Source organism: Wenjunlia vitaminophila DSM 41686 (assembly GCF_000380165.1).
Lineage (GTDB): Bacteria > Actinomycetota > Actinomycetes > Streptomycetales > Streptomycetaceae > Wenjunlia > Wenjunlia vitaminophila.
The window spans coordinates 1-57172 of sequence record NZ_KB904635.1 but is presented as its reverse complement, the minus strand read 5'-3'; the positions used below and the strand labels follow the sequence as shown (position 1 = coordinate 57172).

The window sequence follows — 57172 nt, the reverse complement described above, 5'->3', positions numbered from 1 at the left end:
TGGGGTTCGAACAGCATGCCGGACGGGGCCCTCGCTCCGCTGCCCCCACCGGGCGTGACAGTCGCCGGGGGTTCACCGTGAGCTCCCCGAATTGAGTGGGTTTGTGCTGGCGAGTTGCCGAACTGAAGCAGACCGATGTTGGTCATCGAGTCCGCCGATGCGGGATAATGGTGGTGAACCAATGTGTTCGAGTCCGGTTGTGATCATGCTTCCGGGGCGATGAGCTGGTTTCAGGAAGGGGAACGAGCATGGCGGCCATGAAGCCGCGGACGGGTGATGGCCCGCTCGAGGTCACCAAGGAGGGGCGGGGCATTGTCATGCGCGTTCCGCTCGAAGGCGGCGGGCGACTCGTCGTCGAGCTGTCGGCGGACGAGGCCGACGCGCTCGGGGAGGCCCTGAAGAAGGCCTGCGGCTGAGCAGCACCTCGAGTTGTCATGCGGCTCCGTCCGGATCGACGCAACTCGCACAGACCCGACCCCGGCACCCCGCACGGCGGGGGGTCGGGGTCCGTGTCGTTCGTGCCCCTGCGCGGAGTGTGGCCGGCCCCGCTCGGGAGGCGCTCGACGCGCGCCCGTTGACCGCTCGCCCCCGCCCTCCGGGCGGACGGCGCTACTCATCAGACGGGCCTCAGTGGCGCTTCACCGCGCAGAGCAGCCCGTCCCCCGTCGGCAGGAGCGCGGGGACCAGCAACTCGCTGTCCCGTACCAGGCGGACCACCTCGCGCAGGGCCTTGAGGTCGGGGTGCTGGTGTGCGGCGTCCAGCGCGCGGCCCTCGGCGAACACCCCGGAGAAGCAGACCAGGCCGCCCGGGCGTAGCAGCCGCAACGATTCAGCCAGGTAGTCCGGGTACTCGGCGCGGTCACCGTCGCAGAACACCAGGTCGTAGCCGCCGTCGGTGAGCCTGGGCAGGACCTCCAGGGCGGGCCCCGGGATCAGGCGGGCCCGGTTGGCCGCGAAGCCGGCGGCGACGAACGCCTGCTTGGCCAGTTGCAGGCGGTCCGGCTCGGTGTCCACGGTGGTCAGCACCCCGTCCCGGCGCATCCCCTGGAGCAGGTGGATGCCGGAGACGCCGAAGCCGGTGCCGATCTCCGCCACCGCCTTGGCGTCCGCGGTGGCCGCGAGCAGCCGCAGGGCGCTTCCGGCCCCGGACGAGACCGCGCGTATGCCGGCGGCCCTGGCGCGGCTGCGGGCGACGGTCAGCGCGTCGACCTCGTCGACGTACCTCTCAGCGAACGCCCAGCTCGCCTGCCGGTTGCCGGTAATGGTCCTCTCCCGTCGCTTCCTCGTCCGTGGCCCGTGGATGGGGCGCCGGTGCCTGTTGTCGCCGTCGGCGTCGCCTGCCCGGCGACTGTATCGACTCCGGCGGGAACCCGCCGGGTCGGCTGTGCGTTGGTGGTGGTGGGACCCACGGACCTCTCCGCGGTCCCCGGAAGGACGACCACGGGGCGGGCACGGTGGTCGTCAGGGCGTTTATCCGGAGTTAACGGGTGAGGCGGATATGGTAGGGGCTCTACTACAGAGCAGAGCCACACGGCTCAGAGCCGACAGGGGAGGTGCGGCTGCGGGCGGTGACCACGGGACCCGCAAGGGCTTCCGCAGGTCGGCCGCCGAGCCGAGATCCGTGAACGACGCCGCTGACGGTCCGCGCGACCACCACACCGCAGTCACCGCGTCCTTCGACACCGACGCGGCGGCTCCGGGCTGGACGCCTCCCACCTGGGAGGAGATCGTCAGTACGCACAGCGCCCGAGTGTACCGCCTCGCCTACCGACTGACCGGGAACCAGCACGACGCCGAGGACCTCACCCAGGAGGTCTTCGTGCGGGTCTTCCGGTCGCTGTCCACCTACACTCCGGGGACGTTCGAGGGCTGGCTGCACCGGATCACCACCAACCTCTTCCTCGACATGGTCCGCCGTCGCCAGCGGATCCGTTTCGACGCTCTCGCCGACGACGCCGCGGAACGGCTGCCCAGCCGCGAGCCGTCCCCGGCCCAGCACTTCCACGACAGTCACTTCGACGCCGACGTGCAGCAGGCGCTGGACACCCTGGCGCCGGAGTTCCGCGCCGCCGTGGTGCTCTGCGACATCGAGGGGCTCTCGTACGAGGAGATAGCCGCGACGCTCGGGGTGAAGCTGGGCACGGTGCGCAGCAGGATTCACCGGGGGCGGTCCCACCTGCGCGCGGCGCTCCAGCACCGTGCCCCCGCCCCGCGGGCAGCCGCCGAGGCGGGCGCCCCCGCAGGAACGGTTCCGGCCCCCGGGGGGCCGAAGGACGCCGGTCTCGCCGCGGTGAGCGGGCAGGCCGGTGACGCCACCCGGCAGGGGAGATCGTGAGCGGCTCGGGTGCCGGCGCTGGGAAGGACCTCGCCCCCGGGGCGCCGGAGCGCCGTCCCGGGGGCGGCAACCGCCTGCCGGCACCGCTCACCGAGCCGGCCAGCACCCCCGCGGAGCGGCACCTCGGCGACCGCTTGGCCGCGCTGCTGGACGGCGAGCTCAAGCACGACCCCCGGGAGCGCGTCCTGGCCCACCTGGCGACCTGCGACGACTGTCGGCGGGAGGCGGACGAGCAGCGCCGGATGAAGGAGCTGCTGGCCTCCGCCGCCGCGGTGACCCCGGGCCCCTCGGCGGGGCTGCTGGCCAGGTTGCAGCAGCTCCCGGGCACGGATCCCGGGGACGACGAGCGGGGTCCGCTCGAGACCGCCCCGTTCCGGCGCTTCGACCTCCTCAGCGGGGGCGCAGAGGGCGGTCCGCTGGACCCGCCCGCGTTGCCCGGGCTCGAACGGCAGGGCAGCGGCTTCCGGATCCACGAGATCGCCAGGACCGCCCGTGCCACGGCCTCCCGGCCGGTGGTCGGGCACCGCAGGCGCCTGGCGTTCGCCGCCGCGGGTGCCTTCTCCATGGCCGCGGTGGCACTGGGCGGTGCGCTGTCCGTGGAGGAGGTACCGACGTCCGCGCGCGGCGAGGAGCCGGGCCGGGCCGTGACGCCGATGGCGGGCCGGTCGGTCGGCCTGACGCCGGTGGGCCTGGGGAACGCGACTCCCGGTGCCAGCACCGTTGGCCCGGCGCTGTCGGACGTTGGCGAGGCGGTGTCCCCGCTGACGGGGCGCCCCACCTCGGTGCTACTGCCGGACTACCGGCCGTTGTCCTTCGGCCCGCGCGTCCCGGTGGTGGCCCAGCCCTCGACCTCAGCGCCGTCCTCGCCGGCCCCGTCCACCCCGGTCGCCTCCTCGGCGTCCCCCGCCCTGTCCTCGCTGGCACTGAGGCCGACCTCGTCGCCGGCGCCGAGGGGCCCCAACCAGCCGCGCTGAGGCGGCGCTTGGTTCCGCCGGCGGGCGGAGGCGGGCTACGCGCCGGCGCGGCAGCCTGGTTGAATCCCTCCGGGACCGGCCAGTTCGCCGTGGGGGCGCTGCGGTGCGGGTGACGCGACAGGGGAGCGGACATGTTCGAGAGGAAGGCCTCCCGGGCCAAGTGGTGGAGCCGGCCGGACGGGGCGGGAGCGCCCGGCGCCGGGTCGTCCTGGACGGGCGCGGGAGACGCCCCGCCGGGCAGCCCGGCACCCAACGGCGCCGCTCCGGAGGGTGCGCCCGCCGCCGGGCCGGCGCAGGGCCCCGCGTCCGGAGTCCCCGGTCCGTGCGGACCGCCTGAGCACGCGGACCAGGGCGCGGGCCACGCCGTCGCCGGCACTGCCGACGCCGTCCCCGACGATCGGGGCGCCGCGGGACCGCCGCCCACCGGTGCCACCCTGGTCGCGTCCCCCGCCCCCGAGCAGAACAACCCCTACGCGACGCCGGCCGGTGGCACCCCCGTCCCGGCCTTCCGCCCCGATCCCTACGGCACCCCGCCCTACGGGCGTCCGGGCCCCTACGCGCCGGCCCCGCCGGTGCAGCACCCCAACGCCCAGCACACCCCGCCCCAGATCGTGCTCCCGCCGCAGCGCCCGCTCCCGGCGGGCCCCCCGCCCCAGCCGTACGCGCCGTGGCAGCGTCCCTGGGGGCAGGGGCCGGCCGTGCGGCAGCGTTCCCGTACCGGCCGTCTGGTCCTGGGCGCGGTCGCGCTGGCCCTGACCGCCGGGGTGCTCGGCGGTGGGATCGGGGCGGCGATCCACGAGGACACCGACAACCCGCGGGTGGAGTTCGCCCAGGCACCGCCGGACGAGGGAGCGCGTGCCCCCGGCAGCGTGGCCGGGATCGCGGCGTCCACGTTGCCCGGCGTGGTCTACATCCACGTACGCGGTGACGGCAGCGAGGCCACCGGCACCGGGTTCATCCTGGACGCCAAGGGACACATCCTCACCAACCATCACGTGGTGGAATCGGCGATGGACGGCGGTGACGTCTCGGTCACCTTCAACAACGGCGACGTGCGCTCTGCCGAGATCATCGGTGGGGACTCGGGGTACGACCTCGCGGTGATCAAGGTGACCGGGGCCCGGGACCTGCGTCCCCTGACCCTGGGCGACTCCGACTCGGTGCAGGTCGGCGACCCGGTGGTGGCGATCGGTGCCCCCTACGACCTGGAGGGCACCGTCACCTCCGGCATCATCAGCGCCAAGGACCGCCCGATAGCGGCCGGGGGCGAGGAGGGCAGCGACATCTCCTACGTGAACGCGCTGCAGACCGACGCGCCGATCAACCCGGGGAACTCCGGCGGCCCCCTGGTCAACGCCAGGGGCCAGGTCATAGGGATCAACAGCGCCATCCGCTCAGCGGACAACGGCAGCGACTCCTACGGCGAGCAGAGCCAGGGCGGCAGCATCGGCCTCGGATTCGCCATCCCCATGAACCAGGGCAAGAGGGTCGCCGAGGAGCTGATCAACAGCGGTAGGGCGACCCACCCGGTGATCGGGGTCAACGTCGACCTGCGCTACTTCGGCGACGGAGCCAAGGTCATGGACAGCGCCGACGACCCGCAACCGGTCACCCCGGGCGGCCCCGGCGACCGCGCGGGACTCCGGCCCGGGGACATCATCACCGAGGTGGACGGCAAGGCGATCCACTCCGGCGAGGAGCTGATCGTCAAGATCCGCAGCCGTCGGCCCGGCGACACCATGCGGCTCACGGTGGAGCGGGACGGAGAGCAGCGGCAGGTCGATGTCACGCTCGGCAGTGAGACGGGGGACTGACCTGGCGGGGGTGCGGCGGTTACTGTTTACCCGAAGCAGTGGCGACAACATCGCCGACCTGCCCGACTGCCCGACCCGCCGCCACACGGACGGCGCCCGACCGGCCCACACGCCGTAATCCCGTCGCACGCCCGTCCCGACCCTCCCGTTCCCGTCGCGCACGCCAAGGAGCCGCACGGTGTTCTTCGACATAGGGCCCCTGGAGCTGCTCGCCCTCGTGATCATCGGCGTGCTCGTCTTCGGCCCGGACAAGCTGCCGAAAGTGATCCAGGACGTCTCCCGGTTCATCCGGAAGGTCCGGGCGTTCTCCGACAGTGCCAAGGAAGACATCCGCAAGGAGCTCGGCCCGGAGTTCAAGGACTTCGAGTTCGAGGACCTCAACCCGCGCACGTTCATCCGGAAGAACATCCTGGACAACGACGACCTCGGGCTGAAGGAGATCCGGAACGGCTTCGACTTCCAGGAGCTCACCGACGACCTGACCCTCGCCGACCACGACAGTGGGACCGGCGGCGCGGGTCGGCCCAGCCTGTCCAAGGGGGCCACCGGCACGTCCTCGGGGAGCGGGCCCGACATGCGCAAGGCGGAGCGCCTCGAGCCGGGGGAGCGCCCCCCGTTCGACGCCGACGCGACCTGATCCCCGCGCCACCGGCCCCCGCGCCACCGTTCTCCGCGCCGGGGCGCGCCCCCCTGTCCCGCCCCCACGCCCGGTGCGAACGCGCACCCCGAGGGACGCCGGCGCCTCCCGCCGGCTCAGGGTGACCCGGGTCCCCTGAGTGGCCGCGCCGCCCGCCGGCGCCACCGGGCGGAGCCGTCCCCGGATGGACCTTCCTCCCGCCGAGGGGCATGGCCCCGACCGGACTGCCCTGTGCCGTACGTGGTCGACCACTCACGCTAGCCTCATGGCGGGCGGACCCGAATGTCCAGCGTCGAGGCGGCCGGGCGGTCCAGGATGGGAAGGTCGGCCCGCGGCCGACATGACGGCAGGAACCGAGGAGGCGCCAGTCACATGGAGACCGCGAGCCGTGCCGGGGCGGAGACGACGTCCCTGAAGACAGCGGGACCCCCGGGCGAGCACCGGGTCGACGGGTACCTGATGGCGGGGTTCCCCTGGTACGGGCTGGACGAGACGTATCCGGGGCCCCGGTGGCTGATGCGGGTGGGCGCCACGTCCGACGGCACCGTGGAGCACGGTTCCGTCGGGCACGGCGACAAACCCTCCAAGGACCTCAAGGCGTCGGACTCCAGACGCTTCGTCGTGGTGGTCACCGTCTGCCAGCGCGCCGGCCGGAACGCCGCCGATGGCACCGGGACCCTGGAGGCGACCTCGGTGTCCACGGCTGCCTGGCTGGCCGGCGTCGGGCTGCTGGCCAGCACCTGGCCCATCCGGATGGACCGGTCACTGCGCCAGGCGTGGGTGGACCAGCAGACCGCCGCGGCCTGGGAACTCGCCGACGACCTCGAGGGTCCCGGCTGGAGCCGGTTGACCCTGCCGGTGAACGGCACCCCCACCCCGTTCCACTACCGGGAGTCCGCCTACGGCTGGGTACTCGCCGGGCAGGCCGCCGACGCCCACCTGGGAGCGTACGGCCGGGGCATCAGCGCCTACAGCCTCGGCTTCTCGGTGATCGCCGACATCGCCTCGTACCACCACTGACGGATAGGCCGGGCACCACGGGACCCGGCCCACGCCGCCGGCGTACGCTCAGAACTTGTTGCGCGGGGTGATCCCCAGCGACATGCCGGCGAGCCCACGGGACCGGCCGCCGAGCTTCCCCGCGACGGCCCGCAGCGCGGCCCCCGCCGGTGACTCCGGGTCGCTGAGCACCACGGGCAGGCCGTTGTCGCCGCCCTCACGCAGCCGCACGTCGATCGGGATGGCGCCGAGCACCGGCACGTTCGCCCCGGTCGCCCGGGTCAGCCCCTCGGCGACCTGCTGGCCGCCGCCGCTGCCGAACACGTCCACCATCTCCCCGCAGTGCGGGCAGGGCAGCCCGGACATGTTCTCCAGGACACCGACGATCTTCTGGTGGGTCTGCACCGCGATGCTGCCGGCCCGCTCCGCGACCTCCGCCGCGGCCTGCTGCGGGGTGGTCACCACCAGGATCTCCGCGTTGGGCACGAGCTGCGCCACCGAGATGGCGATGTCACCGGTCCCCGGGGGCAGGTCGAGCAGGAGCACGTCCAGGTCGCCCCAGAACACGTCGGCGAGGAACTGCTGGAGGGCCCGGTGCAGCATCGGGCCGCGCCACACCACCGGCGCGTTGCCCGGGGTGAACATCCCGATGGAGATCACCTTCACGCCGTGCGCCGACGGCGGCATGATCATGTTCTCCACCTGGGTGGGGCGGCCGTCCGCGCCCAGCATCCGGGGAACCGAGTGGCCGTAGATGTCCGCGTCCACCACGCCGACCTTGAGCCCGTCGGCGGCCATCGCCGCCGCCAGGTTGACGGTCACCGAGGACTTGCCGACCCCGCCCTTGCCGGAGGCGACCGCGTAGACCCTGGTCAGCGAACCCGGCCGGGCGAACGGGACCTCGCGCTCCGCCTGTCCACCGCGGAGCCTGGTGGCCAGCTCACGGCGCTGCTCGTCGCTCATCACGTCCAACTCGACCTGGACCGCGGTCACGCCCGGCACTGCGGAGACGGCGTCGGTCACGTCACGGGTGATCGTGTCGCGCAGCGGGCAGCCGGACACGGTGAGGTAGACGACGACCTTGACCGCCCCGCCCGCCGCGATGTCCACCGACTTCACCATGCCGAGGTCCGTGATCGGTCGGTGGATCTCCGGGTCGTTGACCGTCGCGAGTGCCGTGCGCACCGCCTCGGCGGTCGGGGCGGAGTCGTACGTCTGGGTAGCCATGCCCCGATGGTACGACCTACCGGTCGGGCTCAGCCGCGCCCCGCGTCCGGCCGTCCGTGCCGCCCTGTTGCTCCTGTAGCTCCCTGAGCAGGGCCTGGAGTTCCGAGCGCAGGTAGTCCCTGGTGGCCACCTCGCCGAGCCCCATCCGCAGCGCCGCGATCTCCCGGGTCAGGTACTCGGTGTCGGCGATGCTGCGGTTGTTGCGGGCCCGGTCCTGTTCGAGGTTGACCCGGTCCCGGTCGGCCTGCCGGTTCTGGGCGAGCAGGATCAGCGGTGCGGCGTACGACGCCTGGAGGGACAGGACCAGGGTCAGGAAGATGAACGGGTAGCCGTCGAACCGCAGCGACTCCGGGGCGGTGGTGTTCCACACCAGCCAGGCCACGATGACCACGGTCATCCAGGCGATGAACCGCCCGGTGCCCAGGAAACGGGCGATCCGTTCCGACATCCGGCCGAAGACGTCCCGGTCGTAGGTGGGCAGGGCGAACCAGCTCCGCCTGCGGGACATCGGCTGGTCGAGGCGCACCCGCGGGGAGCCGTCGCGCAGGGCGGAGCTGCCGCTGCGGGGCTGGCCACCCGGTGCGGCGGTACCGCTGGTGCGCTCACCCGCCACCGCGAGGTCCTTCCGTCGCGCCGCCGTCCCGGGCCTCCCCGACCCCGGCGCGGCCCGGAGCCCGGCCGGGGTCGGCCGCCTCCTGGGAGGAGCCGTTGAGCAGGGCGGAGCCGTTGCTCGGCGGGGACTCGCGCCAGTCGGCCGGGAGCAGGTGGTCCAGCACGTCATCGACGGTGACCGAGCCCAGGAGGTGACCGTCCTCGTCCACCACGGGCGCGGCCACCATGTTGTACGTGGCCAGGAAGCTGGTGACCAGTGGCAGCGCGGCGTCCGGGGGGAGCGGCTGGAGGTCGGCGTCCACCATGGAGCCCAGCAGGGTGAACGGCGGGTCGCGCAGCAGCCGCTGGAAGTGGACCACGCCGAGGTAGCGGCCGGTCGGCGTCTCCGTGGGCGGACGGCAGACGTACACCTGGGCGGCCAGGGCCGGGGAGAGGTCGGCGTTGCGGACCCGGGCCAGGGCGTCGGCCACCGTCTCGTCGGGCTCCAGCACGATCGGTTCGGTGGTCATCATGCCGCCGGCGGTCCGTTCCGGGTAGGTGAGCAGGCGCCGCACCGGCTCGGCCTCGGCCGGCTCCATCAGTGCCAGCAGCCGTTCGGCGTCGGCGTCGGGCAACTCGGAGAGCAGGTCCGCGGCGTCGTCCGGGTCCATCGCCTCCAGCACGTCGGCGGCCCGCTCGTCCTTGAGCTTCCCCAGGATCTCCACCTGGTCGTCGTCGGGCAGTTCCTCGAGGACGTCGGCGAGCCGGTCGTCGTCGAGCGCCGCGGCGACCTCGGCGCGGCGCTTGGCCGACAGGTGGTGCAGGACGTTGGCGAGGTCGGCGGGGCGCAGTTGCTCGAAGGTGGCCAGCAGGTTGGCCGCGCCCTGCGCCTCCTCGGCCACCGAGAACCCGGTCAGCGTCGACCACTCCACGGTCAGGGTGTCGCCCCGGCGGCGGAGCGCACCCCCCTTGCCCTTGCCCCGCCGGACGAAAACCTTGTCGATGGTCCACTCCCGGCCCTGCCGCACCAGTCCGACGTCCAGGACGGTGGCCTCCTCGCCGGTGTCCCGGAACCGCACCCGGCGGTCGAGGAGCTCGCCCAGGACCAGGGTCTCGGTCGGCCGCTGTTCGAAACGGCGCATGTTCACCACCCCGGTGGTGATCACCTGCCCGGACTCCACCCCGGTGACCCTGGTCATCGGCAGGAAGATCCGGCGGCGACCGACCACCTCCACCACCAGGCCGAGAACCCTCGGCGGCACACCGCTGGTCCGCAGCATCGTCACCACGTCGCGCAGCCGGCCGACCTGGTCGCCGTTGGGGTCGAAGACCTGCACCCCGGACAGGTGGGAGACGAAGACCCGGGAGGCTCCTGTGGCCATGGAACACGTCCTCCTCGGAGCCCTGCCCGCGGCCGCTTCCGCGGCCCGCGCGTTTCCAGGCTAACCGGGGCCGGCTCCGGCGGCGCGGTGGGTGCGCCGATCGGACGGCCGCATCCGGGCTCCGAACGTTGCCCATGACCCGGTACTCTGCGGTAGCTTCTTGGCGGACTTCGCCCTTCCCCGTGTGCTGGAGGCAGAACGACGTGGTCGCGCGTACCCGGTTGGGGCTCGCCCTCGGCACCGGCCTCGTGGTCGTCGGTGCGTTGGCCGGCTGCGGATCGGACGACCCCGACGCGGGCACCAACGGCGTGGGCAAGCTCACCCCCGAGGAAATAGAGTCCAGGACCCGGGCGGCGGCCGAGTCCGCGACCGCGGTGCGGATGACCGGCACCGTGGTGAGCGAGGGGAGCCGTTTCCGGTTGGACATGCGCCTCAACGAGGCGGGTGGGGTCGGCGAGGTCACCAAGGACGGCGCCACCTTCGAACTGCTCCGGGTGGGCGAGGACCTCTACCTCAGGGCCGACGAGGAGTTCTACCGGGACCACGACGAGAACGGCGGGTCATCCCAGGACGCCGGCTCCGACGAGGGGCACGCCGCCGTGGCGGAGGGAGCGGCGGACAAGCTCAAGGACAAGTACCTCAAGGTGCCCAGCGACGACCCCTCGTACCAGCAGCTCAGCGGTTTCACCGACCTCCAGGTGCTCCTCGACGGCTTCCTGGTGCTCCACGGCGAGTTGGAGAAGGGCGAGCGGGGCGAGGTCAACGGCACCCGAACGGTGACCCTCACGGCCGACGACGGCCGGGGCGGATCGGTGCAGGTGTCGTTGGAGGACACCCCCTACCCGCTGCGTTACACCCGGGCCCGGGGCGGGGGGGAGCTGGAGCTGAGCGACTACAACAAGGACTTCACCCTGCGGGCGCCCGACGCCAAGCACATCGTGGACTACGGCGACCAGGTGGTCGACTCCCGGTGACGGCAAAGGACTGGACGCAGTGACGGTCGGACTTGTAGCTTGCGGCGGACCGCGACACCGCCCGAGGAGGTGAGACCCATGAACGCTGTATCGACGTGGGCGCTCCCCCTACCCGTCACGGTCGGGCGATTGACGTAGGTGTCGCCGGGAGCGCCTCTCAACAAGGCACTCCCGAAAGGCAACACCCATGGCCTCTCCGCAGTTCACCGCCGAACCGTCGTCGAGCGACACGGTCGGGCGCGACCTCACCGTGGGCGACGCCCCCGGACTCCGTTCGTCGGCCTCCGGCGCCGATCGCACACCCCCGGGGTTCGACGTGATCATTGCCGGGTGCGGGCCGACCGGCGCGACGCTGGCCGCCGAACTGCGGCTGCACGACGTGCGGGTACTCGTCCTGGAGAAGGACACCGAGCCCGTGTCGTTCGTCCGCATCGTGGGCCTGCACGTTCGCAGCATCGAGTTGATGGCCATGCGCGGACTGCTGGATCGCGTTCTCGAACACGGAAGACAGCGTCCTGCCGGCGGATTCTTCGCCGCCATCCCCAAACCCGCACCCAGGGGGCTGGACTCCGCGCACGCCTATCTGCTGGGCATCCCGCAGCCGGTCATCGTTCACCTGCTCGAAGACCATGCGGTCCACCTGGGTGTGCAGGTCCGGCGCGGGTGCGCGGTGGCCGGTTTCGTTCAGGACGACGAGGGCGTGACCGTCGAGCTGGCCGACGGTGAACAGCTACGTTCGCGCTATCTTGTCGGCTGTGACGGCGGGCGCAGTACGGTGCGCAAGCTGCTCGGCGTCGGCTTCCCCGGCGAGCCCTCGCGGACCGAGACCCTGATGGGCGAGATGGAAGTGGGTGTGCCGCAGGAGGAGATCGCCGCCAGGGTGAGCGAGATCCACGAGACCAACAGGGCTTTCAGTCTCCAACCCTTCGGCGGAGGGGCCTACCGCGTCGTGGTCCCCGGCGCGGGAGTCAGCGACCGCGCGGAACCGCCCACCCTCGAGGACTTCAGACGACAACTGCGCGCCATCGCCGGAACCGATTTCGGCGTGCACTCCCCGCGCTGGTTGTCCCGCTTCGGGGATGCCACCCGGCTGGCCGAACGCTATCGGGTCGGGCGGGTGCTGCTGGCCGGCGACGCGGCACACATCCATCCGCCCACCGGCGGGCAGGGCCTCAACCTGGGCGTCCAGGACGCGTTCAACCTCGGCTGGAAGCTGGCCGCACAGATCCGCGGCTGGGCGCCGGAAACACTGCTCGACACCTACCAGGCAGAGCGCCGTCCGGTCGCCGAGGACGTGCTGGACAACACCCGCGCCCAGATGGAACTGCTGTCCACAGGACCGGGCCCGCGGGCCGTGCGCAGGCTGCTCACCGAACTGATGGACTTCGACGAGGTGAACCGCCACCTGATCGAGAAGATCACCGCGATCGGCATCCGCTACGACTTCGGCGAAGGCCCCGACCTGCTCGGCCGCCGCCTGCGTGACATCGAGGTGGAACAGGGCCACCTCTACGACCTGCTGCACCGCGGCCGCGGCCTGCTGCTCGACCGCACCGAACGCCTGACCGTCGGCGGCTGGTCAGACCGGGTCGATCACCTCGCGGACCCCACTGCGGCACTGGATGTCCCGTGCGTCCTGCTCCGCCCCGACGGCCACGTCGCCTGGATCGGCGACGATCAGCGGGACCTGGACGACCACCTCTCCCGCTGGTTCGGCAGGCCCGCCACCTGATTCCCCGCCCGAGCGGCCGGGAGACCGGCGGGTAGCGCGCCGGGAGGCCGGCGGGCGGTTCCGGACGGGCCGCCCGCCGGTGGTCGCCGTCAGCCCCGCCGCCCGCGGCGGGTCAGCAGCCGGGGGAGCGCGGCGGGGATCGGCCGGCGGGTGACCGCCGGGCTCGGCAGGGGCGCAGCCGCCCCGGAGGTGTCGGGCAACGTTCCCGGCGCCTGGTCCGGGGCTCCGGCCAACTCCAGCCGGAGCACCCGTGCCCCGGTCGCCGCCCAGCGTTCCGGCAGCCCCTCGGCGTCCGGCGCGTTGAGCCGCTTGCCCTTCAGCTCCTCGGCCGCGGCCCGCCAGGGGGCGCTGCCCGCAGCCAGTTCACGCACCCGCGCGGGCCACCGGACCAGCCGACCGCCCTTGTCCTTGCTCCGCGCGGTGACCAGGGCGGTCGCGCCGTCCGCGAGACCGTGCAACGGCTGCTCCGCGCCGTCGCCCACCACGTGCACCGCTCCGTCGTGCCAGACGTGCCACAGCGGACGGGCGGTGCCGTCCGGAACCGTGATCCAGATGAGCGCCGACTTCTTCGCCGACTCCTCCACGAGCGCCTGATCGAGCAGAGTCATGGGGGCAGGCTACCCGCCGGTCGTTCCCGGGTGACCGGCCGGAAGAGGACAGTCAACCGGCATATCGAGCATAGGTGGTACGGCGGTCATGGCGGTCGTTACGCTGGCCATCACACCCACCCGTCGCCTCCCCAGCCGAGGAGCACCGTGCGCGCTGACCCCGCAGGACGGACGCCGGTCGCCACCCCGGGCGCCGGCAGCGTTCCCCCCGTTGACCTGCTGCTGCTCGGCGTCGCCATCGCCGGGGTCTCGCTGTCCGCGCCGCTGATCGCGGCGACGGCGGCGCCCGCCCTGGCCATCGCCTTCTGGCGCAACGCCATGGCGGTCGGGGTGATAGGCCCGGTGGTCCTGCTGCGGCACCGGCGGGAGCTGCTGGCGATCCAGCGGCGGACGTTGCTGCTCGCCGTGGCCGCCGGGGCGCTGCTCGCCCTGCACTTCGGGCTGTGGGTGCCCAGCCTCGGCATGACCTCGGTGGCCTCGTCCACCGCGCTGGTCACCACCACCCCGGTGTGGACCACGGTGCTGCTGTACCTGGGCGGGCACCGCCCACCGACCATGGTCTGGGTGGGCATCGCGGTGGCGTTCCTCGGGGTGCTGGTGCTGACCGGGGTCGACCTCTCGATGTCCACCCGGGCGCTGGCCGGCGACGCCCTGGCACTCGCCGGCGGGATGGCGGTGGCCGGTTACGTGGTGCTCGGCGCCCGGGTGCGACGGACCGTCGGCACCTGGGCCTACACGTTGGTCTGCTACTCCACCACAGCGGTGCTCCTGCTCGCGGTCTGCCTCGGGTACCGACAGGACCTGGCCGGCTACTCCGGAACCACCTGGTTCAAGCTCGTCCTGCTCACCGTCGCGGCCCAGTTGCTCGGCCACTCGCTGCTGAACCGCGTGGTGCGCAGCCTGGGACCGTCGATCACCACCACCGCGATCCTGTTGGAGACGCCGTGCGCCGCGCTGATCGCCGCGGTCTGGCTGGGACAGACGCCCCCGGTGGCGGCCTGTCCCGCGCTGGCGCTGATCCTGGTCGGCCTGGCCCTGGTCATCCGGGCGGACCGGGTCAGAGCCAGCCGTTCCGACGGAACCCGCGGTGGATCGCCAGACAGATCGACGCCGTCACCGCCAGCACCATCGGATAGCCGTAGCGCCACCGCAACTCCGGCATGTGGTCGAAGTTCATCCCGTAGATCCCGCAGACCATGGTCGGCACCGCGATGATCGCCACCCAGGCGCTGATCTTCCGCATGTCGGCGTTCTGGGCCACCGTCACCTGCGCCAGATTGGCCTGGAGGATGGAGTTCAGCAGCTCGTCGAACGCCAGGACGTGCTCGTTCACCCGGGCCAGGTGGTCGGCGACGTCCCGGAAGTACGCCTGGATCTTCGGGTCGACCAGCCGCATCGGCCGCTCCGAGAGCTGCTGCATCGGCCGCAGCAGCGGGGAGACCGCGCGCTTGAACTCCAGGACCTCCCGCTTGAGCTGGTAGATCCGTCCGGCGTCGGTGCCGCGCCGACCACTGGACGAGGACTCGGAGAAGACCTTGATCTCGACGTCGTCGATGTCGTCCTGCACCGCGTCGGTCACCGCCAGGTAGGAGTCCACGACCTGGTCGGCGATGGCGTGCAGCACCGCGGAGGGGCCCTTGACCAGCAGTTCGGGCTGGCTCTCCAGCCGGTGGCGCAGCGAGCGCAGCGAACCCCGGCCGTGCCGCACCGTGATCACGAAGTCGGCTCCGGTGAAGACCATGATCTCGCCGGTGCCCACCACCTCGCTGTTCGAGGCCGGGCCGCCGTGCTCCACGTAGCGGAGGGTCTTGAAGACGGTGAACAGCACGTCGTCGTACCGCTCGAGCTTGGGGCGCTGGTGCGCGTGCACCGCGTCCTCGACGGCCAGCGGGTGCAGGCCGAAGCGTTCGGCCAGGCCGGCGAACTCCGCCTGCGTCGGCTCGTGCAGCCCGATCCAGACGAAGCCCTCACCGCCGTCGCGCACCTTCCGCAGTGCCTCGAACGGGGTGCGGTGCTCGCTGAGTCGGCGACCGTCGCGGTAGACCGCGCAGTCCACCACCGCGCTGGATGGGGTGTGCTTGACCGGAGAGGGGTGGTTGCGCCGCCGGGCGGGGCGGACCACGGCTCGCAGATCGCGGATCATCGACATCGCAAGCTCCTTCGCGGGCAGGCCGCCGTTCCCGGCCGGGCCATGCCACCGGGCGGCGACTCATCACCATCGAACGTCTGGTGTGAGGCGGAGGTGCTCTTCCGTTGGGAACGCCCTGGTGCGGGCCGGGCCACGGTCACGGCGCCGGCACACCGGCACGGCGTTCGGGATCGACCGGATGCGAACCATGCCCTGCGGATACCGCTTGCGGTCAGCGGCGGCGCGAATGAGAGAGCGTCAGCGGGCGGGGTCGTGGACCTGGGACCGGACGGGAGAGCCGCTGGTACTGCACGGTCGGCTTGGATCCATGCGCAGCCCCACCTCCCTCGGTCGTTCCCCGCTGGGGGAGTCCAACGTGCTCGGGACCGGCGATCCCGGCTGCGCCAGGTCGCCCGGATCGAATCACTGTCGGAGCGTCAGCGATCCGCTGTCACTCCGACCGACGCTCTACAATAGCAGCACGGGGTTTCAATGCCCTGTTCAACGGGAATGCTGGCTCGCCCAGTCGGCTGTTGCCCACCGCCGTCGCCCCGTGCGGACGGCCCGACGATTGCCCACGGTGTGAACGCCAGACCCATGGACGCCGCTCGCTTCGAGGACGAGGTCCTCGCCCTGGTGGAGACCCACCTGGTGGCCGCCCTCGGGGAACCCCGGGGCCGGGCCGCCGTCACCTTCCTCGGTGCCGACAGGATCGAGGTGCTGCGCTTCGTCACCGACGACCCCTCGGTGGTGCGGTACGTCACCCTCGGCATGTCCCGCCGCCCGATGCACGACCCGCTCGCGGCCGTGGCCGACCCGCTGCGCGGCCCGCGCGCCGAACTGGTCCTCTCGCTGCACGACGTCGAGGACGAGGTGCTCCGCCCGCTCGCGGTGTTCGCCGCCTCGCCCCAGGTCGAGGGCGTGGTGGTGGCGCCGGGCGGCGCACTGGAACTGGGCGGGCCGCCGCTGTGGCCCGGCGCGCCGTTCGGCTCCGTGCTGGTGGGGGAGCCCGGCGGAGTGGTGCCGGACCTCGAGCTGCCGGCGCCCGCGGAGCCGGTGCGCTGGCACCCGCTGCTGCCCATGACGCCGAACGAGGCCGCCTACAAGCGGGTCCACGGCGCCGCCGCCCTGGAGGAGCTCTGGCTGCGCCACCGCACGGACCTCCGGGACCCGGCCCGGGGCACCGTGCCGCTCGCCGACTGACCCGAGCCGTCACGTCCACCGGGCTCCGGTTCCCGGCGCGGGGCCCGGTCGCGGGCCGAAGCCCGTCCGGGTGATCGTCCTTGACGCACAGGACCGTTCGGGGGGACCGTGGGGCGTTATGAGGGGCGAACCCAGTTGCCCGAAGTGCGGTGGCCGGGTCAGGGCGCCCGGTCTCTTCTCCGACTCGTGGCAGTGCGGCGTGCACGGGACGGTTCATCCGCTGCAACCCGTGGTCCCGCCCAGTGTCGAGGCGCTGGGTGCCATGGTGCACCGGTCCCGGGTACCGGTGTGGATGCCGTGGCCGCTCCCGGTGGGGTGGTTGTTCACCGGTGTGGCCTACGCGGGCGATGACGTGGCCGGCGGCCGGGCGAGCGCGGTGGTCTGCTCCGGCCCCGGCCCGCTGGGTGGCACGGCCGAGTTGCTGCTGGTCGCCGAGGAGTTGGGGATCGGTCTCGGTGCCCGTTACGCCGGAATCGACGGCCCCGACCCCGGCCCGGGGATGTGCGTGGACCAGCCCCCGCAGGCCAAGGTGCTCGCCGCCGGACGGCTCACCCCGCTGTGGTACGTCAAGGACTGCCCGCCCGACCGCGTGGTCTTCGCCGGCGAGGCCCGCGGTCTGTGGCTGTGGGCGGTGGTCTGGCCGGAGCGGTCGGGCCTGATGATGTACGACGAGCTGGTGCTCACCGATCTGCGGGAGGCCGGGGCCGAGGTGGACCTGCTGCCCTGCGGGACGCTCTCCGCCCGCCTGCTGTCCTGAGCGGTGGCCGGGCCCGCCGGTCCGCGGCGGCGCTATCCTGTGGCCCCGTTGGGCTTCCTGGCCCGACGGTCCCCGCCTCCCGAGCTCTGGAGTCCGTGCCGTGCGCATCGACCTGCACACCCACTCCACCGCCTCGGACGGCACCGACGCCCCCGCGGAGCTGGTCCACAACGCCGCGCGGGCCGGCCTCGACGTCGTCGCGCTCACCGACCACGACACCGTGGCCGGGCACGCCGCGGCGATCACCGCCCTGCGCGCGGTGGCCCCCGAGCTGACCCTCGTTCCGGGAGCCGAACTCTCCTGCCGGCTCGGTGCGGTGAGCCTGCACATGCTCGCCTACCTGTTCGACCCCACCGATGCCGCGCTGGCCCGTGAGATGGAACTGGTCCGCACCGACCGGTTCCGGCGGGCCCGTGCCATGGTGGAGCGCTGCCGGGAGCTCGGCGCCCCGATCACCTGGGACCAGGTGATGCGCGTGGCCGGCGACGGGGCGGTGGGCCGCCCGCACGTGGCCACCGCCCTGGTGGACGTCGGTGTGGTCGCCTCGATCGACGAGGCGTTCACCGCGGACTGGATCGGTTCTGAGGGGCGCGCCTACGTGGAGAAGCGCGAGCTCGACCCGTTCCGGGCAGTGGAGCTGGTCCGGGAGGCGGGCGGGGTCACCGTCTTCGCGCACCCCGCCGCCGTCAAGCGCGGCCGGGTGGTCCCGGAGGGCGTCCTGGGCGCCCTCGCCGACGCGGGGCTCGACGGCATCGAGGTGGACCACGAGGACCACGACGCCCCGACCCGGGCCCGGCTGCGTGCGCTGGCCGCCGAGTGCGGGCTGCTCACCACCGGGTCGAGCGACTACCACGGAAGCCGCAAGGCGGTTCCGCTCGGTGCCCACACCACCGCGCCCGAGGTGCTCGAGGAGCTGCTGGACAGGGCGACCGGGGCCCGTCCTGTCACCGGCCGCTGACGACCGTGCCACACGTGCGCGAACGCCCCGCGGGTGAGCGCGGGGCGTTGCTGACGGCACTCCCACCGGACATCGCCGGGCCCGACCGGCACCCGTGTCCGTCTCCGCCGGTTCGGCGGCAGGGACGAGCAGCGGTGCCGGGTGTGCGGCTCGCTGGCGGACAGCACCGCCGAGTGCGGCGGCGGAGTCGTCCGCCGGGCTGCCGAGGAGCCCAGCGACGGGCTGGGGGGCGGGTCACGCGGAGCCTCACCGGAGGTCGCGTCCGTCGGGTGGACGGGGTCGTGTCGAGCCGTTCGTCGTGGCCGCGTCCGAGAGGACGGTCACGCCGGAACGGCGCGGTGGTGACCGTACTCGTGTGCGATCGGTAGCGGTCCGAGGCTTACGCGGACGGGGCAGGTATGGGTCGGATGTAGAGGCGTTCGCCGGCGGCTGCGGCCTGCTGGACGAGCTGGTCCACGGTTGCGGCGTCCGCAACCGTGCGGTCGGTTTCGATTCCCTCGGTCTCGTTGAGACGTCTGATCTCGAAGTGCATCTTCAGCTCCCTTCGTCGGCCTGCACGGTCTCCACGGTGCGAGATCGTTGCTTCCATCGAGTTGCTTACCCGTTAAGAGTAGATTGCCGGTTTTTCCGGCAGTGTCCTGCTGGGTGACGCCATTCGGGTTACCTGGATCGTGCTCGTCCAGTCCGGTGATCGGCCATCGGGTGTGGTCCCGACCGATCCTGCCGCTGGGTAACCCCCTCGGGGTGACCGATGGGTGACCTCGACGGCACCAGGCGTCACAGTGGCAACTCTGTTAGTCCTAACCTCTATAGCGATGCAAACATTCCCTGTCCTAACGAAATTTCTTGATGACTGAAGAGCGCCGTCACCCGGTGCGCCCCGGGCGAACGCCGCCGCCGCGGGTTGTGACCTGTCGAGCACGCGCCGAGAATGGCCGAACATGAACGACGCACCTCGCGATGACGCCGCGCCCGTCGCCGCCCCCGACCCCCTGGAGGCCATCCGCGCAGAGCTGGTCGAGACCAACGACCTGCTGCGACGCGTGCTCGCCGAGGTGGCCACGACGCCGTCCACCCACGCCGTGTTCGTGGACGCGGGGTACGTGTACGCCGCCGCGGGGCGCCTGGTCGTGGGGACGGAGGACCGCAAGGCGTTCGACCTCGACGCGGAACTGCTGATCGAGGCCCTGATCGACAAGGCGCGGTCGATCTTCCCGGACAGCCGGCTGCTGCGGGTGTACTGGTACGACGGCGCCCGGCAGCGGGTGCCGACGGTGGAACAGCGACAGATCGCCGAGCTGCCCGACGTCAAGGTGAGACTGGGCAACCTCAACGCCCACAACCAGCAGAAGGGCGTGGACTCGCTGATCCGCGGCGACCTGGAGTCGCTCGCCAGGCACCGGGCGATCAGCGACGCGGTGCTGATCAGCGGCGACGAGGACCTGGTGTCGGTGGTGGAGGCGGCACAGGCGTACGGGGCCCGGGTCCACCTCTGGGGGATCGAAGCGGTGTTCGGCAAGAACCAGGCCGATCCGCTGCTGTGGGAGGTGGACAGCCAACGGACCTTCGACCTCGAGTTCTGCCGGCCCTACCTGGCCCCCCGTCCCCAGAGGGGCCCGGGGCCCGGCAACGGGGCGGCCCATCCGGGGGGCTGGCCGTCCGTGGGAGCAGGGCCCGGCCCAGGACCGGTGCCGACCAGGGATGATGTGCGGTTCGTCGGGGCGCGGGTGGCGGCGCAGTGGCTGGCCTCCAGGGGGCGGGACAACCTCGCCGACCTGCTGCCCAACCACCCGTACCTCCCCGGCACCATCGACCAGGAACTGCTGGTCGAGGCCGAGGGCATCCTGGAGTACTCACTGCGCGGGCACGGCGACCTGCGCCGCGCCCTGCGCGACGGCTTCTGGGACCACCTCCAGCAGCAGTTCTGAGCCGACGCCGGCGCGCACCCCGGCCCGCTCCTGCCACCGGGGCGGCCCCGTCCTTCAGGCCGGGCGGCTGACCGAGCCGCCCCGCTGCCCGGGGGCCAGGTGCGGCGCGTCCGGCCCGGTGGCGTCCCAGAACGCGGCGAGTGCGGCGGCGGTCCGCTCGGGGAACTCTGCGTTGGGGGAGTGGCCCGCCTCGGGGATCACCACGCGACGAGCCCTCAGACGTCGGGCCATCTCGTCCATCCAGGGAACCGGCCAGGCGTGGTCGACGCCGCCGGAGAGCACCAACGTGGGCATCCCCACCGCCGCGAGCTCGGCCACCCGGTCCGGCTCGGTCAGCAACTGCTCGCCCACCGCCGCCAGGTGCTCGGGGACGGTGGCGAGCCAACGCCGGTGCAGGAACTCCTCCACGGCCGGGGACGTCGGCGCGGCGAACGGGACCGTCTCCCCTGGCCGCCCCCCGGGGTCCGTCCTGGCCGGCCCCTCGAGCTCCCGTTTGGCCTGCCAGATGGTCTCCAGGTCGAACGAGGCCAGCGCCCCCACCAGGAGCCGTACCCTGGCGGCCTCGGTCTCGTCGATGGCCGCGGGGCCCGAGCTGAGCAGCGTCAGCGAGGCCCAGCGGGCCGGTCCGTGGTGGAGCACGGCGGTCCGCACCACCAGCCCGCCGAAGGAGTGGCCCAGCAGGTGCACCGGCCCCGGCGAGTCCAGGGCGTCCGTCACCGCCACCACGTCCCGGGCCAGCTCGGCCCGGCCGTACGCGGCCGGGTCGCGCGGTCCGGGGGTCTCGTACTGGCCGCGCTGGTCCATCGCCACCACCCGGTACCCGGCGTCGGCCAACGGCTCGAGGACGGCGATGAAGTCCTCCTTGCTCCCGGTGAAACCCGGCACCAGCAACGCGGTGCCCCGCGGCCGTCCCGACGGCGTCGCCTGGTGCACCGCGAAGGTGCCGCGTGTGGTCCGTACCTGCTCGGCCCGGGCGACGTCGGGCAACTGGAGAAACGGGGGTGAACTCATGCGCCCGGCTTACCCGGTGCCCGACCCGTGCAACCCGCGACCGCCGGGCGCCCACGGACGGCCCGCCCGGGAACGACGCGGCCCGCCACCCCGGGGGTGGCGGGCCGGCGGTCCAACGTGGCCACGGTTCACTCCGCGGAACCGCTCGAGGCGTCCCGCGCGGAGACCGCCACGCCGTTGCGGGTGCGGCGGCGGGTACGGGAGCGCGTCGCCTTGGACCGCTCGGGGGCACCGTCCCCGGCCGGCGGGGACACGCCCTCGACCGGCTCCGTCGCCCCGCCTCCGGTGTTCGCCGCCTTCGGCTCCCCGGCAGTACCGGACTCGCCGCGGCCGTGCTCGGCTGCCGGCACGCCGCCCCTGGTGCGGCGGCGCTGGCGCTCCCGACGCGGGCGGGGGGTCTCCGCGGGCTGCTTGGTGCCCGCGCGTCCCCGCCGGCCACCGGTCTCGCCGAGGTCCTCGAGCTCCTCGGCGTCCAGGCCGGCCCTGGTCCGGTCGGCCCGCGGGAGCACCCCGGTGGTGTCCTGCGGGATGCCCAGCAGCTCGTAGAGGTGGGGCGAGGTGGAGTAGGTCTCCTCCGGCTCGTGGAACGGCAGCTCGAGGGCCTTGTTGATCAACTGCCAGCGGGGGATGTCGTCCCAGTCCACCAGCGTGATGGCGATCCCCGAGGCGCCGGCGCGGGCGGTGCGGCCCACCCGGTGCAGATACGTCTTCTCGTCGTCGGGGGTCTGGTAGTTGATCACGTGGGTGACGCCCTCGACGTCGATGCCCCGGGCCGCGACGTCGGTGCAGACCAGCACGTCCACCTTGCCGTTGCGGAACGCCCGCAGCGCCTGCTCCCTGGCCCCCTGGCCCAGGTCACCGTGGACCGCGCCGGAGGCGAAGCCGCGTCGGGCGAGCTGCTCGGCCACGTCCGCCGCCGTGCGCTTGGTGCGGCAGAAGATCATGGTGAGCCCACGGCCCTCCGCCTGGAGCACCCGGGTCACCAGCTCCGGCTTGTCCAGCGAGTGCGCGCGGAACACGTGCTGGGTGACGTTCGCCACGGTGGCGCCCTCGTCGTCCGGCGCCGTGGCCCTGATGTGGGTGGGACGGGTCATGTAGCGGCGGGCCAGGGAGATGACCTGACCCGGCATGGTCGCCGAGAACAGCATGGTCTGCCGTCGTGCCGGAACCATCTGGATGATCTTCTCGACGTCCGGGAGGAAGCCCAGGTCGAGCATCTCGTCGGCCTCGTCGAGGACCAGCGCGCGCACCGCGGACAGGCGCAGCTTCTTCTGGCCGGCCAGGTCGAGCAGCCGGCCGGGGGTGCCGACGACCACGTCGACGCCCTTGCGCAACGCCTCCACCTGGGGCTCGTAGGCACGCCCGCCGTAGATGGCGAGCACCCGGACGTTGCGGGCCTTGCCCGCGGTGAGCAGGTCGTTGGTCACCTGCTGGCACAGCTCGCGCGTGGGGACGACCACCAGGGCCTGGGGGGCGTCGGGCAACTGTTCGGGCGTGGCGCGTCCGGCCTCGACGTCCGCCGGAACGGTGACCCGCTCGAGCAGCGGCAGTCCGAAGCCGAGGGTCTTGCCGGTGCCGGTCTTGGCCTGGCCGATGACGTCGCTGCCGGCCAGCGCGACCGGCAGGGTCATTTCCTGGATCGGGAAGGGACGGGTGATGCCGACGGCTTCCAGGGCCTCGGCGGTCTCGGGGAGGATTCCCAAGTCTCGAAACGTCGTAGTCAGGATGCTTGCCTCTTCTGTGAGACGCGGCATGTGTGACAGCGAGGGGGCCAGGCACCCGGTGTCGGGCGCCGGCCGCCGGCGGGGTGCGCCTGCGCCACTAGCTCCTTGGCCGGGGCAGGCGAACCGGCGTATCGCCGGGAAGGTCACAGCGCAAGCCCTCGCACAGCCGCGAGCGGGCCCCTCCTGCCCGGTGGCGGGAGGGCGGTCGGTTCGGAGCCGATCGGGCCACCGACCGGGCATCCGCACATCTGCGATCACCCGCCGGAAATCCGACGGGCTTCCTTACCACTGTACCCCGACCGGACGCATCTGTACCCGATCAAGTTTCGCCACGCACCGCTCACAACCTCCCAGCGCACATCCGTGTCACCCGCAGGGCGGACTACAGTGCGTCGCATGGACACCCCCGTACAGAACGCCGACGCGATCACCACCCAGGACTGGGAGCAGGCAGCCAGCGACCCGAGGTACCGCGCAGCGGTGGTGGACCTGCTGGGCGCGCTGGCCTACGGCGAGCTGGCTGCTTTCGAGCGTCTGGCCGAAGACGCCAAGCTGGCGCCGACCCTGGAGGACAAGGCTGCGCTCGCCGCCATGGCCGCCGCCGAGTTCCACCACTTCGAGCAGCTCAGGGACCGGCTGGCGGCCGTCGGGGTGGACCCCACCGAGGCCATGAAGCCGTTCGCTGCCGCGCTCGAGGCGTTCCACCGGCACACCGCGCCGTCCGACTGGCTCGAGGGGCTGGTCAAGGCGTACGTCGGGGACGCCATCGCCAGCGACTTCTACCGGGAGGTGGCGACCCGCCTGGACAGCGACACCCGGAACCTGGTGCTCGCGGTGCTCGACGACACCGGGCACGCCTCGTTCGCGGTGGAGAAGGTCCGCGCGGCGATCGAGGACGAGCCGTCGGTTGGTGGGCGGCTCGCGCTGTGGGCGCGGCGGCTGATGGGAGAGGCGCTGAGCCAGGCCCAACGGGTGGTGGCCGAGCGTGACGCGCTGTCCACCATGCTGGTGGGCGGGGTGGCCGACGGGTTCGACCTCGCCGAGGTGGGTCGGATGTTCAGCCGGATCACCGAGGCGCACACCCGGCGGATGGGTGCGCTCGGACTGGCCGCGTAGGGACTCACGGGGGGTCGGCGTCCCGGCGCCGTTCCGGGCGCCCCCGTTCAGGCGTGGCGGGAGGCCGCGTGTCTGGGCCGGGGCTTGGGGGAGATCAGCACGGTGATCAGGGCCACCGACACGGCTGCGGCGACCGGTACGGTCACCACCTGGTTGCCGGGACCGACCACGCTGCGGGTGACCCAGCCGCCCACCAGGGCGGCGATCAGGCCGGTGGTCGCGACCAGCAGCAGGGACGGCAGACGCCGGGGGAGCAGGCGGATCGCCCCGTAGGCGGCGGCCACCCCCACCAGGGCGAAGCCGAGTGTCTCCAAGAGCATGGCGGCCCTCCCACGCGGGCTCGGGCGCGGCACGGTGTGTGCGCGGGCACCTTCTGATCGCTTGGTGCCGTACTACCCGGGCCCCGCGGCGCCTACGCCCCGATCGGTCTCCAGCCATGAGTCATTTTCGGCCAAATGATCGAATGGCACCCGATCCAGGTTCCGCTGGATCGGGTGCCATTCGTGGGGCGCACGCGTACAGGGTGCCTGTGCGAAGGTCGTGCGACGGATGCGGTGGACCGTGCCCGTCCCACCGGACGCGCACGGCGGTACTACAGCGTGCCGAAACCCACCTTGCGCGCGGCCTGCTCGCCGATCTCGACGTAGGCGAGCTTGTCGGCCGGAACCAGCACCCGGCGGCCGTGCTCGTCCATCAGGGACAGCACCTGGGCCTTGCCGCCGATGGCCTCGGTGACCGCCCGCTCGACCTCCTCGACTGACTGCGCGCACTCCAGGGTGATCTCGCGGGGTGCGTGCTGCACGCCGATCTTGACCTCCACTGCTATGTCCTTCCGACGGTCAGTGGTCGCGCACCAGGCGCGTTGTACGGGCCAAGATTACTTCCTCGGCGCAGGGCCCAGGCTCGGGTTCCGGGACCGGGAGGAACCCCCCGGGCGCCGGTCAGTGGTGCCCTTCCGTGCCGTGCAACGGGAAGCCGGCGATGCCGCGCCAGGACAGGCCGGAGACGAGCCGGGCCGCGGCGTCCCTGGGCAGCTTGCCCTCGCGGGAGAGCCAGTAGCGGGCGGTGATCTGCGCCATTCCGCACAGGCCCACGGCCAGCAGCATGGACTCCTCGGCGGACAGGTCGGTGTCCTCGGCGATGACCTGGCTGACCGCCTCGGCGCACTCCTGGCTGACCCGGTCAACCCGCTCGCGGACCGCCGGCTCGTTGGTCAGGTCAGATTCGAACACCAGTCGGAAGGCGCCGCCCTCGTCCTCGACGTAGGTGAAGTAGGCGCTGATGGTGGCCGCGACCCGCTGCTTGTTGTCCGTGGTGGACGCGAGCGCGCGCCGGACGGCCTGGATCAGCGCGTCGCAGTGCTGGTCGAGCAGCGCCAGGTACAGGTCGAGCTTGCCGGGGAAGTGCTGGTAGAGCACGGGCTTGCTGACGCCGGCCCGCTCGGCGATGTCGTCCATGGCCGCCGCGTGGTACCCCTGCGCGACGAAGACCTCCTGGGCCGCGCCGAGGAGTTGGTTGCGGCGGGCGCGGCGCGGCAGGCGGGTGCCTCGTGGGCGCGCCTCGGTGTCCTCGATGGCCGTCACGCCGCCTCCTCGTCTCTGCGGTGTTACCAGGTGGTGCGCTCGCCATCGTACTTTTGAGTAACCCGCCCATGGGACGCGCGAGCGCGTAATCTCACCCGTTGGAACTTGTGGGAACTCAACAATCACCCACGGTCATTCCCGGTAGTCGTCCTCGTCCAGCTCGACCACCGCCCGCTGGTCAAGGGCGTCCGCCTCGGCGGCCTCCGGGGTCCGCTCGTCGCTCGGAGGCAGGTGGTCCGTGTGTTGGCGCACCTCGGCGCGCTGCTCCGCGGCGTCTGCCTCCGGCGCCTCGATGTCGCTCTCGCCGGGCTCGGTCTCCTGGTCCGCCTCGAAGGGCTCGTCGGGCTCGGTGGGGTCGGACATGACGCTCCTTTCCGTGGCGGCGCGGTTGACCGCGGCGGCCGGGGGCGGTTTCACGGCCCGCGGGTCCTGGGGCCGCGAGGACGCCCGCGACCACCGGAACGCGGGACGCCGACGGGGGTGCCCGTCGGCTGTGCCAGACGCGCGAGCTGGTAGGTATATCGTCTCGTAACACTATCCTCGCGGTGTGCACGGCGCGAGCAAGCGGACGTCACCGTTCGTGGCGATGCCCTCAAGACGGCGGCAGGAGGTAAGTGGCGACCATGGCTTCCGTCGGACCCGTGGACGACGCCCGCGCCGACGAGCACGAGACGCCTGGCGGGGGACCCGGGGTCCGGTTGGGGCCCGTCACGGACCCGGTGCCCGCGGTGGAGCCGGGAACCGGCCTCGGTCGGGATGCCGTTGTGGACCGGGCCGACGCCGCGGGGCCGGACGCGCCCGGTGGTGCACCGGACGAGTTGCCCGTGGTGCTCGAGTCGTTCCCGGGGTTCACCCTCGCGGTGCGCCGGCAGCCTCCGCTCCGCGAGGGGCTGCCACCCGCGGTGCTGGTGCACGGACTCGGCGGCTCCTCACTGAACTGGGTGCCGCTGATGCGACTGCTCGCCGACGCCGTGCACGCGGAGGCGCTGGACCTGCCGGGTTTCGGCCACTCCCCGCCGCCGGACGACGGTGACTACTCGAACGACGCCCTCGCCCGCACGGTGATCCGCCGGCTCGAGTCGTCCGGACGAGGCCCAGTTCACCTGTTCGGGAACTCGCTCGGTGGAGCAGTCTCCGTTCGTGTCGCCGCCCTCCGTCCCGACCTGGTCCGTACCCTCACCCTGGTCTCGCCCGCATTGCCCGAGTTGCCCCCGCAGCACACCGCACTGCCCACGGCACTGGTTTCCGTACCCGGGGTACCCGCCCTCTTCGCCAGGGCGACCCGGGGTTGGACGCCGGAACGAAGGGTCAGGCTCACCGTCCGGACCTGCTACGGCGATCCGTCCCGGGTGAGTGAGCAGGCGCTGGCCGCCGCGGCCGAGGAGTACAGGTCCTGGAGCGCGCTCCCGTACTCCTGGGACGCCATGACACGGGCTCTGCGAGGAATCGTGGTCACCTACACCACTGGCGGGGCGCGGTCGTTGTGGCGACAAGCGGAACGAGTGAACGTGCCAGTTCTCCTGGTTTATGGAGTTCGTGACAAACTGGTGGCATATCGGATGGCGCGGCGCGCCTGTGCCGCGTTCAGTGATGCGCGGTTGCTGGTCCTGCCGGATTCCGGGCACGTGGCGATGTTGGAACACCCCGAGGCAGTCTCCCGGGGCTTCCGGGAGCTGCTTCGGACGCGGCAGAACAAACCGAGTTCGGGCAGGAGTTGAGGACAGCGCTGTGGGACGTCACAAGGCTCCCGGCCGTGGGCGAGGCGAGCGGGCACACCGCGCCGAGCAGACGGCCCCACGCACCCCGCAGGTACCTGGGTCCGGACCGGTCGACCACGCCGCGTCCCAGGGGAGAACAGGCGAGCACCTCCACGCCCGGGACCCCAACTACGGGCAGGACCACCCCCAGCACCCCGAGCCGCCCTTCGGCGCCGCGGTGTGGGCCCCGGCGCCGGGGCCAGGGGCCGCGCAGGGTGCGGCACCCCGGGGAGCGGGGCAGTGGGACTCCTGGCACACCTCGCTGGACGCCCGGCACCGGGGCGCCCCTCCGGGGCCGCGCCCGGAGGACGTGGAGGCGTTCGACGCCGGCCCCGCCCGGGTCGGTGGTTCCGTCCCCGACGGTCGGGGCGCACCTGGTCGTCCCCCGGCGCCCGGTGGGCCGGAGTCCGGGGCGCCGGCGCCCGGCGGACCCACGGTGCGCGGTGCCGGGATCGCCGGCCCGGTGGCGGAGCGCGGTGCCGGGGCGTCAGCTCCCCGTGGTCCCAGGCAGGTTCGCTCCAAAGGGGGCGCCCGCCGTTCCTCGCCGGCCAGGACGGTCACCGGCCTGGTCGCGGTCGCGGTCCTCGCGGTGCTCGCGGTGAGCGTGGCCGGCCAGGTGTCGGAGGCGCCGGACCAGGAGTCCAGGACCACCGGTGACACCCGGCGGGACGACCCGGCCGCCTCCCGCTCCGGCCGGCAGACGGAGCGCGTCTCCGGGGACGACAAGGGCAAGAACGGGTCCGCCCAGCCGCTCACCCTGCACCAGCGCCTCTCCCGCAGGTTCCACCTCCCCACCGACCTCTCGCTCCGCGGGGAGTTCACCACCGTGTCCGGGACGGCCAAGGCACCAGGCCAGGGCACGAAGCACCGGTACCGGGTGGACGTGGAGAAGGGACTGCCGCTCGACGGTGAGCTCTTCGCCGAGCTGGTCCAGGAGACGCTCAACGACCGGCGCAGTTGGAGCCACGGCGGTGAGATGACGTTCGAGAGGGTCTCCTCCGGGCCGACGGAGTTCGTGATCACCCTGGCGAGCCCGGCCACCACCGACCGGTGGTGCGCCATGTCCGGGCTCGACACCAGCATCGACAAGGTGAGTTGCGACTCGGCGAGCACCGAGCGGGTGATGATCAACGCGTACCGGTGGGCCAAGGGCGCCAGCACCTTCGGGGACGACATGCTCGGCTACCGGCAGATGCTGATCAACCATGAGGTGGGGCACCGGCTCGGCTTCGGTCATCTCGGCTGCCCGAGCGACGGGGCGCTGGCCCCGGTGATGATGCAGCAGACCAAGTTCCTCAGCACCGGCGACGTCACGTGCAAGCCCAACCCGTGGCCGTATCCGAAGGAGTGACACCCGGGTGAGTGAAGTTTTGGCGGAATGCACTAACGATAGGTAGCCAGGAAAGGTTACGGCGTTTCACCCCTTGTGATGGCGTGATGGACAACCGTCCATCACGCCATCGGCGTTCGGCCCTAACGTCGTGGAGGAGCCGCCCGTCGGGTCGTCGCCAGGAGGCCGCCGTGCGCCCCGCGGCGACTACACATCGTTGCCCTGCGAGTGCGCTCCGTGGCACCAGGGCTTGCCCGGTACTACAGAGCTTGCCCGGTACCACAGAGCCTGCCCGGTACGACACGACGTCACGAGGTTAGGAAAACGCCACCCATGAACCACCCCGGAGGTGCCTGATGAGGGTGCTGCTGCTCGGAGCGGATGGATTCCTCGGCCGGCATGTCACCGACCGCCTACTCGCCGATCCGGCCGTCCAGCTCACCGCGCTCGGCCGCAGGGACAGCGCGGACGTGCGATTCGACCTGTCCACCGGCAGCCCGGGGGCGCTGGCCCGCTTCCTGGACGCGATCCAGCCCGGGGTCGTGATCAATTGCGCCGGTGCCACCGTCGGGAGCGCACGCGACCTGGTCCGGGCCAACACGGTCGCCGTCGCCACCGTCTGCGAGGCGGTGCGCCGCAGCACCTGCACCGCGCGGCTGGTGCAGATCGGTTCGGCCGCCGAGTACGGCCCCTCCCCGGTGGGCTCGTCCACCGGGGAGGAGGCGCTGCCCCGCCCCAACGGCGCCTACGGGGTGAGCAAGCTGGCCGCCAGCGAACTGGTCCTCGGCTCCGGCCTCGACGCCGTGGTGCTGCGGGTGTTCACCCCCGTGGGCCCCGGCACGCCGCTGGGGTCACCGCTGGGCCGGATCGCGGACGCGCTGCGCCGGGCCATGCAGGCGGGGGACTCCGAGGTGCGGATCGGCGGCCTCTCCGCGCTGCGCGACTTCGTGGACGTGCGGGACGTGGCCCGGGCCGTGCACGCGGCCTCACTGTCCGCCGCCCAGGGCGTGGTCAACATCGGCACCGGGCACGCGGTGCGGCTGCGGGACGCCGCGGCGGCCCTGGCCCGCGCCGCCGGGTTCAGCGGTCAGCTCCTGGAGCTGGACGACCCGGGCGAGCTGTCCGTGCTCCCCAGGCCCGCCGCGGGCAGGGAGCTGCGTGCCGCCGAGCCGGGCCGCCACCACCTGCCCGGCGGTCCGCGCGGGCCCGGGGACCCCGGCCGCCACCCGCTCGCCAAGGACCCGCGCGGCCACGACCTGGGCATCCGCTCAGCCACCCGACGGGACCTGCCGGCGCAGGTCGGCGAGGGGAGGCTTCCCGAGGGGCGGGCCGGCGTGGTGCGCGTCCCCGGCGCACCGGGGACGCCGGCCCGGGAAGGAGGGGACTCCGGCGCCCAGGCCGGGCGCCCCTGTCCGGGCGCGACGAGCGGGCCCTACCCCTCCGACGGCTGCGGGGCCTGGCAGCAGGCCGACGTGCGTACCGCACGGGACCGGCTCGGCTGGAGGGCCAGGATCGCCCTGGAGGAGTCCCTCGCCGATGTGTGGATGGAGGCGGCCTGCCGGGTCTGAGCCGCGGCGTCGGGCGGGCCCCGGTCATGGCGGGGCGCCGCCGGCTGCGCCGTGGCGGCCCGCGTCTCGGAGCGTGGACCCGCAGTCTCGGAATGGCGGCGGCCGTGGCAGTGTTACCGGGAGAACCACCGTTTTTCCATCGACCAACGGAGTCCCCGTGTCGTTGCCACCTCTGGTCGAGCCGGCAGCCGAGCTCACCGTCGACGAGGTCCGTCGGTACTCACGTCATCTGATCATCCCGGACGTCGGGATGGCCGGCCAGAAGCGCCTGAAGAACGCCAAGGTCCTCTGCGTCGGTGCCGGCGGCCTCGGCTCGCCCGCCCTGCTGTACCTGGCCGCAGCCGGCGTGGGCACGCTGGGCATCGTGGAGTTCGACGAGGTCGACGAGTCGAACCTGCAACGTCAGGTCATCCACGGCCAGTCCGACGTGGGCCGCTCCAAGGCCGAGTCCGCCCGGGACTCGGTGCAGGAGATCAACCCTTACACCCGGGTCATCCTGCACCAGGAGCGGCTGGACAGCTCCAACGTCATGGAGATCTTCGCCGGCTACGACCTGATCGTGGACGGCACCGACAACTTCGCCACCCGCTACCTGGTCAACGACGCCTGCGTCCTGCTGAACAAGCCGTACGTCTGGGGTTCGATCTACCGTTTCGACGGGCAGGCCAGCGTGTTCTGGTCCGAGCACGGCCCGTGCTACCGCTGCCTGTACCCCGAGCCCCCGCCGCCCGGCATGGTCCCGTCCTGCGCCGAGGGCGGAGTGCTCGGCGTGCTGTGCGCATCCGTCGGGTCCATCCAGGTGACCGAGGCGATCAAGGTCCTCACCGGCACCGGAGAGCCCCTGGTCGGCCGGTTGATGATCTACGACGCCCTGGAGATGACCTACCGCCAGGTCAAGGTCCGCAAGGACCCCGAGTGCGCGGTCTGCGGCAAGAACCCCAGCGTCACCGAGCTGATCGACTACGAGGCGTTCTGCGGGGTGGTCTCCGAGGAGGCCCAGGAGGCCGCCCGGGACGCCACCATCACCCCGCGACAGCTCAAGGAGTGGCTGGACACCGGGGAGAACGTGGACATCATCGACGTCCGCGAGCCCAACGAGTACGAGATCGTCAGCATCCCGGGCGCCCGGCTGGTCCCGAAGGACGAGTTCCTGATGGGTAACGCCCTCCAGGGGCTGCCCCAGGACAAGAAGATCGTCCTGCACTGCAAGACCGGGGTGCGTTCGGCGGAGGTGCTCGCGGTGCTGAAGTCCGCGGGCTTCTCCGACGCCGTGCACCTCGGCGGCGGTGTGATCGGTTGGGTCAACCAGATCGAGCCGGAGAAGCCCGTCTACTGACCGCCGCGGGCGGGGTCCGCCCCGCCCGTCAGGCCCCGCGCGCCGCGCCCCACCCCGCCGTGGGCGCGGCGCGCCGGCACCCCCGGGCAAGATGAGGGCATGGACGAGATCCCACAGCTCCTGCGCGACGGACACCGGGGCGTACTGGTCACCCTCAAACGGGACGGCAGGCCCCAACTCTCCAACGTCATGTACGCCTACGACGAAGCCACCCGCACCATCCGGGTCTCCATCACCGACGACCGGGCCAAGACCCGGAACCTGCGACGGGACCCGCGGGCCAGCTTCTACGTCAACGCCCCCGACTTCGGTTCCTACGTGGTGGCGGAGGCGACCGCCGAACTCACCCCGGTCACGACCCGAACGGACGATCCGACCGCGGAGGAACTCGTGGCGCTGTACCGCGCCATCTCCGGAGAACACCCGGACTGGGACGAGTACCGCGCGGCGATGGTGGAGCAGCGCCGGCTGGTGGGCCGACTCCATGTGGAACGCGCCTACGGCGTGTACTGACGGTGCCCCGGCCGGACGCGGCCCCTGAGTCCCGTCCGTGCCCCACGCGGGCGGCCCGGTGAACCGGGAACGCCCCCGTTCACCAGGGAGGTGACGTCACAGGGCTTCCTTGCGCTGGAGGTAGGTGAACGAAAGCCACCCCGGCAGCACCGGGAGCCAGAACGTCAACAGCCGGAACAACAACACCGCGGGAGTGGCGATCTCCTTCGGCAACCCGGCGGTCACCAGTCCCAGCGTCAGTGTCGTCTCGACCGCGCCCACCCCGCCCGGGGTCGGTGCGGCCGAGCCGAGCGCGTTGCCGGCCAGGAAGATGAAAGCCACCTTGGCCAGGCTCAGCTCCCCGCCGAACGCCCGGATGCACCCGTCGAGACAGATCACGAAGGCGACCGTCAACAGCAGCGTCCCACTGATCCCGGTGAGCAACTTCACCGGGCGCTGCAACACGTCGAGCATCCGCGGGATCACTCCGGCGAACAGCGACCGCACCCGGGTGGCGACGAACTTCCGCAACTGGGGCACGGCCGAGACCACGAGCAGCAGAACCGCGGCGGCCAGCACCCCGGCGATGACGGTGCGCGGGGACGACAACGACGGGGTCTTCGCCGTGCCGGTCACGTACCCGAAGGACAACAACAGCGTGACGTGGACACACAGGCCGGTGAGCTGGGAGGCGCCCACGCTCGCCACGGCGAGCCCCGGACGGATGCCGGCCCGCTGGAGGTAGCGGGTGTTGATCGCCACGCCGCCGATCGCCGCCGGCGCCACCAGCTTCACGAACGAGCTGGCGACCTGCGCCAACACGGTGCGGCGGAACGACAACCGTTCGGGCACGAACCCGGAGAGGGCCAGTGCCGCCGCCACGTAACTCAGCATGGAACCGGCCACCGCGACCGCCGCCCAGCCCCACTCCGCCTCGGCGAAGAGTTTGGCCGGTTCTACCTCGCTGACCTGCGACAACAAGAAGTACGCGGCGAACGCCCCGGCGATGACGCTGACCAGCGTGCGGGCCCTGATCCGTTCCAGCCGCGCCGGCTCCACCGGTGCCTCCGGGCGGATCAGCAGCACCTGGTGCCGGATCCGGGACAGCAGGTCCTCCTCCCGGGCCCCCTCGAGCGCCTCCTCTATCGCCTTCTTCTCCGCGCGCCTGGCCCGTCGGTCGGCCCGGTCCCGCCGCTCCTGTTCCCCCGTCTCCCCCTCGGCGACCTGCTCCCTGCGGCTCCTGAGCCCGCGGGAGGCCGCCAGCACGGCCTCCCGTTCGCGCTCCGCCCGCTCCTTGTTGAGCTGCCGCAGGGTGGCCCTGGTCTCCTGGTTCATGGCGATCGGCTGGAGCAACGGCAGCGAGGCGGCCACCGCGTCAGGGCCGAGCACCGCGGCCGCGGAGGAGACGGCCCGCTCGGGGCCGACCCGCAGTGCCAGGGTGGTGAGCAGTTGGGCCACGTCGATCCGCAGCACCAGGTCACCAGCGGCGATCTCACCGCCGCGCAGGTTGGTGAGGAACACCTCGCCGCCGCGGTCCACCATGAGCGAGGCCCCGCCCAGACGCCGGTGCGCCACCCTCCGCGTCTGGAGCGCCTTGACCTGACGCCACGCCCCCCGCAGCAGCTCGTCGGTGATCTCCGCGTCCGGGACGGCCCCCAGGGTGCGCCCGTCAACGTGCTCGTAGACCAGCATCACCGCGTCGGGCCCCAGCTCGGAGGTGGCGACGAGCCGGGGAGCGTTGGCGCCGGCCGCCACCGCGGCGTAGGCGAGCAGCGCCTCCTGTTCCAGTGCCTGGCGCAGCGACTGGAGGCTGCGGTGCTGGGTGACCCCTCGCAGCCGCAGCCGCCGCCACGCCCGGTAGAAGAAGCCGGACGCCTGCTGTTCCCGGTCCACCACCGTGACGTCGAGCGGCGGCCCTTCCTCCAGGTGGACCAGGTAGCGGCGGCCCCCGTGGGTCTCCAGCGACTCGGGCGTGTCATCCACCCGGAGCGCCCGCACCGGGGAGAAACCCACCCGGCGCAGTCCGAACAGCAGCGTCTGCCCCGTGGGCCGCACGTTCGGGGTGCCCACCGCGTAGACCGTGGCGTAGGCCACCGTCCAGCCGATCAGCAGGGTGAGCAGGATGGAGAACGGGGTCGAGTACCCACCGAGCAGCACGGCGAGCGCGTCGAGCAGCAGCACCGTCCACACCGCGAACTGCCAGCGCGGACGTTTGGACAGACCGACCGCGAACATGAAGGCGATCACCGGCGCCAGGTAGCCGTGCACCGGGTCGGTGAGGTCGAAGCTCCCCGGCGCCCGCTGGGTGAGCGCGTCCTCCACCGACTGCGGCGCCGCCTCGGCCACCCACAGGTCAGTGACCAACGACACGCCGTGCGCCAGCACCGCCGCCAGCACACCGTCCGCCACGCGGAGCCCGTCCCGTTTGACCAGACGCTCGATGGCGAAGAGCACGGGGACGATGAGCACGGCGATGCTGGAGGCGAAACCAGCGAGGCTGATCAGCAGGGGCGGGGCCTTGCGGGTGCCCTCGAGGATGTCCTGCTCGAGCCCGGACGTGGTGCCCCTGGCGATGCCGGCGATCACCAGGATCAGGGCGATCCCCAGCACCCCCAGGAGGAACCTCAGCAGGTCGGACAGACGGTGCACCCGGGGCGGGAGCAGCGGTTCGTCGAACGAGACGTCCTCGGCGTTCCCGCCGCGCCCCGCCTCCGGTACCTGGCGGTCCGGGGTTCCGTCCCGCCCGGCTCCGGCGCCGTCACCGGCGCGCCCGCCCGTGTCCGGCGCGCCGGCGGGTCGGTCTCCCGGCCGGGCGGACACGGACGGACGACGCGAGTGGCGGTCGGCCTGGTGCGGGGGACGGGGAGAGCCGGCCGGGGCAGTCGACGCGGACCGCGTCGGGTTCTGGCCCTCCGGTTCGTTCGTGGGGTCCAACGGTTCCGGGGTGCCCCGAGGGCCGCTGGCGTCGCGCGGGTCGGGCCCGGACGCGGTGGCGCTTTGCCGGTCATGGGCGGGCGGCTGGTCCGGGCCGTTCACGGGCGCGGCAGGAGGAGCGTGGGACCCGTTGCCGGTCCCCGCTCCCTGAGCTGTTGTGTCATTGTGGTCTCGTATCACCAGTCACCGCCGGGACAGATGGTGGCATGGCGGGGTGGGGCACGGGGGCACCAGGGTGGATCTCGGGGTGAAGTGCGGGGGATCGTACGTCCTGCGGCTTACGTGATCAACCGGGCGTCCTCCCCGAAGCCACCCCCGACGGCCCTCCCCGGGCCCCACCGGTCGGCGCCCCGACGATGCGGCAGGATGAGTCGGATGACGGACGAGGCTGAGAAGGACCAGGAGCCGCCCGGGCCGCCGGAACTGCCGGACTTCGCGGAGCGGGTGCTCGACGTCATCGACCGGATTCCCACCGGACGGGTGATGACCTTCGGCGACGTCGCCGAGTACCTCGGCGAGGGCGGGCCACGCCAGGTCGGCCGCGTACTCTCGCTGTACGGCGCGGCAGTGCCGTGGTGGCGGGTGGTGCGGGCCGACGGCAACCTCCTCCCGGGCCACGAACAACGTGCGCTGGAGAAGTACCACGAGGAGGGCACCCCGCTCCGTGAGAGGGGGCGCACCGGCACCGGCCACCTGCCGAAGCTCGATCTGGCCCGGGCACGCTGGGACGGGGCGTTCGGCGACTGAGCCACCCATGCGACCCAGCTTCCGCCATCCAGGTCGCTGTGCGGGGGTACGACACTGCCTTTTTGTGTTCGCTCGCCGCCGGCTGTCTTTTGGTGTTCGCTCGCCTCCGGCCGCTTTGCGGGGCCCCTGCCGGCGTTCCTCGTCGTGCGGTCGCTCGTTCCTCGCGTCCTTCTCCTCGTCTCTTGGCAGGGGCGCGGCCTTTGGCTCGCTCACGTCTTCGCGTCGTCGGGGCGGGGGTGCACGACGCTGCGGGTTTTCCCGGGGGTTCGCTCGCCGCCGGCCGCTTGGGGGTGCCCCTGCCGGCGTTCCTCAGCCGGCTCCCCCGCGCGGCGCCAGCCGCATGATGTGGGAGCCCTCGGTCGCTGGCTTCGTCTCTTGGCAGGGGCAGCGGTCCGCGGCGGCAGCCGCATGGTGTCACTGCGGCTCGCTCACGTCTTCGCGTCGTCGGGGTGAAGGTGCACGACGCTGCGGGTTTTCCCGGGGGTTCGGTCGCTGCTGGCCGCTTGGGGGAGCCCCTGCTGGCGTTCCTCAGCCGGCTCCCCCGCGCGGCGCCAGCCGCATGGTGTCGCTGCGGGTGCCGTGGGTGTTGGGGGTGGGGAGTGGCCGTGTTGGGGGATGCCGGACGGGGCCGTGGGGGGTGTCGTACCGTCGTCATCACGCCCACCGTGGGCACCGCCACGCGCGGGCGCCACGTTCCCGGACATGAGAACCAGCTCCTGTGACTTCCTCTGCGCCACCGCTCGCCGCCCCTCCGTCCCCCGTCGTGCCGTCGCCGTCCGGCGCGTCCGCCGGGCCGTACCGCCTGGTGCGCACCCTGCCCGAGCCTCCGGGGCCGCCTGACCTCGATGAGTACCAGCGGCCCGTGGTGGAGCACCGGGAGGGGCCCTTGCTGGTTCTGGCCGGGCCGGGGACCGGGAAGACCACCACGCTGGTGGAGGCGGTGGCGGAACGGGTGCGCCGGGGGACCGACCCCGAGCGCCTCCTGGTCCTCACCTTCAGTCGCCGGGCCGCCGTCGAGTTGCGTGACCGGATCGCCGCCCGGCTGGGAACGGCGGTCGCGCCCCAGGCGACGACGTTCCACTCCTTCAGCTACGCCCTGGTGCGCGCCCACCAGGACCCCGCCCTGTTCAGTTATCCGCTGCGCCTGCTGTCAGGCCCCGAGCAGGACGTGATGGTGCGGGAGCTGTTGGCCGGCGCCGCCGAGGACGCCAGGTCGGGGCGGGCCGGCGTGGTGTGGCCGGACGAGTTGCGGGCCTGCCTGACCACCCGCGGTTTCGCCGACGAGGTGCGCGCCGTGTTGGCCCGCAGTCGGGAACTGGGCCTGGACCCGGAGGCGCTGGCGAGTTTCGCGGCCCGCACCGGTCGCCCGGACTGGCAGGCCGCCGCGGCGTTCCTCGCCGAGTACCTGGACGTCCTGGACGCACAGGGGGTGTTGGACTACGCGGAGTTGGTGCACCGCGCGGTCCTGCTCGCCGAGGAGGAACGGGTGGCCACGTGGTTGCGGGGCCGGTACGACGCGGTCTTCGTGGACGAGTACCAGGACACCGACCCCGCCCAGGTGCGCCTGTTGCGGGCGGTCGCCGGGAACACCGTCGTGGCCTTCGGTGACCCGGACCAGTCGATCTACGCGTTCCGCGGCGCGGACGTGGGGGGCATCCTGGAGTTCCGACACGACTTCCGCCGCGGGGACGGCTCTCCGGCGCCGGTGCGGGTGCTGCGGGTGTCCCGGCGGGCCCCGGCGCGCCTGCTGGCGGCGTCCCGGCTGGTCGCCCAGCGGATGGCCGTGAACCGGCTGCCGGCGGCGCAGGTGCGGGCACACCGGGAGCTGCTGCCGGCAGGGGACGGCGGCAGGGTCGAGGTACTGACCTTCCCCACGGCCGGCGCCGAGTTGGACAACGTCGCCGACATCCTGCGCCGTGCCCACCTGGAGGACGGCGTGCCGTGGGGGGAGATGGCCGTGCTGGTGCGGGCCGGCGCCCGGTCCATCCCCGGGGTGCGTCGCGCACTGACCTCCGCCGGGGTGCCGTTGGAGATCGACGGCGACGACCTGCCGCTGCGCGAGGAGCCTGCCGTCGCCCCGTTGCTGCTCGCCCTGCGCACCGCGACGGGCCAGCCGTTGGACACCGACACCGCGCTGACCCTGTTGACCTCCCCGCTGGGCGGCCTGGACGCCACCGACCTGCGGCGCCTGGGCCGGGCGTTGCGCGAGGAGGAGCGGCTGGCGGGGAGCAGGACCGTCCGGCCGTCGGACGAGTTGATCGCCGAGGCGCTCGCCGAACCGGAGCGGCTGGTCGCCATGGACCAGGCGTACGCCAGGGGCGCGCGGCACCTGGGCGGGTTGCTGCGCGAGGTGCGCGAGCTGTTGGCCGGGGGTGGTTCCGCTGAGGAGGCGCTGTGGAGGCTCTGGCAGGGCACTCCCTGGCCGCAGCGGTTGGAGCGGGCCGCCCAGCGCGGGGGCGCCGCCGGGCGCAACGCTGACCGGGACCTGGACGCGGTGTGCGCGCTGTTCGAGACGGCGGCGCGGGCCGAGGAGCGGGCCGGGCACCGGGGTGCGCTCAACTTCCTGGAGGAACTCCAGAAACAGGACATCGCCGCCGACGTGCTCACCCCGCGAACGGTTCGCCGGGACGCGGTGCGGCTGCTGACCGCACACCGCTCCAAGGGCCTCCAGTGGCGCCTGGTCGTCGTCGCCGGTGTGCAGGAGGGCCTGTGGCCGGACCTGCGTCGGCGCGGCTCGCTGCTGGAGGCGGACCGGATCGGCCGGGACGGCCTGGCCGAGCCACTGAGCCCTGGCGCCCTGCTCGCGGAGGAACGGCGGCTGTTCTACGTGGCGGTCACCCGAGCCTCCGAGCGCCTGGTGGTCACGGCGGTCAGGGCCCCGGCCGACGACGGCGACCAGCCGTCGCGCTTCCTCAACGAACTCGGCGTGCAACCGGTGGACGTCAGTCACCGGCCGCGTCGTCCGCTGTCGGTGCCGGCGCTCGTCGCCGAGTTGCGGGCGACCACCGTCGATCCCGGCGCCTCGGCCCCACTGCGTGCCGCCGCGGCCCGCCGGCTGGCCAGGCTGGCCGCGCTGCGGGACGACGGTGTGGCGCTGGTGCCGTCGGCCCACCCGGACCGCTGGTGGGGGCTGGCCGAGCCGACCCGGGCCCCGGTGCCGTTGCGTGACCCGGACCGCCCGGTGGCGTTGTCCGGCAGCGCCCTGGACCAGCTCGCCTCGAAGTGCTCGCTGCAGTGGTTCCTCAGTCGGGAGGTGCGCGCGGACACCCCGGCGAGCGGGGCACAGGGCTTCGGAAGCGTCGTCCACGTCCTCGCCGACGAGGTGGGCTCCGGGCGCACCCCGGCCGATCTCGGGGTGCTGTTGGAACGCCTGGAGACGGTGTGGGACGGGTTGGCGTTCGACGCGCCGTGGAAGTCGGTCCAGGAGAAGGAGCAGGCCAGGGCCGCGCTGGAACGCTTCCTGCACTGGCACGTGAACGAACGCGGTCGCCGGTCACCGGTCGCCACCGAGCATCCGTTCGACCTCACCCTGTCCGTGGGCGAGGTGCGGGTCAGGATCCGCGGCAGCATGGACCGGGTGGAGCGGGACGAGTCGGGGCTCGCCTACGTCGTCGACTTCAAGACCGGTCGGGGCAAGGTGCCCTCAGGCGACGAGGTGCGTGAGCACGCCCAGCTCGCGGTGTACCAGCTCGCGGTGCGCTCCGGCGCGTTGGGTGACCTACCCGCGTTCGGGGGGGAGGACGGGGAACGCGGTGGCTCGGACGAGGGGGGCGCGCCGGTTCCCGGGCCGGGGGACGCGGGGGTGCCGAGCGGGGGAGCAGAGCTGGTGCACCTGCGCAAGTCGCCGACCGGGCGCGGGGCGGACCCCGACCTGCCGCTGGTCCAGTTGCAGGAGCCGCCCCAGGACGGCTGGGTGGAGGGACTCCTCGCCGAGGCGGCGGGCCGGGTGTTGGCCGAGCGGTTCGTTCCCAGGACCGGCGGCCAGTGCACCCACTGTTCGTTCCACCGGAGTTGTTCCGCGCGGCCGGAGGGACAGCAGTTGGTGGAGTGACAGCCGCGGCTTCCCCCTCGCGTCGAACAGGTGCCGTTTTCGCAACCACTGACCGAGTCTGTGGCGTCGTGTAACAGGAGAGGAGAATCCGACCGAGGAGGGGGAGTGTGCCAGCATGGGCATCGCCCGTCGCCGGGCCTGCGTCATGAGCACCCGGAGACACGTTCCCGAACGGGGCGGCGCACCCCTGGCGGCACCCCCACGTTCCATGCGGGTAGGCTGCGCCCTTTGTGCCGCCCCGACCATGGCTGACCAGGATTTCGCACCATGCGTCCGATGACGGGTCGTCCGGTGGTCCGGCGCCGTGCCACGCGAGCAAGCAATCGAGGAGTTGACGACAGCACCATGAGGATCATGCGGGGACTGGCGAGCGCGACGGCGGTCTGCGCACTGGTCGTCGGCGCGGCTGCCTGCGGCGACAACAGTGACGACAGCACCGGGCGGGCCGGCAACCTGGGGCGGCCCGACAACCCGAACAACCCTGACAAGCCGGAGGAGCCCAAGCAGGAGCCCAACGGCGTGGAGAAGCTGACCGCCAGCGAGATAGTCGACAAGGCGATGGACGCCATGGAACAGGCGTCGGCCTTCCGGGTGACCGGCACCGGCGACGAGTCCGTCGCCATGGAGCTGGCGTTGGACGACAGCGGCAACTGCCAGGGCACCGTCGGCAAGGAAGGGGCGGAGACCAAGCTGGCGAGCAAGGACGGCAAGATCTGGCTGAAGCCCAACGGCCCCTTCTGGGACATGTTCGCCGGAGCCGACGCCGACGCCGCCAAGACCGTGGTGGGCGACCGCTACCTGCTGCTCAGCGAGGGCCAGGACGGCTACAGCGACATCGCCGAGACCTGCACCCTCAGCGAGTTGACGGAGTCCTTCACCTCGGGTGGCGACGACCTGGACGCCACCAACAAGGGAGAGGTCAGCGAGGTCAACGGGGTGCCCGCCGTGGAGGTCTCCTACGAGGCCCCCGACGAGACCGGCACCATGTGGGTCTCCACCGTGGGCAAGCCGTACCCACTCAAGATCGTGCTCGAGAACGACAGCAAGCCGGGTGCCATCACCTTCTCCGACTACGACAAGCCGGTGCAGGTCCAGATCCCGCCGGACGACCAGGTGCTGGACATGGCCCAGCTCGAGGAGCTCGCGACCGCCGGCACCAGCAGCGGCACCTCCGCCGACGCGGGCACCGGCTCCGCCTGACCCCCGGTTCCGGCCACTGTGGCCCACCGGGGCCGGGCGGCGCGGTCACCGGGCCCGGTGACTGACCGCGCCTGACGTCGTCCGTGCCGTGGCCGGGGACCCCCCCGGCCACGGCACCTGACGGGCCGGTGGGAAGCCCCCACAACAGGACGGGACGACGGGATGTCCGGGAGGGCGGCTAGTCTCCCTGAGGTGGCCCCCCGCATCACTGATCCCGCCTCGCTCAACGAACTCCTCGGAATCCCCTTCACCGCGGAGCAACTGGCGGCGATCACGGCCCCGCTCGCGCCCAACGTCATCGTGGCAGGCGCCGGTTCCGGCAAGACCACCGTGATGGCCGCCCGGGTGGTCTGGCTGGTCGGCACCGGCCAGACCGCGCCCGAGCGGGTCCTCGGCCTCACCTTCACCAACAAGGCGGCCGGCGAACTCGCCGACCGGGTACGCAAGGCCCTGGCCAGGGCCGGGTTCGACGCCCCGGAGCCGGGTGACGACCACGAGACGCCCGGCGAACCGGACATCTCCACCTACCACGCGTTCGCCGGGCGGCTGCTGAAGGAGCACGGCCTGCGGATCGGCGTCGAGCCCACCGCACGGCTGCTCGCCGACTCCACCCGCTACCAGCTCGCGGCCCGGGTACTGCGCCGCGCCCCCGGCCCCTACCCGGCGCTCACCAGGCCGTTCGCCGACCTCGTCGCCGACCTGCTGGCCCTGGACGGAGAACTCGCCGAGCACCTGGTGGAGCCGACCGGGCTCCGCGACCACGACACCGAGTTGGTGCGGCGGCTCGCCGGGGTGAAACTCAGCAACGACCACCTGCGCCGGGTGCCCGAGGCAGCCGCCGCCCGGATCGAGCTGGCCGGCCTCGTGGAGCGGTACCGGGCCGAGAAGCGGGCCGCCGACCTCCTCGACTTCGGCGACCAGATCGCGTACAGCGCGGCGCTCGCCAGGACCAGGCCCGCGGTGGGGCAGATCCTGCGCGACCAGTACGCGGTGGTCCTGCTGGACGAGTACCAGGACACCTCGGTGGCCCAACGGCTGCTGCTCGCCGGCCTCTTCGGCGGCGGCACCGGCCACCCGGTGACCGCGGTCGGCGACCCCTGCCAGGCCATCTACGGCTGGCGCGGCGCCTCGGTGGCCAACCTCGACGACTTCCCCGAGCACTTCCCGGACGCCCGGGGCCGCCCCGCCGCCCGCCACGCGCTCACCCAGAACAGGCGCAGCGGCGGCCGGCTGCTCCACCTCGCCAACCAGCTCGCCGCGCCGCTGCGGGACCGGCACCCGGGGGTGCGCGCGCTGCGCCCCGGGCCCGGCGCCGAGCACGACGGCACGGTCCGCTGCGCGCTGCTGCGGACCCACGCCGAGGAGATCGAGTGGCTCGCCGACTCCATAGCCCACCTGGTGCGCACCGGCACCCCTCCGGGCGAGGTGGCGGTGCTGTGCCGCGCCGGCAGGGACTTCCCGGACATCCACGCCGCCCTGGTCGAACGTGACGTGCCGGTGGAGGTCGTGGGCCTGTCCGGGCTGCTGCACCTGCCGGAGATCGCCGACCTGGTGGCCACCTGCGAGGTGCTCCAGGACCCGACGGCCAACGCCGCGCTGGTGCGCCTGCTGGTCGGCCCCCGCTGGCGGATCGGTCACCGGGACCTGGCGTTGCTCGGACGGCGTGCCCAGGCCCTGGTCCGCAGGACCGGTGCGGACGGCGACACCGCGGACGACCCGGACGCCCGGCTCGCCGAGGCCGTCGCCGGGGTGGACCCCACCGAGGTGGTCTCCCTCGCCGACGCCCTGGACACGTTCCTCGCCGACCCCGACGCGACCGGCGACGAGCTGCCGTTCTCCGCCGAGGCCAGGGTCAGGTTCGCCCGGCTCGCCAGTGAACTGCGTGACCTGCGGCGGGCGCTCGCCGACCCGCTGATGGACGTTCTCCACCGGGTACTCGCCGTCACGGGCCTCGAGGTGGAGCTGGCCGCGTCCCCGCACGCGCTGGCGGCCCGGCGCCGGGAGACCCTGAGCGCGTTCCTCGACATCGCCGCGTCCTTCGCCGACCTCGACGGAGACCCTTCGCTCGGCGCGTTCCTCGCCTTCCTGCGCACCGCCGAGCGCTACGACAGGGGCCTGGACAACACGCTGCCCGGCGGGGCCGACACCGTGAAGGTGCTGACCGCCCACAAGTCCAAGGGCCTGGAGTGGGACGTGGTGGCGGTGCCGGGCCTGGTGACCAAGGCCTTTCCCAGCGGTCAGCCACGGTCGTTGTGGACCAGGAACGCGGCCGTGCTCCCGCACGGGCTGCGGGGCGACCGGGAGACCCTGCCACCGGAACCGGAGTGGACGGCCAGGGGCCTGCGGGCGTTCGAGGAGCAGATGCGGGACCACCAGGAGGTGGAGGAACTGCGCCTCGGCTACGTCACCTTCACCCGGCCCCGCTCCCTGCTGCTCGGGTCCGGGCACTGGTGGGGGCCGACCCAGACCCGACGGCGCGGCCCCTCCACGTTCCTCACCGCCCTGCGGGAACACTGCGAGCGGGGCTGGGGAGAGGTGGAGGTCTGGGCGGACCCGCCCCCGGAGGACGAGCGGAACCCCGCCCTGACCAGGACGGTGGAGCACGCCTGGCCGCTGCCGCTGGACCCGGCCGCTGCCGAACGCCGCAGACAGGCCGCGCACGAGGTCCGCCGCCTGCTCGCCCACCTCACCCCGGGGGCGGCCACCGACCGCGCCGGAGCCGGCGGGGGAGCGGTCGGCCCCGGCGGGACCGGGGCCGACCGGGCGGGCGCCGACCCCGTCGGTGAGCTGGTTCCCGAGGAGCAACGCCTGGTCGAGTCCTGGGACCGGGACCTGGACGCCCTCGAGGGCGAACTGCGCCGCTCCAGGGCCACCGTGCGCCAGGTGCCCCTGCCGAGGTCGCTCTCCGCCTCCCAGGTGCTGCGGCTGGCCGCGGACCCGGACGGGTTCGCCCGGGAGCTGGCGCGGCCCATGCCCCGTCCACCCCAGCCCGCGGCTCGCCGGGGGACCAGGTTCCACGCCTGGGTCGAGTCGCTGTTCCAGCCGTTGCCGCTGCTGGAACCCGAGGACCTCCCCGGCGTCGAGGACGCCGAGATCGACGACGAACACGACCTCGGGGAGCTCAAGGAGGCGTTCCTGCGCACCCCGTACGCCGAACGCACCCCGTACCGGGTGGAGGCCCCCTTCCAGGTGATGCTGGCGGGACGGGTGGTGCGCGGCCGGATCGACGCGGTGTACCGGCACGACGGGGGCGGCTACGAGATCGTGGACTGGAAGACCAACCGCGGGCACACCGCTGACCCGCTGCAACTGGCCGTGTACCGCCTCGCCTGGGCCGAGCAGCACCGGCTGCCGTTGGAACGGGTCTCCGCCGCCTTCCTGTACGTCCGGACCGGCGAGGTGGTCCGCCCCGAGGACCTGCCGGGCCGGGAGGAACTGGAGCGGCTGCTGGCCGGCTAGGCTCGGTCCCGTCGGGGCGCGGGCCGGCCTCGGCGAGGTGGACACGAGGGACGACGACTGGGTGGGTGGACCGCTGTGACCTGTACTGACTCTGCCGGGACCGGGACGTGGGCGGACGGGGACCCGGCCACCGGGGAGTCCCCCGCGCTGAGCCAGCCGGTGCTCCCCCTGGCCCGGACCGGCGTGGACCGGGCCGCGGAGCACCGCACCGACGAGCCGTGGCTGGCAGCGGCCTGGAGCCACCCGGACACCAGGGTGCTGCTCGTGTGCGACGGCAAGGCGATGGTCGTGGACCACGAGGGCCCCGACGGCAAGGGCGCGGAACTGGTCCTCGTGCCGTCCTTCGAGGCCCCGGACGTCGGCGAGCGGCTCTTCCTCGGAGTGGACGGGGCGGGCGTGGCCTACTTCGCGCTCGCGGTGGGAACCCTGCCCGGGCGGATGGGCGAGGCGGCCCGCCCCGCCGGCCTGCGCGAGGTGGCGCTGCTGCTCGCGGACCGTGACTCGGGACTGATGGTGCACGCGGTGGCCCTGGACCACTGGCACCGGATGCACCGCTTCTGCGCACGCTGTGGCCAGCCCACCCACAGCGCCTCGGCCGGCCACGTGCGGCGCTGCGCCGCCTGTGGGGCGGAGCACTACCCCCGCACCGACCCGGCGGTGATCATGCTGGTGGTCGACGACCGGGACCGCTGCCTGCTGGGCAACCACGCCCTGTGGCCGCAGGGTCGCTTCTCCACCCTGGCCGGGTTCGTGGAGCCGGGCGAGTCCCTGGAACAGGCGGTGCGGCGGGAGGTCGCCGAGGAGGTGGGGGTCAGGGTCGGCCAGGTCCGCTACCAGGGCAGCCAGCCCCACCCGTTCCCGTCCAGCCTGATGCTGGGCTTCCTCGCCACGGCACTGACCACCGAGATCCAGGTGGACGGGGAGGAGATGGCCGAGGCCCGTTGGTTCACCCGGGCGGAACTGGCTGACGCGGTGACCTCCGGGGAGGTCATCCCGCCCAACGAGATGTCGATAGCCCGCCGCCTGGTCGAGCTCTGGTACGGCGCCCCGCTGCCTGGCCCCGGCGGGCCGCGGCGCTGAACGCCGACCTGGTGGCCGCACCCGTCGGGGTCCCCGGCGGGCCGGAGGTCCCGACGTGCGCGGCCGGCGGGTCGGTCAGACTCCCAGGGCCTGCTTGACCTGGGCCAGCGACGGGTTGGTCATCGCCACGGGGTCACCGCCGCCGGTGGGGGTGACCACCACGGTCGGCACCGTCTGGTTGCCGTTGTTGACCTGCTCCACGAACGCGGCCGACTTCGGGTCCTGCTCGATGTTGACCTCGGTGTAACCGATCCCCTCACGGTCCATCTGGCTCTTCAGTCGCCGGCAGTAGCCGCACCAGGTGGTGCTGTACATCGTCACGGTGCCCGACATCGGTCGATACGCTCCTTCGCGGTCAGCGGCTGGGCGATCCGGGTACGGATCCGCATCGGTCAACGTCCGCGCAGGACCAGAGATTCCTCCCCGCCGCCGCCGGTCCGTGTGGGGCGGCCACGGTCGGCGGGGCCTGGCGCCCCGCGGTAGGACAATCGTGTCCCGGCTGTGGACAACCGTCCCGGCCGTCCCGGCAGAACTGAGAGCATGCAGGAGTGACCGCACCACCTCTCTTCTCTGCTCCCGCGTTCGCCCCGCCGACCGCCGACGCGGTGCTCGAAGGGCTGGATCCCGAGCAGCGCGAGGTCGCCACGGCTGTCCACGGTCCGGTCTGTGTCCTGGCCGGTGCCGGCACCGGCAAGACCCGTGCCATCACCCACCGGATCGCCTACGGGGTTCGCGCGGGGGTGTTCCAGCCAGCGACCGTGCTCGCGGTGACCTTCACCGCCCGGGCAGCGGGCGAGATGCGCGGGCGGCTCAGACAGCTCGGCGCGACGGGGGTGCAGGCCAGGACGTTCCACAGCGCCGCGCTCCGCCAGCTCCAGTACTTCTGGCCCCGGGCCGTCGGCGGCGAGCTGCCGCGCCTCGTGGAGCGCAAGGCGCAGTTGGTGGCGGAGGCCGCGGCGCGCTGCCGGATTCGGCTGGACCGCACCGAGCTGCGGGACGTCACCGCCGAGATCGAGTGGTCCAAAGTCACCCAGACCGTCCCCGAGGACTACCCGGCGGCGGTCGCGGGGGCGGGCCGGGAGCCGCCGCGGGACCCGGCCGAGACCGGCCGGATCTACGCCGGTTACGAGCAGCTCAAGCGGGACCGGGGAGTGATCGACTTCGAGGACGTGCTGCTGCTCACCGTCGGCGTGCTCGAGGACCGCGCCGACGTCGCGGAGTTGGTGCGGGCCCAGTACCAGCACTTCGTCGTGGACGAGTACCAGGACGTCAACCCGCTCCAACAGCGGCTGCTCGAGCTGTGGCTCGGGGGCCGGAACACCCTGTGCGTGGTGGGCGACGCCAGCCAGACCATCTACTCCTTCACCGGTGCGACCCCCGACTTCCTGCTCGGCTTCCGCACCCGGTACCCCGACGCGACGGTGGTCAGGCTGGTCCGTGACTACCGCTCCACCCCGCAGGTGGTGCACCTGGCCAACGGCCTGCTGGCCCGGGCCACGGGCCGGGCTGCGCGGCACCGCCTGGAGCTGGTCTCGCAGCGGGAGCCCGGCCCCGCCCCGGTCTTCACCGAGTACTCCGACGAGCCCGCCGAGGCCGAGGGCACCGCCCAGCGGATCAGGTCCCTGCTGGCGCCCGCGGCGGAGGGCGGCGCGGGACTCCGGGCCAGTGAGGTCGCGGTGCTGTTCCGCACCAACGCCCAGTCCGAGGTGTACGAGCAGGCGCTGGCCGACCTGGACATCCCCTACCAGCTCCGCGGCGCCGAGCGGTTCTTCGAGCGGCAGGAGGTGCGCGAGGCGGGCTTGTTGTTGCGTGGCGCGGCCCGGGCCGGTGGCGGCGACGAGGCGGTGGACGCGGCCTCCTCGGTACCCGATCAGGTGCGGGCCGTCCTCAGCTCCCGTGGCTGGAGCCCGCGGCCGCCCGCCGGCTCGGGTGCGGCCCGGGACCGCTGGGAGTCCCTGGCGGCCCTGGTGCGGCTGGCCGAGGACTTCACCGCGTCCCGGCCAGGGGTGACCCTGTCCGACTTCGTCGCGGAGCTCGACGGCCGGGCCAGCGCCCAGCACGCCCCCACCGTCGAGGGGGTGACCCTGGCCTCGCTGCACGCCGCCAAGGGCCTGGAGTGGGACGCCGTCTTCCTGGTCGGTCTCAGCGAAGGAATGGTCCCCATCACCCACGCCAGGACGGAGGAGCAGGTCGAGGAGGAGCGCCGGCTGCTGTACGTGGGGGTGACCCGCGCCCGGCTGCACCTGTCGCTGTCCTGGGCGGTGGCCCGCTCGCCAGGTGGCCGGGCCGGGCGCGGGCCGTCCCGATTCCTCGAGGGCTTGCGTGCGGGAACGTCCGGTTCCGCGGCCCGTTCCCGACCCGGGAGCGGTGCCGGCCCCGGGGCCGGCAGGCGGGCCGTGCGCCCCCGGGGGCCGATCAGGTGTCGGGTCTGCCGCCGCGTGCTCTCCGAGGCCGTCGAGCGCAAGCTGCGGCGCTGTGAGGACTGCCCCTCCGACCTCAACGAGGCGCTGTACGAACGGCTGCGGGACTGGCGGGGCAGGCAGGCCAGTGCGTTGGGGCTGCCCGCCTACTGCGTCTTCACCGACGCCACCCTGACCGCCATAGCCGAGGACCCGCCGGGGTCGGTGGCCGAGCTGTCCGCGGTTCCCGGGGTGGGCAGAGCCAAGATCGACCGGTACGGAGCCGATGTGCTGGCTCTCTGCGCAGGTCAGGAGCTTGCCGTGGAGCCGGACGAACCCGCGTGAGCACGTCGGCGAAGATTCCTCGGAAAATGGTTTGCGCTCGCGGAGGAAATCCTCATAGCCTTCCGAGGCACGGTCACGGTGGGTCTTTCCGAGGGCCACGGTCTTTCCGAAGGCCACGGGAACCAACACCTGATGGGCGACCGTGATGTACTGAGAACGCAGATCGACTGGCCAGGATGTGCCCATCACGAAGCACATGTGTGATGTACTGGCCACAGTAGTGAGTGGCACGTGAAGGACCCGGCGCACAAGGTGCGCGCGGTGCGTGATGTACTGATCCTCTGCTGGTTGTAGGTAGAGGTGTAACCGAGCCCCAGTGGGCTCCCGTAGGCGAGAGAGGAGGCAGATTCCCGTGCTGAGCAACCTGAAACTCAACGGTTCGCTGGTGTGTGCTGCCTCCCGTCGGGACCTGTCGGCCATCTCGGGCACCCGTGTGCTCGGCGGTCGCCCCGCTTCCCTCGCCACCGGTTTTGAGGGTTCCCGCGGCTCCCGCATGGCTGGCGTCGTCATGGGCGACTCCGCTGTGTTCGGTGTCGTCGTGCCGGGTGCCATCAAGCGTGAGCGTGCTGAGCGACCGACTTGGGCACCAGTGGCGGGCGCATGGGCGCATGCCTATGTCGTGGCCAGTGGTGCCGGAGCTCAGGCAAACGAGGCAGAAGACGCGTCCTTCACCGCAACCGATGTCGCAACCATCCGTACGCAGCAGACCAAGAGGGCCTTCCGCGGGCTCGAACCCTGGAGAGATCCAGCCTGATTCACCATCAGGTCGGCACCTTCAGGGCCGCGGAACCCGAACCGGGATCCGCGGCCCTTTTGTTTGGCCGGCCTTCCCACCCCGGTGGGGCGGGAGGGCGACCCGGTACCAACCAACAACCGGCCCCCGGCCGGCCCGACCAGACGAGGAAGACGAAACCGTGCACCCGGTGAAACCTCCGCACTCCCCGTCCAACGAGCAGACCCCCGCGATCCCTCCTCCTGAGCCCTCGGAGGCTTCCTTGATGCAACTGACTGATCTCTCCCCGGCCTTCGAAGAGGCCGAGCGCCTTGGCGTCACCGTTCCCTGCCGCTCCTACGACCCCGAGGTCTTCTTCGCGGAGTCGCCGGCGGACGTCGAGTACGCCAAGTCCCTCTGCCAGACCTGCCCGGTTCGTGAGCTGTGCCTCCAGGGAGCCAAGGACCGCCGCGAGCCCTGGGGTGTCTGGGGTGGCGAGCTGTTCGTCCAGGGTGTCGTCGTGCCGCGGAAGCGTCCGCGCGGGCGTCCCCGGAAGAACCCCGTCATGGCGTGAACGCACACCTCCCCGTCCCCTCTCACAGCAAGCAGGTCCCCATGAATCACACCCTCTCCACCCCCGTCCCCATCGGTGCACCAAACCAGAACCGGAGCCGTGAAATGCAACTCATGCCAGAAGCCCTGGCCCGGGTGCGAATGCAGGAGCGCCTCGCCGAGGCGGAGTCCCAACGCAGGGCTCTCCGCGTCGTGCAGGCGCGCAAACTCCAACGCCGGGCGGAGCGCGCGTCGCTGCGCGCCCGCCGCGCGTTGGCCATCGCGCTGATGAAGCAGGAGTGATGAGGCACCGGTGACCCCGTCACCGGGCCCGCACACCAGCGCCACACAGGTCCGGCCGCCCGCGGGAAGCGGCAGCGGCCGGCCCTTCACCGGCAGGAACCACCGGCCGTCCCACCGTTACCCCGGTGGGGCGGCCGTCGGCGTCCCGCCCCCTCCCGTGACCGACGGGCCCCGCTCACCGGGGACTTGGCACCAGTCACCGGCACTGGCGCCGACCGGTGGCTGGCGCCGGCAGGGGACTACACCACGGGAGCCTCAGGCTCGGGCTGGTGTTCCTCCTCCTGCGACGCCTCCTGCCACTGCCCGGGCTCGCCCTCCTCCTCGTCGGCGAAGCAGGGCAGCCAGTCGAGCAGTTCCTCACGCAGTCGCACCCGCGCGTCGAGCTGGCAGAGCACGCCTATGGTGCTGAGGGTGACCCGATGGATCAGCAGGTAGGCCGGAGGCAGATTGAGCTGCTTGCCGAGGGTGTGGGCGGGGGAGCGGGGGTCCGCGATCCGGGCGGCCTGCGTCCGCATCCACGCGCGGTTGAAGGAGAACTCGTCCACGTCGGCCGGCTCGACGATCGGCAGCAGGTAGTCGAGCACCGCATCCGGCTCGAGCTCGATGGTGGGCTTGACGAACCCCTCCCGGCGGAGCAGCTCCAGCACGGCGCCCGCATCCCCCTCGAGGGTGAGTCGCAGCGCGGTCCCGATCGGCTCCGGCAGGCCCTCCGGCAGCCGGTCCACGGTGCCGAAGTCCATCACGCCCAGCCGCCAGCCCTCCGGTGGGCCGTCGTCCACCAGCAGGCGGAAGTTCCCCGGGTGCGGATCGGCGTGCAGCAGCCCGGTGCGGGACGGTCCGGCGAACAGGAAGCGGGCCAGGAGCTGACCGGCGCGGTCCCGCTCCTCCCGACTGCCGCCGGAGATCACCTCCGCCAGCGGCACTCCGTCCATCCACTCGGTGACCAGCACCTGGTCCGTCTGGTGGACCACCGCGGGGACGAAGAAGTCCGGGTCGTCGGCGAACTCCTCCGCGTGCAGCCCCTGGGCCTGGGCCTCGAGGTCGTAGTCCAGCTCCTCGGAGACCCTGGCCCGCAGTTCCGCGATCAAGGGCTTCATGTCCATCCCGGGGATGAGCGGACCGAAGAGACGGGCCACCCGGCCCAGTTGCGCCAGGTCCGTCAGGAGTGCCTCACCGGCCCCCGGATACTGGATCTTGACGGCCACCTCGCGGCCGTCCTGCCACACCGCGCGGTGCACCTGCCCGATCGAGGCCGCGGCAGCGGGAGCGTCGTCGAACTCGACGAAGGACGTCCGCCAGTCCGGGCCCATGCGCTGGGCGAGCACCTTGTGCACGGTGCGTGCCGGCATCGGCGGGGCGGCGTCCTGGAGTTTGGTCAGCGCGGCCCGGTAGGGGCCGGCCACCTCTTCCGGCAGGGCGGCCTCGAACACCGACATGGCCTGGCCGAACTTCATGGCCCCGCCCTTGAGCTCGCCGAGCACCTTGAAGAGCTGTTCCGCCGTGCGCTGCTGCAACTCGGTGGCGACGATCTCCGCCGGCCGCCCCCCGATGCGTTTGCCCAGGCCCAGGGTGGCCCGCCCGGCGAAGCCCAGGGGGAGTGCGGCCAGCTTGGCGGTGCGCGTCACTGCCTTGCGCGGAAGATCAGACATGCACCCTACTCTCCGATCGGCGGCGCGCCCTGGTGAGCAACCCCTCCATCCACCTCCATTGTCACCTGCTGGTCCCGTACCACGGCAGGTGCACTCCCCACCGATTCGCGGCCATGGCCCGGCTTGCGCGCGCCCCAGCAACCCGGGTGCGGAGACACCGGCCGGACGATCACTCCGCTGTCCGCCAGGGACACCTCCACCCGGCCTCCCAGACTCGCCGGTACCCCGCCGTCGAGGAACATCAGCGCGTGCAGTGCGGCCAGCCCGGCCACCGTCGAGGAGAGCGCCACGTCGCAGGCCGGAAGCGGACCGGGCCGCCCCGACCCGAGTTGGGTCAGTATCCGCGGCCAGGCCGGGTCCGCGTCCCCGTGGTGCCGGGTCACGCACTCCCCGCACGCCCACCTGCTGGACCGCGGCACCACCAGCGGCCCCACGAACCCCGTCCCCTCGAGGACACCCGCGTAGAGGTGGGGGACACCGGCGTCCAGCAGCGATCGGCTCTCCAGCGGCTCCGGGGTGTAGGCACGGAGCCCGTCACGGGGAGCCAACACGACCAGTCCCACGCGGCTCCGCGTGCCCCGCCGCACCACGGCCGTCCCGGTCCTGCGCATCGCCGCCCGTGCGGCGGCACCACGGCGCAACCCGCGCTCCCTGACCGTCATGCCGCACGGTGAGATGTCCCAGGGCTCCACCCGGCCGCTGTCCGTCACCTCCACCCTGCCGATGCCCGCCGCGGCCAACACGGTGGCCACCGCGGCACCGACCCGCCCCGCACCCCGCACGTGCACCGTGGCCCCGGCCCGCCCGAGGAACCTGGCCGCGCCGGCCCCCGGCGCGGGATGCAGCATCGCCAGGGACGACAGGTCCGGGCGGAGCCGCTCCCGCTCGGCGGGCGGCAGGTCGTGCAGGGCATCGGCCGTGGCCTTCGCGTCGTCCAGCACCCCGCCTTCGCCCAGCACCCGGAGCAGCCGGTCCACCCGCCGCCCGCTCACCCCCAGTCGCGCCGCCTCCGTCCGCAGCCGCTCCAGACTGCGGGTGCCGTCCAGCAGGTCCAGCAGCTCGGCACTGCCCTCGTCCACCTGCTCCACCACCACCGCCTGCTCCGGCGTGACACCGAACTGCACGGTGTCCCTGCTCCGCCAGGTCCGCCGCATCGCTGGCTTGATCATCGGACGCACTGTGTCCCCCCGTGGCTCGCTGCTCGGTCTGCGCCTGGTCTGTCGCGGCCTGGTCAGCCGCGGCCTGGTCTGTGGTGGTGCTGGGTCGTCGTGGTGCTGGGCTGCCGTGGTGCTGGGCTGCCGTGGTGCTGGTGCCGTCCGGCCTCGACCACGGTGCCCAGCATGCAGGAACGGCTTCCAGGCGGAGCCGAGTTATCCACAGCCCGCTGCCGTTATTCATTTAGTAATACCAGATAAATGAGTAATTTCCTCTAAATTGTCCTCTGATGCTGGGGTACATCGGGCGAATTCCGTGCAACGGATTCTCCGGAGCGACCTCGTCGGCGGGACGCATCCGACCAGGAGCCGGTACCGTCGGTCACGTGTCCGCCGACCACATCTCGTCGCCCGTGGCGACTGTCCGGTGCACCGCCCCGGGCCCCGTGGGAGCCGCGTCGGGGGCGGTGGAGGTCCGCCGCAGCACCCGACGCCGCCGCACCGTGGCGGCCTACCGCGAGGGGGACCGGACCATCGTGCTCATCCCCGCGCGGATGTCCGACGCCGAGGAGAAGCGCTGGGTCGCCCTGATGCTGGACAAGCTCGCCGCCCAGGAGAGCAAGCAGTCCCTCGGCAGTCAGGAGCTGGCCGAGCGGGCCGCCCAGCTCTCCGCCGAGTACCTCGACGGCCGCGCCGAACCGGCCAGCGTGCGCTGGGTGACCAACCAGAACACCCGCTGGGGCTCGTGCACCCCGGCTGAGGGCAGCATCCGACTCTCCCACCGGTTGCGGGGCATGCCCGACTACGTGCTGGACTACGTCCTCCTCCACGAGCTGGCACACCTGTTGGTGCCCGGCCACGGCCCGGCATTCTGGGCGTTGCTCGAGGCGTACCCGCGCACCGAACGGGCCCGCGGCTACCTCGAGGGGGTGGTGGCGGCCGGCCGGCTGCCGCACCTGCCGGTGCCCGACCCCCGGCAGGAGGGTGACGACGCGGCGGACAGCTGACGGTGAAGTCCGGTCAAGAATCACACCCCCGATGTGCCGCTGAGCCGCGGTGGCCGGATAGCCTCTTGCGTCACGAGGGCAAACGACAACGGATGGGGGACGGTCGGTACGTATGGCCAGGGAATTTCAACGCGGCCACAAGGCCAAGATCAGCGATCTGACAGCCGGGACGGATCTCTACGTCGGCGTGCTGATCACCGCACCCGGCCTCACCTTTGACATCAGTTGTTTTGGTCTCGACGCTGACGAGCGGCTGTCCGATGACCAGTACTTCATCTTCTTCAACCAGCCGCAGTCGCCCGAGGGTTCCATCCAGCAGCTCGGCGAACAGGCCGGCGACACCCAGTCGTTCCGGGTCACCCTCGACCGCATCCCGGCGCAGATCCACCGTTTGTCCTTCACCGCCACCATCGACGGCAACGGCCAGATGTCGCAGATCGGCCCTGGTTACATCCGCCTGGTCGCAGGGGGCGAGGAGGTCGCCCGCTACCCGTTCAACGGGTCGGAGTTCACCACCGAGCGCGCCGTGATGTTGGGGGACATCTACCGCAAGGACGTCTGGCGGTTCGCCGCGGTCGGCCAGGGGTTCGACGGAGGGCTCGACGCGCTGCTGAAGAACTTCGGTGGTGAGGTCGCCGAAGAGCAGCCGGCCGCGCCGGCCCAGACCCCGAGCTTCGCGCCCCCGGGCGGTCCCGCGCCCGGCTTCGCGCCCCCGCCGGCCCCCGCTCCCGTCCCGCCGCCCGCGCCGGCCCCCGCGTTCGGCGCGCCGCAGGCCCCGACGATCCCGCAACAGGTCGCCCCGGTCGCCACCTCGCCGGGAGCCCCGGTCGCTCCTCCGTTCGGCCAGCCGGTGCAGCCTCCGGGGGCGGTCTCCCCGCCCGGCGTCCCCGAGGCGGTGGCCCCGCCCGGCGCTCCCTTGTTCGGCCAGGTGCCGGGCCAGCAGCCTCCGGGTGTCCCGGGGCAGTTCCCGTCCCCCGGCGGCAGCCCCCAGGTGGCGCAGGTCCCGGCCCAACCCGGCGTGCAGGCCGCCCTCCAGCCGCACCGGGAGACCCCGGTCACCGGGCGCTGGGGCCTGCAGAACCACAGGCTGGTCCGTGCCCAGCTCCAGGCCGGCGGCCCGGCGGTCCTCGCCCGTCAGGGCAGCATGGTGCTGTACCAGGGCAAGGTGGACTTCTCGCGTAAGAGCACCGGAATCCTCGGGCGGGCGGTGGGCAACGCCACCGGCCAGGAGCTCGAGCTCATGCGGTGCACCGGCAAGGGCCAGGTGTTCCTCGCCGAGGACGCCAGCCACCTGCATCCGATCGAGTTGCAGGGCGACGCCATCTGCGTCAGCGCCGAGAACGTGCTGGCGTTCGACGAGTCCCTCCAGTTCGAGGTCCGTCGGATCGAGGGACACGGCATCCCCGGCGGGGCGCTGTTCACCATGCAGTTCAGCGGCACCGGCACCGTGGTGGTCAAGACCCACGGCACCCCGGTCGTGCTGCCCGTCACCCCGACCACCTACGCCGACAGCAACGCGATCGTCGCCTGGTCCGCCGCCTCCCAGGTGATGCTGTCCAGCCAGGTGCGGCTGCGCCGGACCGCTTACCCGGGCCACAGCGGGGAGACCGTGAACCTCCAGTTCCGTGGTGCCCCCGGCAACTTCATCGTCGTCCAGCCGTACGAGGTTTGAGAGCGAACATGGACCAGCAGATGATCGCGGGCTACGCGCCGAGCCCCATGGCCGTCCGGATGGAGAACCACGGCTCGACGATGCTCAAGGTCGCCATGGCCAGCGGGCAGGACCTGTTCGCCCGCACCGGCTCCATGGTCGCCTACGAGGGCTACATCCAGTACGAGCCCAACCCCCCGGCGGTGCGCCAGGCCGCCGCGGAGTGGATCACCGGTGAGGGCGCACCGGTGATGAAGTGCAGCGGTGACGGCATCCTCTACCTCGCCGACTACGGCGCCGACGTGGTCGTCGTCCACCTCAACAACGACTACCTCTCGGTCAACGGCACCAACATCCTGGCCTTCGACGCCCACCTCCAGTGGGGCGTGGAGAAGGTCAAGGGCGTGGCCAAGTTCGCCGGCCAGGGCCTGTTCAACGTGACCATCTCGGGGACCGGGTGGATCGCGCTGACGTCCCGGGGCAACCCCGTGGTCGTGGACTGCGGCACCGGCGAGGACGCCACCTGCGTGGACCCCGACGCCCTGGTGGCCTGGACGACCGGCCTGAAGATGAAGGCCAAGCGCAGCTTCAAGGCGTCCGCCCTGGTCGGGCGGGGCACCGGGGAAGCCTTCCAGATCGCGTTCTCGGGGCAGGGCTTCGTCGTCGTCCAGCCCAGCGAGGACAGCACCGACCGCCTCCGGATCCGGGGCTGAGGGGGACAAGACTCATGCAGAGCCCGCTTTTCGCCAACACCGAGAACCAGTCCCAGGACCGGTACGCCCTCCAGAACGAACAGATGCTCAGGGTGCGGGTGGACGGCAACACCGAGGTGCTCGCCCGCAAGGGTGCCATGGTGGCCTACCAGGGGCTGGTGGACTTCGACGGCGAGTACCAGTCCCAGAGCCAGCGGCGCTCCCGCCGGCGCACCGGTGAGGGCCTGGACCTGATGCGCTGCTCGGGACAGGGCACGGTCTACCTGGCCAACCTGGCCCAGTACATCCACATCATGGACATCGCGAACAACGGCATCACCGTGGACAGCCAGTACGTCCTGGCCCTGGACACCACGCTCAACTACGACGTGATCGCGGTGGACAGCGAGTTCGGCATCTCCGGCACCGGGGCGTACAACCTCCACATCACCGGGCGGGGGAAACTCGCCCTGATGACGTCGGGGAAGCCGCTGCTGATGCACGTCACCCCCGACAAGTACGCGTACGCCGACGCGGACGCGGTGGTGGCCTGGTCCACCGACCTGCGGGTCCAGATGCAGTCCCAGACCACCAACACCCCGGTGTTCCGCCGCCGCGGCAACACCGGTGAGGGCTGGGAGCTCGGCTTCGTGGGCAACGGGTACGTCCTGGTCCAGCCCAGCGAGCAGATGCCGCCGCAGAACGCGCCGATCGGCCGGGGGGCCGCCGCCCAGTACGGCCTGGGCCAGCAGGGCGCCCGGGGGCGGAACCAGGGCAACGCCTGGAGCAACCGCTGACATAGCGGGACGACGGCGACACCAGTGGCTGACGGCACGGGCTCCCGCACACCGGGGGGCCGTGCCGTCAGCCGTGTCCCGGCCCGCCCACCGGTCCACGCGCCCACGGGCCGCGGCGCCCCCGAGACCGTCCTAGTGCCTGTCTGATGAATCCCGCCTGGGTCGTGACGCCTGGCACGCACGCTCGCTGCGTTGTCGGGATCGTCCACGTACGCCCAGTACGAGGACGACCCTCCGCCTTGCGATCGCACGCACCAGACGCCGCGACCCCCGCCC

48 protein-coding genes and 1 pseudogene are annotated in these 57172 nt (G+C 72.5%); 32 read left to right on the top strand and 17 right to left on the bottom strand.

The annotated features are described in order from the left end of the window. The first annotated feature begins 248 nt into the window (after positions 1-248). Entirely contained in the window at positions 249-416 is a 168-nt protein-coding gene (locus A3IG_RS32220) for a DUF3117 domain-containing protein (protein WP_018381788.1), read from the top strand. A 211-nt stretch (positions 417-627) separates the two neighbouring features. Here A3IG_RS32220 and A3IG_RS0101580 read toward each other — a convergent pair whose 3' ends face one another. Next, positions 628-1302, bottom strand: a complete 675-nt coding sequence (locus A3IG_RS0101580; protein WP_078499912.1) for an O-methyltransferase — start codon at positions 1300-1302, stop codon at positions 628-630. 196 nt (positions 1303-1498) lie between these two features. Between A3IG_RS0101580 and sigE the strand changes: the two genes are divergently transcribed. From sigE to A3IG_RS0101555, 5 genes are all read left to right on the top strand, one after another. Then, the gene (sigE, locus tag A3IG_RS0101575; RefSeq protein WP_078499910.1) at positions 1499-2335 is read left to right on the top strand and encodes an RNA polymerase sigma factor SigE; all 837 of its coding nucleotides are present in this window, start codon (positions 1499-1501) and stop codon (positions 2333-2335) included. Continuing rightward, entirely contained in the window at positions 2332-3309 is a 978-nt protein-coding gene (locus A3IG_RS28195; RefSeq protein WP_018381785.1) for an anti-sigma factor family protein, read from the top strand. Before sigE ends, A3IG_RS28195 begins: the two co-directional genes overlap by 4 nt. Positions 3310-3440: 131 nt before the next feature. Then, a complete protein-coding gene (locus tag A3IG_RS28190) occupies positions 3441-5123 on the top strand; it encodes a S1C family serine protease (RefSeq protein ID WP_018381784.1) in 1683 nt (560 codons plus the stop codon). 178 nt (positions 5124-5301) lie between these two features. Further along, a complete protein-coding gene (locus tag A3IG_RS0101560) occupies positions 5302-5760 on the top strand; it encodes a sec-independent translocase (protein ID WP_018381783.1) in 459 nt (152 codons plus the stop codon). A gap of 372 nt (positions 5761-6132) precedes the next feature. Continuing rightward, positions 6133-6780, top strand: a complete 648-nt coding sequence (locus A3IG_RS0101555) for a hypothetical protein (RefSeq protein ID WP_018381782.1) — start codon at positions 6133-6135, stop codon at positions 6778-6780. A gap of 48 nt (positions 6781-6828) precedes the next feature. On the opposite strand, the gene A3IG_RS0101550 is transcribed toward A3IG_RS0101555, so the two are convergent. From A3IG_RS0101550 to A3IG_RS0101540, 3 genes are read right to left on the bottom strand one after another with little or no spacing between them, the layout of a single operon-like run. Next, a complete protein-coding gene (locus A3IG_RS0101550) occupies positions 6829-7986 on the bottom strand; it encodes an Mrp/NBP35 family ATP-binding protein (RefSeq protein ID WP_018381781.1) in 1158 nt (385 codons plus the stop codon). A 16-nt stretch (positions 7987-8002) separates the two neighbouring features. Further along, positions 8003-8599, bottom strand: a complete 597-nt coding sequence (locus tag A3IG_RS33490; RefSeq protein ID WP_018381780.1) for a DUF1003 domain-containing protein — start codon at positions 8597-8599, stop codon at positions 8003-8005. After that, positions 8589-9959, bottom strand: coding sequence for a magnesium transporter MgtE N-terminal domain-containing protein (locus tag A3IG_RS0101540; protein WP_018381779.1), 1371 nt, complete (start codon positions 9957-9959; stop codon positions 8589-8591). The genes A3IG_RS33490 and A3IG_RS0101540 overlap by 11 nt, the downstream gene beginning before the upstream one ends. 203 nt (positions 9960-10162) lie before the next feature. Between A3IG_RS0101540 and A3IG_RS0101535 the strand changes: the two genes are divergently transcribed. Both A3IG_RS0101535 and rox read left to right on the top strand, forming a co-directional pair. After that, positions 10163-10933, top strand: coding sequence for a hypothetical protein (locus A3IG_RS0101535; protein ID WP_018381778.1), 771 nt, complete (start codon positions 10163-10165; stop codon positions 10931-10933). A 187-nt stretch (positions 10934-11120) separates the two neighbouring features. Beyond that, positions 11121-12665: a rifampin monooxygenase gene (rox, locus tag A3IG_RS0101530; protein ID WP_018381777.1), complete on the top strand. Its 1545-nt coding sequence runs from the start codon at positions 11121-11123 to the stop codon at positions 12663-12665. A gap of 89 nt (positions 12666-12754) precedes the next feature. Here rox and A3IG_RS0101525 read toward each other — a convergent pair whose 3' ends face one another. Next, the gene (locus A3IG_RS0101525; protein WP_018381776.1) at positions 12755-13273 is read right to left on the bottom strand and encodes a hypothetical protein; all 519 of its coding nucleotides are present in this window, start codon (positions 13271-13273) and stop codon (positions 12755-12757) included. Here A3IG_RS0101525 and A3IG_RS32215 point away from each other — a divergent pair. Further along, positions 13166-14305: pseudogene (locus tag A3IG_RS32215) on the top strand (DMT family transporter); the annotation flags it as partial. The gene A3IG_RS0101525 and the pseudogene A3IG_RS32215 sit on opposite strands and share 108 nt — an antisense overlap. 25 nt (positions 14306-14330) lie before the next feature. Here A3IG_RS32215 and A3IG_RS0101510 read toward each other — a convergent pair. Continuing rightward, positions 14331-15422, bottom strand: coding sequence for a magnesium and cobalt transport protein CorA (locus A3IG_RS0101510; RefSeq protein WP_018381773.1), 1092 nt, complete (start codon positions 15420-15422; stop codon positions 14331-14333). Between the two features lie 576 nt (positions 15423-15998). Here A3IG_RS0101510 and A3IG_RS0101505 point away from each other — a divergent pair. The 3 genes from A3IG_RS0101505 to A3IG_RS0101495 all read left to right on the top strand — a co-directional run bounded on the left by A3IG_RS0101505 (position 15999) and on the right by A3IG_RS0101495 (position 18319). After that, positions 15999-16604 carry a suppressor of fused domain protein gene (locus A3IG_RS0101505; RefSeq protein ID WP_018381772.1) on the top strand — a complete coding sequence of 202 codons (606 nt, stop codon included), beginning with the start codon at positions 15999-16001 and terminating at the stop codon, positions 16602-16604. A gap of 118 nt (positions 16605-16722) precedes the next feature. After that, complete coding sequence (locus tag A3IG_RS0101500) at positions 16723-17361, top strand: DUF6758 family protein (protein ID WP_026219786.1); 639 nt, start codon at positions 16723-16725, stop codon at positions 17359-17361. Between the two features lie 100 nt (positions 17362-17461). Next, positions 17462-18319, top strand: a complete 858-nt coding sequence (locus tag A3IG_RS0101495) for a PHP domain-containing protein (RefSeq protein WP_018381770.1) — start codon at positions 17462-17464, stop codon at positions 18317-18319. A gap of 379 nt (positions 18320-18698) precedes the next feature. Here A3IG_RS0101495 and A3IG_RS34490 read toward each other — a convergent pair whose 3' ends face one another. Further along, complete coding sequence (locus A3IG_RS34490; RefSeq protein WP_018381769.1) at positions 18699-18851, bottom strand: hypothetical protein; 153 nt, start codon at positions 18849-18851, stop codon at positions 18699-18701. A 409-nt stretch (positions 18852-19260) separates the two neighbouring features. Between A3IG_RS34490 and A3IG_RS0101485 the strand changes: the two genes are divergently transcribed. Continuing rightward, on the top strand, positions 19261-20247 hold the full coding sequence (locus tag A3IG_RS0101485) for an NYN domain-containing protein (RefSeq protein WP_018381768.1): 987 nt from the start codon (positions 19261-19263) through the stop codon (positions 20245-20247). Positions 20248-20301: 54 nt separating this feature from the next. Here A3IG_RS0101485 and A3IG_RS28185 read toward each other — a convergent pair whose 3' ends face one another. Next, complete coding sequence (locus tag A3IG_RS28185; RefSeq protein WP_040910675.1) at positions 20302-21258, bottom strand: alpha/beta fold hydrolase; 957 nt, start codon at positions 21256-21258, stop codon at positions 20302-20304. 128 nt (positions 21259-21386) lie between these two features. Then, positions 21387-23012 (bottom strand): DEAD/DEAH box helicase, encoded by a 1626-nt coding sequence (locus A3IG_RS28180; RefSeq protein ID WP_322887978.1) that lies wholly within the window; start codon positions 23010-23012, stop codon positions 21387-21389. A gap of 366 nt (positions 23013-23378) precedes the next feature. Between A3IG_RS28180 and A3IG_RS0101470 the strand changes: the two genes are divergently transcribed. Beyond that, entirely contained in the window at positions 23379-24098 is a 720-nt protein-coding gene (locus A3IG_RS0101470) for a ferritin-like fold-containing protein (protein WP_018381765.1), read from the top strand. Positions 24099-24145: 47 nt separating this feature from the next. Here the strand turns inward: A3IG_RS0101470 and A3IG_RS0101465 are convergent, their stop codons facing one another. From A3IG_RS0101465 to A3IG_RS0101450, 4 genes are all read right to left on the bottom strand, one after another. After that, on the bottom strand, positions 24146-24418 hold the full coding sequence (locus A3IG_RS0101465) for a hypothetical protein (protein ID WP_018381764.1): 273 nt from the start codon (positions 24416-24418) through the stop codon (positions 24146-24148). 272 nt (positions 24419-24690) lie between these two features. Beyond that, entirely contained in the window at positions 24691-24918 is a 228-nt protein-coding gene (locus A3IG_RS0101460) for a DUF3107 domain-containing protein (protein ID WP_018381763.1), read from the bottom strand. A gap of 121 nt (positions 24919-25039) precedes the next feature. Next, positions 25040-25681: a TetR/AcrR family transcriptional regulator gene (locus A3IG_RS0101455; RefSeq protein ID WP_018381762.1), complete on the bottom strand. Its 642-nt coding sequence runs from the start codon at positions 25679-25681 to the stop codon at positions 25040-25042. Positions 25682-25813: 132 nt separating this feature from the next. Further along, complete coding sequence (locus tag A3IG_RS0101450; protein WP_018381761.1) at positions 25814-26044, bottom strand: hypothetical protein; 231 nt, start codon at positions 26042-26044, stop codon at positions 25814-25816. A gap of 251 nt (positions 26045-26295) precedes the next feature. Here A3IG_RS0101450 and A3IG_RS28175 point away from each other — a divergent pair, with 251 nt between their 5' ends. From A3IG_RS28175 to A3IG_RS0101425, 5 genes are all read left to right on the top strand, one after another. Beyond that, on the top strand, positions 26296-27399 hold the full coding sequence (locus tag A3IG_RS28175) for an alpha/beta fold hydrolase (RefSeq protein ID WP_018381760.1): 1104 nt from the start codon (positions 26296-26298) through the stop codon (positions 27397-27399). Positions 27400-27409: 10 nt separating this feature from the next. Further along, positions 27410-28789 carry a DUF3152 domain-containing protein gene (locus A3IG_RS0101440; RefSeq protein WP_026219784.1) on the top strand — a complete coding sequence of 460 codons (1380 nt, stop codon included), beginning with the start codon at positions 27410-27412 and terminating at the stop codon, positions 28787-28789. A 335-nt stretch (positions 28790-29124) separates the two neighbouring features. Further along, the gene (locus A3IG_RS0101435; protein ID WP_018381759.1) at positions 29125-30336 is read left to right on the top strand and encodes an NAD-dependent epimerase/dehydratase family protein; all 1212 of its coding nucleotides are present in this window, start codon (positions 29125-29127) and stop codon (positions 30334-30336) included. Positions 30337-30493: 157 nt separating this feature from the next. Then, a complete protein-coding gene (gene moeZ / locus A3IG_RS0101430) occupies positions 30494-31672 on the top strand; it encodes an adenylyltransferase/sulfurtransferase MoeZ (RefSeq protein ID WP_018381758.1) in 1179 nt (392 codons plus the stop codon). A 99-nt stretch (positions 31673-31771) separates the two neighbouring features. Further along, positions 31772-32185, top strand: coding sequence for a PPOX class F420-dependent oxidoreductase (locus A3IG_RS0101425; RefSeq protein WP_018381757.1), 414 nt, complete (start codon positions 31772-31774; stop codon positions 32183-32185). Positions 32186-32281: 96 nt separating this feature from the next. On the opposite strand, the gene A3IG_RS0101420 is transcribed toward A3IG_RS0101425, so the two are convergent. Next, positions 32282-35200: a flippase-like domain-containing protein gene (locus A3IG_RS0101420; RefSeq protein ID WP_018381756.1), complete on the bottom strand. Its 2919-nt coding sequence runs from the start codon at positions 35198-35200 to the stop codon at positions 32282-32284. A gap of 273 nt (positions 35201-35473) precedes the next feature. Between A3IG_RS0101420 and A3IG_RS0101415 the strand changes: the two genes are divergently transcribed. The 5 genes from A3IG_RS0101415 to nudC all read left to right on the top strand — a co-directional run bounded on the left by A3IG_RS0101415 (position 35474) and on the right by nudC (position 45635). Further along, complete coding sequence (locus A3IG_RS0101415; RefSeq protein ID WP_018381755.1) at positions 35474-35845, top strand: MGMT family protein; 372 nt, start codon at positions 35474-35476, stop codon at positions 35843-35845. A 763-nt stretch (positions 35846-36608) separates the two neighbouring features. After that, positions 36609-39896, top strand: a complete 3288-nt coding sequence (locus A3IG_RS0101410; protein ID WP_236719279.1) for an ATP-dependent helicase — start codon at positions 36609-36611, stop codon at positions 39894-39896. A 345-nt stretch (positions 39897-40241) separates the two neighbouring features. Next, positions 40242-41096 (top strand): hypothetical protein, encoded by an 855-nt coding sequence (locus A3IG_RS31660; protein ID WP_018381753.1) that lies wholly within the window; start codon positions 40242-40244, stop codon positions 41094-41096. A gap of 192 nt (positions 41097-41288) precedes the next feature. After that, positions 41289-44555 (top strand): ATP-dependent DNA helicase, encoded by a 3267-nt coding sequence (locus A3IG_RS0101400; protein WP_018381752.1) that lies wholly within the window; start codon positions 41289-41291, stop codon positions 44553-44555. A gap of 75 nt (positions 44556-44630) precedes the next feature. Continuing rightward, a complete protein-coding gene (gene nudC / locus A3IG_RS0101395) occupies positions 44631-45635 on the top strand; it encodes an NAD(+) diphosphatase (protein WP_018381751.1) in 1005 nt (334 codons plus the stop codon). A gap of 75 nt (positions 45636-45710) precedes the next feature. Here the strand turns inward: nudC and A3IG_RS0101390 are convergent, their stop codons facing one another. Continuing rightward, positions 45711-45968, bottom strand: coding sequence for a mycoredoxin (locus A3IG_RS0101390; RefSeq protein WP_018381750.1), 258 nt, complete (start codon positions 45966-45968; stop codon positions 45711-45713). Positions 45969-46183: 215 nt separating this feature from the next. On the opposite strand from A3IG_RS0101390, the gene A3IG_RS0101385 reads away from it, so the two are divergent. From A3IG_RS0101385 to A3IG_RS0101375, 4 genes are all read left to right on the top strand, one after another. Continuing rightward, positions 46184-48379, top strand: a complete 2196-nt coding sequence (locus tag A3IG_RS0101385) for an ATP-dependent DNA helicase UvrD2 (RefSeq protein WP_018381749.1) — start codon at positions 46184-46186, stop codon at positions 48377-48379. Positions 48380-48731: 352 nt separating this feature from the next. Continuing rightward, positions 48732-49133 carry a hypothetical protein gene (locus A3IG_RS34030; RefSeq protein ID WP_157862352.1) on the top strand — a complete coding sequence of 134 codons (402 nt, stop codon included), beginning with the start codon at positions 48732-48734 and terminating at the stop codon, positions 49131-49133. Positions 49134-49302: 169 nt separating this feature from the next. Continuing rightward, positions 49303-49665: a WhiB family transcriptional regulator gene (locus tag A3IG_RS28165; protein ID WP_040910688.1), complete on the top strand. Its 363-nt coding sequence runs from the start codon at positions 49303-49305 to the stop codon at positions 49663-49665. A gap of 41 nt (positions 49666-49706) precedes the next feature. Then, a complete protein-coding gene (locus A3IG_RS0101375; RefSeq protein WP_051087345.1) occupies positions 49707-49946 on the top strand; it encodes a hypothetical protein in 240 nt (79 codons plus the stop codon). A 239-nt stretch (positions 49947-50185) separates the two neighbouring features. On the opposite strand, the gene A3IG_RS0101370 is transcribed toward A3IG_RS0101375, so the two are convergent. Together A3IG_RS0101370 and A3IG_RS28160 are read right to left on the bottom strand one after the other, a co-directional pair. Further along, a complete protein-coding gene (locus A3IG_RS0101370; RefSeq protein WP_026219779.1) occupies positions 50186-51595 on the bottom strand; it encodes an ABC1 kinase family protein in 1410 nt (469 codons plus the stop codon). Positions 51596-51600: 5 nt separating this feature from the next. Next, a complete protein-coding gene (locus tag A3IG_RS28160; protein WP_051087340.1) occupies positions 51601-52764 on the bottom strand; it encodes a ThiF family adenylyltransferase in 1164 nt (387 codons plus the stop codon). Between the two features lie 398 nt (positions 52765-53162). Here A3IG_RS28160 and A3IG_RS0101360 point away from each other — a divergent pair, with 398 nt between their 5' ends. The 4 genes from A3IG_RS0101360 to A3IG_RS0101345 all read left to right on the top strand — a co-directional run bounded on the left by A3IG_RS0101360 (position 53163) and on the right by A3IG_RS0101345 (position 56896). Continuing rightward, positions 53163-53756 (top strand): M48 metallopeptidase family protein, encoded by a 594-nt coding sequence (locus A3IG_RS0101360; RefSeq protein ID WP_236719287.1) that lies wholly within the window; start codon positions 53163-53165, stop codon positions 53754-53756. Between the two features lie 112 nt (positions 53757-53868). Further along, entirely contained in the window at positions 53869-55428 is a 1560-nt protein-coding gene (locus A3IG_RS0101355) for a TerD family protein (RefSeq protein WP_018381743.1), read from the top strand. An 8-nt stretch (positions 55429-55436) separates the two neighbouring features. Further along, entirely contained in the window at positions 55437-56120 is a 684-nt protein-coding gene (locus tag A3IG_RS0101350) for an AIM24 family protein (RefSeq protein WP_018381742.1), read from the top strand. Positions 56121-56134: 14 nt separating this feature from the next. Next, positions 56135-56896: an AIM24 family protein gene (locus A3IG_RS0101345; protein ID WP_018381741.1), complete on the top strand. Its 762-nt coding sequence runs from the start codon at positions 56135-56137 to the stop codon at positions 56894-56896. The last annotated feature ends 276 nt before the right edge of the window (positions 56897-57172 follow it).

Coding starts and splice junctions, on each gene's coding strand:
- A3IG_RS32220 (WP_018381788.1), top strand. CDS start 249: ATGGCGGCCATGAAGCCGCGGACGGGTGATGGCCCGCTCGAGGTCACC.
- sigE (WP_078499910.1), top strand. CDS start 1,499: ATGGTAGGGGCTCTACTACAGAGCAGAGCCACACGGCTCAGAGCCGAC.
- A3IG_RS28190 (WP_018381784.1), top strand. CDS start 3,441: ATGTTCGAGAGGAAGGCCTCCCGGGCCAAGTGGTGGAGCCGGCCGGAC.
- A3IG_RS0101555 (WP_018381782.1), top strand. CDS start 6,133: ATGGAGACCGCGAGCCGTGCCGGGGCGGAGACGACGTCCCTGAAGACA.
- A3IG_RS0101550 (WP_018381781.1), bottom strand. CDS start 7,986: ATGGCTACCCAGACGTACGACTCCGCCCCGACCGCCGAGGCGGTGCGC.
- A3IG_RS0101540 (WP_018381779.1), bottom strand. CDS start 9,959: ATGGCCACAGGAGCCTCCCGGGTCTTCGTCTCCCACCTGTCCGGGGTG.
- rox (WP_018381777.1), top strand. CDS start 11,121: ATGGCCTCTCCGCAGTTCACCGCCGAACCGTCGTCGAGCGACACGGTC.
- A3IG_RS0101525 (WP_018381776.1), bottom strand. CDS start 13,273: ATGACTCTGCTCGATCAGGCGCTCGTGGAGGAGTCGGCGAAGAAGTCG.
- A3IG_RS0101510 (WP_018381773.1), bottom strand. CDS start 15,422: ATGTCGATGATCCGCGATCTGCGAGCCGTGGTCCGCCCCGCCCGGCGG.
- A3IG_RS0101505 (WP_018381772.1), top strand. CDS start 15,999: ATGGACGCCGCTCGCTTCGAGGACGAGGTCCTCGCCCTGGTGGAGACC.
- A3IG_RS0101500 (WP_026219786.1), top strand. CDS start 16,723: ATGAGGGGCGAACCCAGTTGCCCGAAGTGCGGTGGCCGGGTCAGGGCG.
- A3IG_RS34490 (WP_018381769.1), bottom strand. CDS start 18,851: ATGCACTTCGAGATCAGACGTCTCAACGAGACCGAGGGAATCGAAACC.
- A3IG_RS0101485 (WP_018381768.1), top strand. CDS start 19,261: ATGAACGACGCACCTCGCGATGACGCCGCGCCCGTCGCCGCCCCCGAC.
- A3IG_RS28185 (WP_040910675.1), bottom strand. CDS start 21,258: ATGAGTTCACCCCCGTTTCTCCAGTTGCCCGACGTCGCCCGGGCCGAG.
- A3IG_RS28180 (WP_322887978.1), bottom strand. CDS start 23,012: ATGCCGCGTCTCACAGAAGAGGCAAGCATCCTGACTACGACGTTTCGA.
- A3IG_RS0101470 (WP_018381765.1), top strand. CDS start 23,379: ATGGACACCCCCGTACAGAACGCCGACGCGATCACCACCCAGGACTGG.
- A3IG_RS0101465 (WP_018381764.1), bottom strand. CDS start 24,418: ATGCTCTTGGAGACACTCGGCTTCGCCCTGGTGGGGGTGGCCGCCGCC.
- A3IG_RS0101450 (WP_018381761.1), bottom strand. CDS start 26,044: ATGTCCGACCCCACCGAGCCCGACGAGCCCTTCGAGGCGGACCAGGAG.
- A3IG_RS0101435 (WP_018381759.1), top strand. CDS start 29,125: ATGAGGGTGCTGCTGCTCGGAGCGGATGGATTCCTCGGCCGGCATGTC.
- A3IG_RS0101425 (WP_018381757.1), top strand. CDS start 31,772: ATGGACGAGATCCCACAGCTCCTGCGCGACGGACACCGGGGCGTACTG.
- A3IG_RS0101415 (WP_018381755.1), top strand. CDS start 35,474: ATGACGGACGAGGCTGAGAAGGACCAGGAGCCGCCCGGGCCGCCGGAA.
- A3IG_RS31660 (WP_018381753.1), top strand. CDS start 40,242: ATGAGGATCATGCGGGGACTGGCGAGCGCGACGGCGGTCTGCGCACTG.
- A3IG_RS0101390 (WP_018381750.1), bottom strand. CDS start 45,968: ATGTCGGGCACCGTGACGATGTACAGCACCACCTGGTGCGGCTACTGC.
- A3IG_RS0101375 (WP_051087345.1), top strand. CDS start 49,707: ATGAATCACACCCTCTCCACCCCCGTCCCCATCGGTGCACCAAACCAG.
- A3IG_RS0101370 (WP_026219779.1), bottom strand. CDS start 51,595: ATGTCTGATCTTCCGCGCAAGGCAGTGACGCGCACCGCCAAGCTGGCC.
- A3IG_RS28160 (WP_051087340.1), bottom strand. CDS start 52,764: ATGATCAAGCCAGCGATGCGGCGGACCTGGCGGAGCAGGGACACCGTG.
- A3IG_RS0101355 (WP_018381743.1), top strand. CDS start 53,869: ATGGCCAGGGAATTTCAACGCGGCCACAAGGCCAAGATCAGCGATCTG.
- A3IG_RS0101350 (WP_018381742.1), top strand. CDS start 55,437: ATGGACCAGCAGATGATCGCGGGCTACGCGCCGAGCCCCATGGCCGTC.
- A3IG_RS0101345 (WP_018381741.1), top strand. CDS start 56,135: ATGCAGAGCCCGCTTTTCGCCAACACCGAGAACCAGTCCCAGGACCGG.